This window comes from Longispora urticae, from assembly GCF_053902585.1.
Map to the genome: position 1 here is coordinate 1 of NZ_JAQZSH010000049.1, position 56,522 is coordinate 56,522.

49 protein-coding genes (1 of these 49 running past the window's edge) are annotated in these 56,522 nt (G+C 72.3%); 29 read left to right on the forward strand and 20 right to left on the reverse strand.

Features of this window, described 5'->3' with window-relative positions; all coding sequences use genetic code 11:
* Positions 1-341 precede the first annotated feature (341 nt).
* Both PT931_RS33275 and PT931_RS33280 read right to left on the reverse strand, forming a co-directional pair.
* On the reverse strand, positions 342-1,217 hold the full coding sequence (locus PT931_RS33275) for an SDR family NAD(P)-dependent oxidoreductase (protein WP_456249681.1): 876 nt from the start codon (positions 1,215-1,217) through the stop codon (positions 342-344).
* A 20-nt stretch (positions 1,218-1,237) separates the two neighbouring features.
* Positions 1,238-1,837, reverse strand: a complete 600-nt coding sequence (locus tag PT931_RS33280) for a carboxymuconolactone decarboxylase family protein (RefSeq protein ID WP_456249682.1) — start codon at positions 1,835-1,837, stop codon at positions 1,238-1,240.
* A 338-nt stretch (positions 1,838-2,175) separates the two neighbouring features.
* Between PT931_RS33280 and PT931_RS33285 the strand changes: the two genes are divergently transcribed.
* Positions 2,176-3,213 carry a carboxymuconolactone decarboxylase family protein gene (locus PT931_RS33285; RefSeq protein ID WP_456249683.1) on the forward strand — a complete coding sequence of 346 codons (1,038 nt, stop codon included), beginning with the start codon at positions 2,176-2,178 and terminating at the stop codon, positions 3,211-3,213.
* Positions 3,214-3,508: 295 nt separating this feature from the next.
* Positions 3,509-4,318 carry a helix-turn-helix transcriptional regulator gene (locus PT931_RS33290; RefSeq protein WP_456249684.1) on the forward strand — a complete coding sequence of 270 codons (810 nt, stop codon included), beginning with the start codon at positions 3,509-3,511 and terminating at the stop codon, positions 4,316-4,318.
* 80 nt (positions 4,319-4,398) lie between these two features.
* On the opposite strand, the gene PT931_RS33295 is transcribed toward PT931_RS33290, so the two are convergent.
* Positions 4,399-5,481: an NAD-dependent epimerase/dehydratase family protein gene (locus tag PT931_RS33295; protein ID WP_456249685.1), complete on the reverse strand. Its 1,083-nt coding sequence runs from the start codon at positions 5,479-5,481 to the stop codon at positions 4,399-4,401.
* A 242-nt stretch (positions 5,482-5,723) separates the two neighbouring features.
* On the opposite strand from PT931_RS33295, the gene PT931_RS33300 reads away from it, so the two are divergent.
* The 4 genes from PT931_RS33300 to PT931_RS33315 all read left to right on the forward strand — a co-directional run bounded on the left by PT931_RS33300 (position 5,724) and on the right by PT931_RS33315 (position 8,972).
* A complete protein-coding gene (locus tag PT931_RS33300; protein WP_456249686.1) occupies positions 5,724-6,752 on the forward strand; it encodes a DUF1702 family protein in 1,029 nt (342 codons plus the stop codon).
* Between the two features lie 217 nt (positions 6,753-6,969).
* A complete protein-coding gene (locus tag PT931_RS33305; RefSeq protein WP_363720685.1) occupies positions 6,970-7,284 on the forward strand; it encodes a hypothetical protein in 315 nt (104 codons plus the stop codon).
* Between the two features lie 162 nt (positions 7,285-7,446).
* Positions 7,447-7,998 carry a carboxymuconolactone decarboxylase family protein gene (locus PT931_RS33310; RefSeq protein WP_456249687.1) on the forward strand — a complete coding sequence of 184 codons (552 nt, stop codon included), beginning with the start codon at positions 7,447-7,449 and terminating at the stop codon, positions 7,996-7,998.
* Positions 7,999-8,126: 128 nt separating this feature from the next.
* Positions 8,127-8,972 carry a maleylpyruvate isomerase N-terminal domain-containing protein gene (locus tag PT931_RS33315; protein WP_456249688.1) on the forward strand — a complete coding sequence of 282 codons (846 nt, stop codon included), beginning with the start codon at positions 8,127-8,129 and terminating at the stop codon, positions 8,970-8,972.
* Between the two features lie 168 nt (positions 8,973-9,140).
* Here the strand turns inward: PT931_RS33315 and PT931_RS33320 are convergent, their stop codons facing one another.
* Positions 9,141-10,688 (reverse strand): GMC family oxidoreductase, encoded by a 1,548-nt coding sequence (locus PT931_RS33320; RefSeq protein ID WP_456249689.1) that lies wholly within the window; start codon positions 10,686-10,688, stop codon positions 9,141-9,143.
* Between the two features lie 652 nt (positions 10,689-11,340).
* Here PT931_RS33320 and PT931_RS33325 point away from each other — a divergent pair.
* The 5 genes from PT931_RS33325 (at position 11,341) to PT931_RS33345 (ending at position 21,124) form a co-directional block, all read left to right on the forward strand.
* Positions 11,341-13,269, forward strand: a complete 1,929-nt coding sequence (locus PT931_RS33325) for a CRTAC1 family protein (protein WP_456249690.1) — start codon at positions 11,341-11,343, stop codon at positions 13,267-13,269.
* Positions 13,266-14,255: an enediyne biosynthesis protein gene (locus tag PT931_RS33330; protein WP_456249691.1), complete on the forward strand. Its 990-nt coding sequence runs from the start codon at positions 13,266-13,268 to the stop codon at positions 14,253-14,255. Before PT931_RS33325 ends, PT931_RS33330 begins: the two co-directional genes overlap by 4 nt.
* Complete coding sequence (locus tag PT931_RS33335) at positions 14,252-20,095, forward strand: type I polyketide synthase (RefSeq protein ID WP_456249692.1); 5,844 nt, start codon at positions 14,252-14,254, stop codon at positions 20,093-20,095. The genes PT931_RS33330 and PT931_RS33335 overlap by 4 nt, the downstream gene beginning before the upstream one ends.
* Entirely contained in the window at positions 20,095-20,565 is a 471-nt protein-coding gene (locus tag PT931_RS33340; protein ID WP_456249693.1) for an acyl-CoA thioesterase, read from the forward strand. The genes PT931_RS33335 and PT931_RS33340 overlap by 1 nt, the downstream gene beginning before the upstream one ends.
* A 100-nt stretch (positions 20,566-20,665) precedes the next feature.
* A complete protein-coding gene (locus tag PT931_RS33345) occupies positions 20,666-21,124 on the forward strand; it encodes a flavin reductase family protein (RefSeq protein WP_456249749.1) in 459 nt (152 codons plus the stop codon).
* Between the two features lie 146 nt (positions 21,125-21,270).
* Here PT931_RS33345 and PT931_RS33350 read toward each other — a convergent pair whose 3' ends face one another.
* The 3 genes from PT931_RS33350 to PT931_RS33360 all read right to left on the reverse strand — a co-directional run bounded on the left by PT931_RS33350 (position 21,271) and on the right by PT931_RS33360 (position 24,418).
* Complete coding sequence (locus PT931_RS33350; protein ID WP_456249694.1) at positions 21,271-22,644, reverse strand: cytochrome P450; 1,374 nt, start codon at positions 22,642-22,644, stop codon at positions 21,271-21,273.
* 2 nt (positions 22,645-22,646) lie between these two features.
* Entirely contained in the window at positions 22,647-23,624 is a 978-nt protein-coding gene (locus PT931_RS33355; RefSeq protein ID WP_456249695.1) for a DUF1702 family protein, read from the reverse strand.
* Between the two features lie 110 nt (positions 23,625-23,734).
* The gene (locus PT931_RS33360) at positions 23,735-24,418 is read right to left on the reverse strand and encodes a TetR/AcrR family transcriptional regulator (RefSeq protein ID WP_456249696.1); all 684 of its coding nucleotides are present in this window, start codon (positions 24,416-24,418) and stop codon (positions 23,735-23,737) included.
* 86 nt (positions 24,419-24,504) lie between these two features.
* Between PT931_RS33360 and PT931_RS33365 the strand changes: the two genes are divergently transcribed.
* Complete coding sequence (locus tag PT931_RS33365) at positions 24,505-25,857, forward strand: carotenoid oxygenase family protein (protein ID WP_456249697.1); 1,353 nt, start codon at positions 24,505-24,507, stop codon at positions 25,855-25,857.
* Between the two features lie 144 nt (positions 25,858-26,001).
* Here PT931_RS33365 and PT931_RS33370 read toward each other — a convergent pair whose 3' ends face one another.
* Positions 26,002-26,787, reverse strand: coding sequence for a helix-turn-helix domain-containing protein (locus tag PT931_RS33370; protein WP_456249698.1), 786 nt, complete (start codon positions 26,785-26,787; stop codon positions 26,002-26,004).
* Between the two features lie 704 nt (positions 26,788-27,491).
* Between PT931_RS33370 and PT931_RS33375 the strand changes: the two genes are divergently transcribed.
* The 4 genes from PT931_RS33375 (at position 27,492) to PT931_RS33390 (ending at position 32,704) form a co-directional block, all read left to right on the forward strand.
* Positions 27,492-28,127: a MerR family transcriptional regulator gene (locus PT931_RS33375; RefSeq protein WP_456249699.1), complete on the forward strand. Its 636-nt coding sequence runs from the start codon at positions 27,492-27,494 to the stop codon at positions 28,125-28,127.
* Positions 28,128-28,626: 499 nt separating this feature from the next.
* Positions 28,627-30,603 (forward strand): CRTAC1 family protein, encoded by a 1,977-nt coding sequence (locus PT931_RS33380; RefSeq protein ID WP_456249700.1) that lies wholly within the window; start codon positions 28,627-28,629, stop codon positions 30,601-30,603.
* Positions 30,600-31,616 (forward strand): enediyne biosynthesis protein, encoded by a 1,017-nt coding sequence (locus PT931_RS33385; RefSeq protein WP_456249701.1) that lies wholly within the window; start codon positions 30,600-30,602, stop codon positions 31,614-31,616. The genes PT931_RS33380 and PT931_RS33385 overlap by 4 nt, the downstream gene beginning before the upstream one ends.
* A gap of 158 nt (positions 31,617-31,774) precedes the next feature.
* The gene (locus tag PT931_RS33390; RefSeq protein WP_456249702.1) at positions 31,775-32,704 is read left to right on the forward strand and encodes a hypothetical protein; all 930 of its coding nucleotides are present in this window, start codon (positions 31,775-31,777) and stop codon (positions 32,702-32,704) included.
* A 42-nt stretch (positions 32,705-32,746) separates the two neighbouring features.
* Here the strand turns inward: PT931_RS33390 and PT931_RS33395 are convergent, their stop codons facing one another.
* Complete coding sequence (locus tag PT931_RS33395) at positions 32,747-33,319, reverse strand: carboxymuconolactone decarboxylase family protein (RefSeq protein WP_456249703.1); 573 nt, start codon at positions 33,317-33,319, stop codon at positions 32,747-32,749.
* Positions 33,320-33,498: 179 nt separating this feature from the next.
* Positions 33,499-34,164, reverse strand: coding sequence for a nucleoside/nucleotide kinase family protein (locus tag PT931_RS33400; RefSeq protein WP_456249704.1), 666 nt, complete (start codon positions 34,162-34,164; stop codon positions 33,499-33,501).
* A gap of 154 nt (positions 34,165-34,318) precedes the next feature.
* On the opposite strand from PT931_RS33400, the gene PT931_RS33405 reads away from it, so the two are divergent.
* From PT931_RS33405 to PT931_RS33415, 3 genes are all read left to right on the forward strand, one after another.
* Positions 34,319-35,467, forward strand: a complete 1,149-nt coding sequence (locus PT931_RS33405; protein WP_456249705.1) for a methyltransferase — start codon at positions 34,319-34,321, stop codon at positions 35,465-35,467.
* Between the two features lie 4 nt (positions 35,468-35,471).
* Positions 35,472-36,104, forward strand: a complete 633-nt coding sequence (locus PT931_RS33410) for an alpha-ketoglutarate-dependent dioxygenase AlkB (protein WP_456249706.1) — start codon at positions 35,472-35,474, stop codon at positions 36,102-36,104.
* Positions 36,105-36,286: 182 nt separating this feature from the next.
* Positions 36,287-36,760 (forward strand): Rieske 2Fe-2S domain-containing protein, encoded by a 474-nt coding sequence (locus PT931_RS33415; RefSeq protein WP_456249707.1) that lies wholly within the window; start codon positions 36,287-36,289, stop codon positions 36,758-36,760.
* On the opposite strand, the gene PT931_RS33420 is transcribed toward PT931_RS33415, so the two are convergent.
* Positions 36,750-37,328, reverse strand: coding sequence for a helix-turn-helix domain-containing protein (locus tag PT931_RS33420; protein ID WP_456249708.1), 579 nt, complete (start codon positions 37,326-37,328; stop codon positions 36,750-36,752). The two genes, PT931_RS33415 and PT931_RS33420, sit on opposite strands and share 11 nt — an antisense overlap.
* A 76-nt stretch (positions 37,329-37,404) precedes the next feature.
* Between PT931_RS33420 and PT931_RS33425 the strand changes: the two genes are divergently transcribed.
* Both PT931_RS33425 and PT931_RS33430 read left to right on the forward strand, forming a co-directional pair.
* Positions 37,405-37,851 carry an HIT family protein gene (locus tag PT931_RS33425; RefSeq protein ID WP_456249709.1) on the forward strand — a complete coding sequence of 149 codons (447 nt, stop codon included), beginning with the start codon at positions 37,405-37,407 and terminating at the stop codon, positions 37,849-37,851.
* A 2-nt stretch (positions 37,852-37,853) separates the two neighbouring features.
* A complete protein-coding gene (locus PT931_RS33430) occupies positions 37,854-38,789 on the forward strand; it encodes an endonuclease/exonuclease/phosphatase family protein (protein WP_456249710.1) in 936 nt (311 codons plus the stop codon).
* 11 nt (positions 38,790-38,800) lie between these two features.
* On the opposite strand, the gene PT931_RS33435 is transcribed toward PT931_RS33430, so the two are convergent.
* From PT931_RS33435 to PT931_RS33445, 3 genes are all read right to left on the reverse strand, one after another.
* On the reverse strand, positions 38,801-39,277 hold the full coding sequence (locus tag PT931_RS33435) for a CinA family protein (protein ID WP_456249711.1): 477 nt from the start codon (positions 39,275-39,277) through the stop codon (positions 38,801-38,803).
* Between the two features lie 118 nt (positions 39,278-39,395).
* Complete coding sequence (locus PT931_RS33440; RefSeq protein ID WP_456249712.1) at positions 39,396-41,321, reverse strand: M48 family metallopeptidase; 1,926 nt, start codon at positions 41,319-41,321, stop codon at positions 39,396-39,398.
* Between the two features lie 3 nt (positions 41,322-41,324).
* Positions 41,325-41,921: a LemA family protein gene (locus PT931_RS33445; protein ID WP_456249713.1), complete on the reverse strand. Its 597-nt coding sequence runs from the start codon at positions 41,919-41,921 to the stop codon at positions 41,325-41,327.
* A 49-nt stretch (positions 41,922-41,970) separates the two neighbouring features.
* Between PT931_RS33445 and PT931_RS33450 the strand changes: the two genes are divergently transcribed.
* Positions 41,971-42,459, forward strand: coding sequence for a hypothetical protein (locus PT931_RS33450; protein ID WP_456249714.1), 489 nt, complete (start codon positions 41,971-41,973; stop codon positions 42,457-42,459).
* 43 nt (positions 42,460-42,502) lie between these two features.
* Here the strand turns inward: PT931_RS33450 and PT931_RS33455 are convergent, their stop codons facing one another.
* Positions 42,503-43,699: an ROK family transcriptional regulator gene (locus PT931_RS33455; protein ID WP_456249715.1), complete on the reverse strand. Its 1,197-nt coding sequence runs from the start codon at positions 43,697-43,699 to the stop codon at positions 42,503-42,505.
* Between the two features lie 146 nt (positions 43,700-43,845).
* Here PT931_RS33455 and zwf point away from each other — a divergent pair, with 146 nt between their 5' ends.
* The 4 genes from zwf (at position 43,846) to PT931_RS33475 (ending at position 48,471) form a co-directional block, all read left to right on the forward strand.
* Positions 43,846-45,309 carry a glucose-6-phosphate dehydrogenase gene (zwf, locus tag PT931_RS33460; protein ID WP_456249716.1) on the forward strand — a complete coding sequence of 488 codons (1,464 nt, stop codon included), beginning with the start codon at positions 43,846-43,848 and terminating at the stop codon, positions 45,307-45,309.
* Positions 45,306-47,102 (forward strand): phosphogluconate dehydratase, encoded by a 1,797-nt coding sequence (gene edd, locus PT931_RS33465; RefSeq protein WP_456249717.1) that lies wholly within the window; start codon positions 45,306-45,308, stop codon positions 47,100-47,102. Before zwf ends, edd begins: the two co-directional genes overlap by 4 nt.
* A gap of 132 nt (positions 47,103-47,234) precedes the next feature.
* On the forward strand, positions 47,235-47,852 hold the full coding sequence (locus PT931_RS33470) for a bifunctional 4-hydroxy-2-oxoglutarate aldolase/2-dehydro-3-deoxy-phosphogluconate aldolase (protein ID WP_456249718.1): 618 nt from the start codon (positions 47,235-47,237) through the stop codon (positions 47,850-47,852).
* 250 nt (positions 47,853-48,102) lie between these two features.
* Entirely contained in the window at positions 48,103-48,471 is a 369-nt protein-coding gene (locus tag PT931_RS33475) for a hypothetical protein (RefSeq protein ID WP_456249719.1), read from the forward strand.
* A 150-nt stretch (positions 48,472-48,621) separates the two neighbouring features.
* Here the strand turns inward: PT931_RS33475 and PT931_RS33480 are convergent, their stop codons facing one another.
* The 4 genes from PT931_RS33480 to PT931_RS33495 form a co-directional block, all read right to left on the reverse strand.
* Positions 48,622-48,990 carry a hypothetical protein gene (locus PT931_RS33480; RefSeq protein WP_456249720.1) on the reverse strand — a complete coding sequence of 123 codons (369 nt, stop codon included), beginning with the start codon at positions 48,988-48,990 and terminating at the stop codon, positions 48,622-48,624.
* Between the two features lie 191 nt (positions 48,991-49,181).
* Positions 49,182-50,048: a hypothetical protein gene (locus PT931_RS33485; protein WP_456249721.1), complete on the reverse strand. Its 867-nt coding sequence runs from the start codon at positions 50,046-50,048 to the stop codon at positions 49,182-49,184.
* Positions 50,045-50,902: a hypothetical protein gene (locus PT931_RS33490; RefSeq protein WP_456249722.1), complete on the reverse strand. Its 858-nt coding sequence runs from the start codon at positions 50,900-50,902 to the stop codon at positions 50,045-50,047. Before PT931_RS33490 ends, PT931_RS33485 begins: the two co-directional genes overlap by 4 nt.
* 11 nt (positions 50,903-50,913) lie before the next feature.
* Entirely contained in the window at positions 50,914-52,245 is a 1,332-nt protein-coding gene (locus tag PT931_RS33495) for a (5-formylfuran-3-yl)methyl phosphate synthase (protein ID WP_456249723.1), read from the reverse strand.
* A gap of 94 nt (positions 52,246-52,339) precedes the next feature.
* Between PT931_RS33495 and PT931_RS33500 the strand changes: the two genes are divergently transcribed.
* Both PT931_RS33500 and PT931_RS33505 read left to right on the forward strand, forming a co-directional pair.
* Positions 52,340-53,230, forward strand: a complete 891-nt coding sequence (locus PT931_RS33500) for a LysR family transcriptional regulator (RefSeq protein WP_456249724.1) — start codon at positions 52,340-52,342, stop codon at positions 53,228-53,230.
* A 10-nt stretch (positions 53,231-53,240) separates the two neighbouring features.
* Positions 53,241-54,344 (forward strand): phospholipase D-like domain-containing protein, encoded by a 1,104-nt coding sequence (locus tag PT931_RS33505; protein WP_456249725.1) that lies wholly within the window; start codon positions 53,241-53,243, stop codon positions 54,342-54,344.
* A 55-nt stretch (positions 54,345-54,399) separates the two neighbouring features.
* Here PT931_RS33505 and PT931_RS33510 read toward each other — a convergent pair whose 3' ends face one another.
* Positions 54,400-54,879, reverse strand: a complete 480-nt coding sequence (locus PT931_RS33510) for a hypothetical protein (protein ID WP_456249726.1) — start codon at positions 54,877-54,879, stop codon at positions 54,400-54,402.
* Between the two features lie 192 nt (positions 54,880-55,071).
* Here PT931_RS33510 and PT931_RS33515 point away from each other — a divergent pair, with 192 nt between their 5' ends.
* Positions 55,072-56,522, forward strand: partial view of a BTAD domain-containing putative transcriptional regulator gene (locus tag PT931_RS33515; protein WP_456249727.1) — the 5' portion only. The gene runs 1,342 nt beyond the window's last position; only the first 1,451 of its 2,793 coding nucleotides appear in the window; it begins with the start codon at positions 55,072-55,074; the stop codon falls past the right edge of the window.

The following is a 56,522-nucleotide window of genomic DNA, read 5'->3' on the forward strand; positions in this document are numbered from 1 at the left end:
GGCACGGGCATCGCGCCCGTGCCGCCCTCCGCGTCCCGCCCGGGTCGCCGCTCTCGCCGCCTCCCCGTCCACGTCACGGGGTCGCACGACTCCGTGAGGAGGCCCGCTCGCTCCGTCGGGGAGGCCGCTGCCTTCCTCAGGGAGGCCGCCGGCTCCGTCGGGTGGGTGGTTCCCTCCGTCAGGGGCCGCTGCCTCCGTCAGGGAGGCCACCGGCTCGGTCGGGTGGGTGGTTCCCTCCGTCAGGGGCCGTTGTCTCCGTCAGGGAAGCCGCTGCCACCGTCAGGGGGACCGCTGCCTCCGCCGGGGAGGCCACCCGCGCGGCCGGGGAACCACCGGCTCCGTCAGGGGATCGGGAAGAACGCCCGGACGAACTTCTCGAACCCGCGGTGCCCGATGATGGCCCGCATCTTCGGCAACACCCGGGGCGGCATGCCGATCGGGTACCGGATCTTCGGGTTGGGGCTGGTCACCGCCTTCTCGATCACCTTCGCGACGTCCTCGGCCCGGATCGCGATCTTCCCCCGGAGCGGGGGGTTGTCGCTGAGCCGGTACGCCTGGTGCCAGTCGACGAAGTAGTCCCAGAACTCCTTGTACAGGGCCGGATTGTCGTGCGAGTCCATGCCCAGGTCCGCGACGCTCTCCGGGACGAACCCGCCCAGGATCGGCGCGGGCTGGATGAGCACCACCTCGATGCCGAACCGGCGCACCTCGTGCCGGAGCGAGTCCCCGATGGCCTCCAGGGCGTGCTTGGTGGCCTGGTAGTAGCCCCGGCCGGGGGTGGCGAACATGCCGAAGATCGAGGACATCAGGATGACCCGGCCCCCGCCGCGCTCCCGCATCCCGGGCAGCACGAGCTGGGTGAGCCGGCTCAGTCCGAAGACGTTGGTCTCGAACTGGGCGCGCACCTCGTCCATCGGGGTCTCGCCGATCGTGCCGTTGAGGCTGTACGCGGCGTTGTTGATCAGCGTGCCGACCGCCCCGTGCTCGTCGGTGATCCGCTTGACGGCGGCGACCATCGACTCCTCGTCGTTCACGTCCAGGTGCATGACCGTGATGCCCTCGGCGGCGAGGTCCTCGAGGGCGGCGACGTTGCGGCCGGTCGCGTACACCGGCCAGCCGGCGCGGTGCAGGCGCAGCGCTGTGGCCCGGCCGGAGCCGGAGGACATGCCGGTGCCCGACGAGGCGCCGGTCAGCAGGATCGCGCGTGATCGCGTCATGGTCGGTTCCGCCCCCGCCGTCACGCGTCGCCCTGGCGGGCGACCCGGCTGCGGTCCACGGAGGAACCCAGGCCGGTCGAGTCGACCAGCCGGTTGATGAAGGCGAACAGGCTGGCGGTGAAGACGGCTTCGAGCAGTTCCGCGTCGCTCCACCCGGCCGCCGCGGCCTTGTCCCAGTCGGCGTCTGTGATCTTGTACGCGCCCGTGCTGACCTTCGTCACCAGCTGCATCAGCGGCATGGTGCGCTCGTCGACGGGCAGCTCCTCGGCGGTGGTCGCGTTCTCCACCGCGTCCAGCAGCTCGTCGGAGCCGCCGAACTCGCTGAGGAACCAGCTGTGCGTGCCGACGCAGTACGGGCAGCCGTTGAGCTTGGACGTCCAGGCGGAGATGAGCTCCTTGGTCTGCCGGGCCAGGGCGCCCTCGCCGAAGACGCCGCCGTAGCCGGCGAGCACGACCTCCAGCAGCCGCGGGTTCGTGGAGGTGAGCCGGAACATGTCCGGTACGAAGGGGAGTCCGGTGACCTGCTTGATCTTCTCGTACAGTTCCGCGGTGCGCCCCTGCGCGTGTTCCTCGTCAATCAGCGGGACCCTGATTCCCGGCTGCCTTGTCGTCGTTTCCATAGGGCCTTCTCCTCAGTGGGTGAACGATGCCCGGGGCCGCTTCCGCACGTGCCGACCCGAACCGGATCCGAATGAGGTGCGATCCCGCTCGGGGCGAATTGCCGTGCGATCGGCGACGGCGCTGCGGACGTTCTCCGCGACAGTGGTCGGGCGAAAGAATCGCTGGCTAATGATGGCACGTCCCCACTGGACGATTGCTCTCTCATATTGCCTACTGCGGTGCCCTTTTCGCTGGTCGCCGCGACAACTGGGAAAGCGGTTCGCCGCAGCGCTGGCTAGTGGCGTTGACCACCGCTAATCTGTGGTCAAATTCCTCTTGCGACGGATGGGGTCTCCCGATGGCAAGTCTCCTGCGACCGGTGCTGGGCGTACTGGGGCTGACCCAGATCCGACACGTCTCCCCCGTGCGGCGGGGTCGCGCGACCGGCCTGGTCGCGCAGGTCTACCGGCAGATGGAACGCGACTTCGGCGTCCTGGCGCCGCCGATCGCCCTGCACGCCCCCGCCCCGCCGACCCTGGCCGCGGCGTGGACCCTGCTGCGCGAGGTCCTGATCGTGAACGGCAACGCGCCCCGGGCCGCGAAGGAGGCGGTGGCGACCGCGGTGTCCCTCGGCAACGCCTGCCCCTACTGCGCGACGATCCACAACAACGCTCTCGCGGTACTGGGCGCGTCCGGCAGGGAGGAGCGCCCGGACCTGGAGGCCTACGCCGACTGGGTGCTGTCCGCCCAGAACCCGGGCGCCGCCGTCGCCCCGCCGTTCCCCGCCGACCAGACGGCCGAGCTGGTCGGCGTCGCCGTGCTGCTGCACTACCTCAACCGGGTGGTCAACGTCCTGCTCCGGGACGTCCCGCTGCCCCCCGGTGTCCCGGAGCTGGCCCTCTCACCCGTGCTGTGGGTCCTGGGCCGGGGCATGGTCGGCGCGTCCCGACGTCCGCACCCGGCGGGGGAGGCGCTCGGCCTGCTGCCGGCCGCGGAACTGCCGGCCGACCTGGGGTGGGCGGTCGGCGGCGGTACGGTCGCGGAGGCGTTCGCGCGGGCCTGCGCCGTCACGGACGCGGCGGGGCTGCGGTCGGTGCCGGAGCCGGTGCGCGACCTGGTGCTCGACAACCTGGCCGGGTGGCGTGGCGGGCTGCGGGGGATCAGCCGGGCGTGGGTCGAGGACCTCGTCGGTGTCCTGCCGGCGGAGCAGCGCCCGGCGGGTCGGCTGACCCTGCTGGTCGCGTTCGCGTCGTACCAGGTGGACGACAGCGTGGTGCGGAGCTGCCGGGAGGCCGGGGCGGACGACGGGACGATCGTCGAGCTGTGTTCCTGGGCGGCGATGGCGGCCGCGCGCCAGGTGGGCGGCGCGCTCCCGTTGCCCGGGGCGGCGTCCTGACCCGGTCCGGACGGGTCGACTTCTTCGGTCGTGCGGTGTCCATCCCGAAAGGGTGGTAAGTATAGACAAACATCATTGTTATTGATTTCCGTGGATGCTAGGGTCGTGACGCAGTGAGATCAACTAGGACCCGGAGAGTGAGACTGCGGTCCTCTCTGTGCCGGACCGCACCCCAGGTGGACGGGACGCCAGCCTGGCGGCGTCCCGTCCGGCACGCCCGGGTGTCGAGTGTCGAGATAGTGCTCCGAGGTGGCGTCCCATTCGTGCTCCTTCGCTGAATGGAGATGACCCGCCCATGAAGAAAGCCGTCGAGCACGCCATCTCGATCATGTGGGACCGCTACAACGAGCCGCTGTCGCTGGACGCCATGGCAGGCTCCGCGTTCCTCAGCCGGTTCTACTTCTCACGCCTCTTCCGGTCCACCACCGGCACGTCGCCGGGTCGGTACCTGACCGCGATCCGTTTGTTCAAGGCCAAGAACCTGCTGTTGGAAACCGACATGACCGTCACGGACATCGCCTACGGGGTCGGCTACAACAGCCTCGGCACCTTCATCAGCCGCTTCACCCGCAGCGTGGGCATCTCGCCGGCCCGCTACCGCTGGCTGGCCGAACAGGGCATCCCGCAGCTGCACCGCCCGCCGCTGGCCGGGCCGCCGCGCCGGGCGACCATCAGCGGACATCTGACGCTGCCGCAGCTCGACGTACCCGTCAAGGTGTATGTCGGGGTGTTCGACAGCCCCATCGTGCAGGGTCTACCGGCCGCGTGCGACATCCTGGAGACGTCCGGCGCCTACGTGCTGCGCGACGTCCCGGAGGGGGAGTGGCATCTACGGGCCGCGGCGATCGCCCTCGACGACATCGCGTCCGGCCCGTCCCTGCGCCGCCCCCTCGCCGTCGGCGCCTACGACCCGCTGTTCGTGGTGGCCGGCGCCACCATCGAGGCCGATTTACAGCTGCACCCGGCCGGAAGCTTCGACCTGCCGATCCTGTTCGCGCTCCCGGAGCTGGACACCCATCAGCCCGGCGGCAACGGGCGGGTCGTCCGCCGGGCCGACCGCCGCACCGCCGCGGCGGCCCGGGTGCTGCACGGGGCCAAGCCGTGACGGCCCCCGCGCCGTGACAACCCCCGCCGGGTCGGGACCCGCGACCCGGCCCGGCGGGGTCCCGGCCCTCCCGGTGTCGTTCAGCCGCGCGGCGCGGCCCTGATCCGCTCCGCCGCGAGCGCCGCGACCGTCGCGAGGTGGCCGACATCGGCGGCCAGACCCGCCTGCCGCGCCGTGAGCAGCCCGGACCGGTGCATCCACCCCACCGTGTCGGCCACGGTGTCGGCGAACGGGCGCGGCGGCGGTCCCCACGGCGCCGGGCCCGCGGCGGGGCGGGCGTCGCAGGCGCAGACGTAGCAGGCGCCGTACTCGGCCGGGATGTGCCAGGGCCACACGTGCTGCACGACGCTCGTCAGGTACGCGAACGGCAGCATCATCCGCGCGGGCAGGAACAGCGTGGGCAGGTCCCGTCCCGTGGCCGCCCGCACGGCGCGCACGTAGTCGCGGGTGGTCAGGTAGCGGCCGGGTCCCGCGTGCCGGTCCAGCCCCGTCGGCACCGACGCGACCAGCTCCGCGTGCAGCCGCGCCGTGTCCCGCACGTCGCCGACCGGGAAGCCGCCGGTGGGCCACATGGGCATGAGCCCGCGCAACGTGTTGCGCAGCCGGCCGTTCTGGTCGCCCAGCCGGGGGTCGTGCGGGCCGAGCAGGGCGGGCGGGTAGGTGATGGCGACCGGGGCGCCGTCCGCCTGGTGCCGGCGCGCCAGGGACTCCGCCGCGGCCTTGCTGGCCAGGTACGGCTCCCGCGACGTCCCCGGCGGCGTCTCCGGCCCCACCACGCCACCGGGCGCGGGCAGCATCGCGCCGAACGTCGACACGTACACGGTGCGCGCGACGCCGAACCGGCGGGCCGCGTCCAGCACGAGTTCGGTGCCGCGCACGTTGGTCCGGCGCAGCTCGCGGTGCCGCCGGCTGTCGAACGAGTACACCGAGGCCGCGTGCACCACCGCGTCGACCCCGCGCACCGCCCGCGCCACGGTCACCGGATCCGTCACGTCGCCGATCAGCACCTCCACCGCGTCGCTGGGCACCCCCAGGGGCACCAGGGCGCGCTCCACGGCGGCGGCGTCGCGGGCCAGCACCCGGATCCGGTGCCCGGCCGCGGTGGCCGCCGCGATCGTGTGCGCGCCGACGAAACCCGAACCGCCCGTCACCAGTACCAACATCACAGGCTCCCTCTAGTCGTGTGCGTGCCGGGACCGCGTCGCGCCGCGCGGTGCGCGCGGCGGGTGGCGGGTGGCCGGTCCGATCGTGGCCCGTGGCGGCCCGGGGGATCACCTCTGAGCGTGCGGAGTCCCCAGGGCCTCCACGCGAGGTCAGCAGGGCAATGCGGGAGTGGCTCGCGGGCCCGCGCGACCGGGAGAATCAGGCGGATCGATCCTTCGAACACTGACGGAGGGAGCATCGGATGAACGCCATCCGGGCGCTTCGGCGCCGCGTCTTCACCCCCGACATCTCCGAGACGCTGGTCTCGACCCGGGGCTTCCACGACAAGGGGCCGGAGGCCCGCACCGTGCTGGAGACCGTCGGCGCGTCGTTCCTGGCCGGGCTGTCCGCCGCGGCCGGGGCGGCCCGGGTGACCGACGTCGACACCGAGCTCGCCGGCCTCCCGACCCGGTTCCGCGGCTTCGCCTACGAGGGCGCGGGGATGGGCTTCGCGCTGGTCGACGCGGTCACCCCGGGACGGCCCTGGCGCAGCGCCGAGTTCCTCGCGGGCTCCGGCGACCCGCACGTCTACATGGCCTACGTCGGCATCGGCTGGGCCATCGCCCGGTTGCCGCGGATGCTCTGGCGGCGCGCCACGGCCGCCGCGACCGACCCGTTGCTGCGCTGGCTGGTGCTCGACGGGTACGGCTTCCACCAGGCCTACTTCCACACCCTCGAGTACGTGTTCCGCCAGCGGGAGCTCACCACCTTCCCGTGGCCGGCCGAGGACCCGTCCGGGTACGCCCGGCACGCCATCGACCAGGGCATCGGCCGGGCGATGTGGTTCGTCGCCGGTACCGACCCGGCGCTGGTGGCCGACATGATCGACGACTTCCCGGCCCACCGGCACGAGGACCTCTACAGCGGCGCCGGCCTGGCCGCGACGTACGCGGGCGGGGTCTCCGAGGCGGAGCTGCGCGAGTTCCACCGCCGCTCCGGCCCGCACGCGCCCTTCGTGTCCCAGGCCTCCGCGTTCGCGGCGCAGGCCCGGGTCCGGGCGGGGCTCCTGGTGCCGCACACCGACCTGGCCGCCCAGGTGTTCTGCCGGACCGACGCGGTGCGGGCCGGCCTGGTCACCGAGGAACTCATCCCGCCCGGCCCGTCCGCGTCGGGCCTGCCCGCGTACGAGGTGTGGCGGCGGTCCGTCGCCGAACGGTTCCGGTTCGGCGCGCCGGCCCCGCAGCTCAGCGCCGTGGCCGATCCGGGCCGGCGGCGGCGTATCGGCCTGTAGTCCCGGTGGTGGGCCCGGACCTGCTCGGGTCCGGGCCCACCATCCGTGTGTCGCTGGATTGCGGAGTACGGCGACCCCGCCGAAGACGGCAATCTGGCGACTGTCTCGGGGACCGGCGATGGCTACCGTCAGGGGTGGCGCTGGCCGAGGCGCCGCCTGGAGCGCCACGCCGCCGAGGCAGCGCGGCCCCCGGGTGACCTGGAAGAGAGGAAACGCCGTGTCTGTCGAGGGATTCTGGAAAGTCGCGGTCTCCACGCCGCTGGGTACCCGCCACACCGTGCTGGAGCTGTTCACCGAGGACGGTGTCCTGCAGGGGATCTCCCGTGGCGAGAAGGAGGAGCTGATCCTCAAGGACCTGCGGCTGGAGGGCGACAAGCTCTCGTGGTACCAGTCGATCAAGCGACCGATGCGCATGGACCTGAGCTTCGACCTCGTGGTGGACGGTGACGACATGACGGGCACCGCCAAGGGTGGCATCATGCCGGCGTCGAAGGTCACCGGCCGCCGGGAGCCGGCCGCGCAGGCGGGCTGAACCCCTCCGGTCGGCCCCGTCCGCCGCGCACGGTCGCGGCGGACGGGGCCCGCCGCCGTTGACGGAGCACGCTCGAAGAAGCGCCCACCGGGTCCGGGCGGGCAGCATGCCGAACAGGACCGCGTTGCCGCCGGCTGCGGCCTGTCGCCGAGGAGAGTAGACGTGGCACACATCAATCTGGGCCTGGACGAGGAGAACTTCCCCGGAATTACGGGGCTACTGACCTACCGGCAGGAGACCGCCGCGCCGCTGAACGACCTGGCGCACGCGCTCCTGTCCGCCCCGCACCCGACCCTCAGCCCGGGGGAACGCGAACTGATCGCCGCGTACGTGTCGGGCCTCAACGAGTGCACCTTCTGCGCCACCTCCCACTCGGCGTTCGCCGCCGCCCAGCTCGACGGCGGCAGGTCCCTGGTGCAGCAGGTGCGCGCGAACCTCGACACGGCCCCGGTCAGCCCGAAGCTGCGGGGCCTGCTGCGGATCGCGGGGGCCGTGCAGGAGAGCGGCCGCAAGGTCACCACGGAGCTCGTGGAGGCGGCGCGCGCGGACGGCGCCACCGACCTGGAGGTGCACGACGCGGTGCTGATCGCCGCCGCGTTCTGCATGTTCAACCGGTACGTCGACGGGCTGGGCACGAAGCTGCCGGTCGACCCGATCGCCTACGAGCAGGCCGCCGAGCGCGTCAAGTCCGGCGGGTACGTCCGCACCGCGTGAGCCGTGCCGGGCCGGTGGGGGCCGAGCCCCGCCGGCCCGGCACCACCGGCGGCCGGGCCCCGCCGCCGCCCCCAACACGGCAACCTCGAAGTGCGCCCCGACCCGCCCGATCCGCGATCGTAGACACCATGTCGATCACCTTGAATCAATGGCAGCGGGCGCGCACGTCAGTGCCGGAGGTGCTGGAGCGGCTGCTCACCCTCCTCGACGGCGCCCCGCCCGACCTGCCCGCCACCGCGCACTGGACCATCGCCGATACCGTCGCGCACCTGGCCACGATCGCCGCCACCGACGTGGCGCTGGTCCGCGGTCCGGCCGGCGATCCGTCGCCCTCCGTCGTCCGCGAGCTGCGGTTGAACACCACAGTGGACACCGTCGCCGCGATGAACAGGATCGTGATGTCGAAGTACACCGAGCGGTCGCTGTCCGTGCTGGCCGGCCGGCTGCGCGCCGACGTCGCGGAGCTGCTCGCCGCCACGGAGGACGCCGACCCGCTGCGTGAGATCATCTGGCTCGGCGGGGCGAACCTGCCGATCGCCGGGCTGTTCGCGCACCTGGTCAACGAGCTGAACATCCACGCGTGGGACATCGCCCGCGCGCTGCGCCGGCCCTGGTACACCGACCCGCGCGACGCCGCGATGTTCGTGGACCTGTTCCTCGTCGGCGTCACCCGCTGCGGGTACGGCAAGCTCCTCGACCACGACCGTCCGGTCCGCCCCGGGCGGATCTCCGTGACCTTCCGGGCCGGGGTCAGCGAACCGGTGACCATGGCGCTGGTCGACGGCAGGGTGGTGCTGGAGGAACTCGACCCGCGCCCCGACGTGCGGGTCTCCTACGACCCCGTCGTGTTCAACCTGATGCTGTTCGGGCGGGTGAGCAAGGCCCGCGCGGCGCTCACCGGCCGGGTCCGGGTCGCGGGGCGGCGGCCCTGGCTGCTGCCGGAGTTCATGGCGACGATGCGGCTGCCCTCCTGACCGGGAGACCCCTTCGACGGGTACGCGGGACCCGGTACCCCTCTGATCCGCTCTTTCGTGGTGGGTCGGACGTCACTCCAGGCGTCCGGCCCACCACGTGTGCGCCTGGCGGGGACACGGAAACGGACGCCGCGCGTGACCGCGCGGCGTCCGTGGTGCGAGCGGGGCTCAGCTCTCCCGGAGCCAGGCCGCCAGCCGCTCACCGATCATCGTCGACGTCAGGTTGGTGTTGCAGTTGACGATCTCCGGCATCACCGACGCGTCGGCGATGTAGAGGTTCTCCGTGCCGTGCACCCGCAGCCGCTCGTCGACCACGGCCGACTCGTCGGAGGCCGGGCCCATCCTGGCGGTGCCGACCGGGTGGTAGGCGCTGTCGAGGCTGAGCTTGACGTAGTAGCGCAGCATCTCCTCCTCCTCCATCAGCTCGTCGCTGAGCACGATGAAGCTCTGGCCGAGGCTGGCGATCCCGTCCTGGTTGACGAGCTTCCAGCAGTTGCGGATCGCGTCCACCAGGATCTGGATGTCCTGCTCGGTGTCCAGGAGGTTCAGCTTGATGTTCGGGTCGACGGACGGGTCGAGCGTGGTCAGCTTCATCCGGCCGCGGGACTGCGGCTTCTGGTGCACCGCCATCACCCCGAAGATGACCGGCGCGTTCGCCAGCATCTGCAGCTCGGGGAACAGCGCCAGGTCGAAGTGGTTGACCATGTAGTACTGCATGTCGTTGAACTCCGACGAGCCCTCCGCCGTGGTCCGCAGGATCGTCTGCAGGAACGGGTCGGTCTGCCGGAACGTGCCCGGCTTCGGGACCATGAACACGCCGGTGCGGGGATGGTCGATCAGGTTGTCCCCGACCCCCGGCAGGTCGACGCGCACGTCCGTGCCCAGCCAGCCCAGGTCGGCGGCCGGACCGATGCCCGAACGCAGCAGGATCGCCGGCGAGTTGATGGACCCGGCCGACAGGATCACGTGCCGGGCGTGCACGGCCTCGGTGCTGCCGTTGCCGGTGGACAGCTCCACGCCGATCGCCCTGGTGCCGTCGAACAGCACCCGGTTGACCTGGACGCCGGCCCGCACGGTGAAGTTCTCCCGCGGCCGGGCGGCGGGCAGGTAGCCCATGGCCGAGGAGAACCGGACCGCGGGGTCGCGCCGGTTGGACGGGATCGGGCCGACGCCGGTGGCGGTCGGGTTGTTGTGGTCGGCGACCTCGGCGTACCCGGCCTTCAGGCTGGACTCCAGGAACGCCTGCCCCACCGGGGTGAGCTCGTCGGACTGCCACCGCCGGATCGGGATCGGGCCGCCCGCGCCGTGCACGGCGTCGTTGCCGTAGTCGAGGTCGTCCTCGAGCTTCTGGTAGAAGGGCAGGACGTTGTCCCAGGCCCAGGCGGGGTTGCCGGCCGCCACCCACTCCTCGAAGTTGTTCGGGGTGCCGCGCAGCGCGATGGTGGCGCCGACGGCCGAGGAGCCGCCCGTGATCTTTCCGCGCGGGAACCGGATCTTGCGGCCGTCGTTGATCTCGGCCCGGTAGTTCCAGTCGTGCAGGGCGAGCGACATGGCGCTGCCGTCGAGGATCTGGGCCGGGGTGTCCTCGATGACCGGGAAGTCGGGTCCGGCGTCGAGCAGCAGCACCTTGCGGGACGGATCCTCACTGAGCCGGGCCGCCACCGCGGCACCGGCCGAGCCGGATCCCACCACTACATAGTCAAACTCATTCGTCATGGAACCTCTCCAAGGACGTGGATGGCGCCTCGACGTTCACAGGGCATCGTGGCGGGGCGGCACGGCCGCGGGCATCCTTCGTGCGACCCACTGACGAGCATCACAGCAGTCCCCACTGGTGGCTTCTCCGAACTTGCTCGGCCGTTTCCCGCGCCCGGTCCATTGTCGGGAAACAGCCGCGGCAATGGGTTCCGTTCGTGCCAATGAGGAATCGGACATCCACCCTGACCTGGACTTCCCTTGTCCGGTTCCCCCGTCGTACGGGGCGAGCAATGTGAGAGAAGCCCCTGGAGCACCGGGTACCCGAGTATGAGTAGGCCACCAGTGGGGGCTGATCGGGGAGACGGCCACCGGGACTTCGGGTGCCACGTGCGGTACCCGGAAAGGACATGACGCCCGCTGCAACGGGCGTCATGTGGAAGAGCCTCGAGCGGGAGTCGACGCGCCCGCCTCACCCAATACGAGAAACGACAGCGATCAGACGCTGTCCTGTTCGACGACCAGGCTGCTCGCCCGACGCAATACGGGTGCGTTCGAACTCCACGAATACGCATCCGTCGCGGGGCACAGGGCCGTCCCAACCTTTTTGCGAAAGGATAGTATAACAGTGTTTGGTGAACGCGTACGCAGATTGGTACCGGGAATCGCCGCGGTGCTCCTGGCAGCCACCCTCTTCGTCATAGTGTCCAACCAGGTGGCGGTCGCCGGTAGCGACGAGGCCGCGAGCAGGTACAAGTTCGAGGAACAGGCGATCGCCTTCCCTGCCGGCTACGACAACCTGCCGAAGGCGAAGTACCGCGCCGTCAACCCGGCCTACGAGCACATCAAGTCCTGGGTCTCCTCCGTCGGCGCGGGCATCGCCCTCAACGACCTCACCGGGCACGGCAGGGCCAACAGCCTGTGCATCGTGGACACCCGGACGAACCAGGTCATCGTCACGTACGCGCCCACCGCGCCGAAGGCCGACCAGTTCCCGCCGTTCCTGCTGGACCCGGCGCCGCTGCCCATCGACCACGCCATGGCGCCGATGGGCTGCACCCCCGGGGACTTCAACCTCGACGGCCGGATGGACCTGCTGGTCACGTACTGGGGCCGGGTCCCGATCGTGTTCCTGGCCAAGGCCGGCGCGACCCAGCTGGCCAACGACGCGTACTGCCCGCAGGAGCTGACGCCGCAGAGCTCGCCCGACGGCCTGTACCACGGCCCGCGGTGGAACACGAACGCCGTCGGCGTCAACGACTTCGACGGGGACGGCAAGCCCGACATCATCATCGGCAACTACTTCCCGGACTCCGACGTCCTGGACCCGGGCGGCCTGCACAACGTCGAGATGAACAACGGCCTGTCCACCGCCCGCAACGGCGGCGGCAACCACGTCATGCGCTGGCACTCGGCCACCTCCGGCGACAAGCCGTCCGTGACGTTCGTCGAGGACCACGACGCCATCCCGTACGAGGTGTCGACGGGGTGGACGCTCGCGATCGCCTCCGCCGACCTCACCGGCCGGGGCCTGGCCGACGTGTACGTCGCCAACGACTTCGGGCACGACCACCTGCTGCACAACATCTCCACCACAGGGAAGATCAAGTTCGCGCCGGTGATCGGCAAGCGGACCCCGACCACCCCGAAGTCGTTCGTCCTCGGACTCGACTCCTTCAAGGGGATGGGCATCGACTTCGGCGACATCAACCGCCGGGGCCGCTACGACATGGTGGTCAGCAACATCACCACCGCGTGGGGCCTGGAGGAGAGCAACTTCGTCTTCATGAACGACGCCGAGAGCAACGAGGCGATGCGCGCCGAACTCGGCAAGGGCGTCGCGCCGTTCACCCAGAAGGCCCGCCCGATGGGCATGGCGTGGACCGGCTGGGGCTGGGACGTCAAGTTCGGCGACTTCCTCAACAACGGCAACCTCGACGTCGTGCAGACCGAGGGGTTCGTCAAGGGCGACATCGACCGGTGGCCGTGGCTGCAGGAGATGGCCATGACCAACGACAACATGCTGTCCAACCCCGGGATGTGGCCCAAGGCCGGACCCGGCGACGACCTCGCCGGCCGCCAGCCGATCGCGTTCTACGCCAAGAACTCCGAGGGCGTCTACGTGGACATCGCCGAGGAGCTCGGGCTCGCCGTGCCGATCCCGACCCGGGGCGTGGCCACCGCCGACACCACCGGCACCGGCACCCTCGACTTCGCCATCGCCCGCCAGTGGGGGCCGCCGGCGTTCTACGCCAACAAGTCGCCCAACCGCGGCAAGTCCCTGGACCTGAGCCTGTACCGCCCGGCGCTCCCCGGCTCCGGCGACCAGGCCGCGCTGCGGGTCCCGGCCTACGGCGCCACCGTCATGGTCAAGCTGCCCGACGGCACGTGCCAGGTCTCCTACGTCGACGGCGGCGGGGGCCACGGCGGCAAGCGCAGTTTCGAGGTACACGTCGGGCTCGGTGACGTCACCGGCCCGGTGGACGTGGAGATCCAGTGGCGCGACCTCGACGGCGCGCTGCACAAGTCCAGCCAGAAGCTCACGGCCGGCACGCGCTCGCTGATGCTGACCGACACCGCGCAGGAGGTCGAGACCCGATGACATCCGTTGTCGAATCCAAGCAGAGCGCCGGCGGGCCGGTCCCGGCCGTCGCGCCGCCCGCGGTCGGGACGAAACCCAAGCCCGACCCCCGTTACCTGGCGCTGCGCAACTTCGCCATGTCGATCAGCGTCTTCAACATCTTCGGGTACACCATCCTGGGGTTCGAGCAGCCGTGGCTGTGGCCGATCCTCGCGGTACTCGTCGGCTACGGCACCGAGATGGTCTTCGAGGTCATCAGCGCCTGGGCCCAGAAGCGCCCGCCGCGGTTCCTCGGCCGGGGCATGCGGGGCATGTACGAGTTCCTCCTCCCCGCGCACATCACGGCCCTCGCGGCCAACATGCTGCTCTACGCCAACGACATGTTCCTGCCGATCGCGTTCGCCGTCATCGTCGGCGTCACCGGCAAGCACGCCCTCCAGGCGCCGGTGGCCGGCCGGATGCGGCACTTCATGAACCCGTCCAACTTCGGCATCACCGTGGCCCTGGTGTGCTTCGGGTCCTGGATCAGCATCGCCCCGCCGTACCAGTTCACGGAGAACGCCAACACGTTCTTCCGGATCATGATCCCGATCATCATCGTCACGGCGGGCACGATCATCAACGCGCTGCTGACGAAGCGGACCTCGCTCATCGTCGGCTGGCTGGGAGGCTTCGCCATCCAGGCGTTCCTCAGAACCTGGATCTGGGACGTGGCGCTGTTCTCCGCGCTCGGCGTGATGGTCGGCGTCGCCTTCGTGCTGTTCACCAACTACATGATCAGCGACCCTGGGACCACCCCGTCCAAGCCGATGCACCAGTTCATGTTCGGCTCCTCGGTGGCCATGGTGTACGGCGCGCTGATGCTGTTCAACGTCGTGTACACCCTGTTCTTCGCCGTCGTGGTGGTCTGCGGCACCCGCGGCGCGTACCACTGGTACCTGCACCTGCGGAAGCGGTCGCGGGACCGGAAGATGGCAGCCCTCGGAGTGAAGGCGGCGACAGCATGAGCGGACATCGCATCGCGGTCGTCGGGATCGCCTGCCGCTATCCCGACGCCGACACCCCCACCGAACTGTGGGAGAACATCCTGGCCGGCCGGCGCGCGTTCCGCCGGCTCCCCGACGAGCGGATGAACCACGACGACTACTACTCGCCCGACCCGACCGCGCCGGACCGGTTCTACTCGGCCAAGGCCGCCGTGATCGAGGGCTTCGAGTTCGACCGGGTCAAGTACCGCGTCGCCGGCAGCACCTTCCGCTCCACCGACATGACGCACTGGCTGGCGCTGGACACGGTCGCCCGGGCGCTGGAGGACGCGGCGTTCCCCGGCGGCGAGGGCCTGGAGCGGTCCCGCACCGGCGTGGTCATCGGCAACACCCTCACCGGCGAGTTCGCCCGGGCCAACCTGATGCGGCTGCGCTGGCCGTACGTGCGGCGCACCGTCGCGGCCGGGCTCAAGGACGACGGCTGGGACGACACGAAGGTGCGCGAGTTCCTGGGCAGGCTGGAGGTGCAGTACAAGAGCCCGTTCCCGCCCATCGACGAGGACACCCTGGCCGGCGGCCTGGCCAACACCATCGCCGGCCGGGTGTGCAACCACTTCGACTTCGGCGGCGGCGGCTACACCGTCGACGGCGCCTGCTCCTCGTCCCTGCTGTCCGTCGCGACCGCGTGCAACGCGCTGGCCAACGGCGAACTCGACACCGTCGTCGCCGGCGGGGTCGACCTGAGCATCGACCCGTTCGAGGTGATCGGGTTCGCCAAGACCGGCGCGCTGGCCACCTCCGAGATGCGGGTCTACGACCGCAACTCCAACGGGTTCTGGCCCGGCGAGGGCTGCGGCATGCTCGTGCTCATGCGCGACGAGGACGCGGTCGCGCGCGGCCTGCGCCGGTACGCGACCATCGCCGGGTGGGGCTACTCGTCCGACGGCAAGGGCGGGATCACCCGGCCCGAGGCCAGCGGGCACCGGCTCGCGATGAAGCGCGCCTACGAGCGGGCCGGCTTCGGTATCGACACCGTGGCCTACATCGAGGGCCACGGCACGGGTACCGCCGTCGGGGACGCCACCGAACTGCGGGCCTTCTCCGAGGAGCGCCGGGAGACCGCCGCCGACGCGCCGCCCGCCGCGATCAGTACCGTGAAGGGGATCTTCGGCCACACCAAGGCCGCCGCGGGCGTCGCCGGACTGCTCAAGGCGATCCTGGCGATCCGCCACCAGGTGATCCCCCCGGCGACCAGCCACTTCGACACCCACCCGGAGCTGGCGGTCGACAAGCCGGCGCTGCGGGTGCCGGCCACCGCCGAGCTGTGGCCGGCGGAGGGCCCGATCCGGGTCGGGGTGTCCTCGATGGGCTTCGGCGGCATCAACGCCCACGTCGTGCTCGAACACGCCGAGGGTGCCCGGCAGGCCGAGCTCGACGAAGCGACCGAGATGCTGGTCCGTTCCCGCCAGGACGTGGAACTGCTGCTCCTCGACGCCGCCACCGTCTCCGAGCTGCGCACGAAGGTCGCGCAGCTCGCGACGTGGGTGACGAAGCTGTCGTTCGCCGAGGTCGGCGACCTGGCCGCGACGTTGCAGCGGGAGTTGGACGGCCGCCCGGTGCGGGCCGCGATCACCGCGACCTCGCCGGAGGACGTGCAGCAGCGGCTCACCAAGCTGCTCGCCATGCTCGACGGCGGGGCCCGGTCGGTGCTCGACACGCACGGCGGGGTCTTCCTCGGCACCGGAACCTCGGCGCCGACCGTCGGGTACCTGTTCCCGGGCCAGGGCGCGGGCCGGCGGGCCGACGGCGGCGGGATCCGTCGCCGGTTCACCGAGGTCGACGAACTGTACCGGGACCACCAGCCCCCGGCGGACGCGAACCTGGTCGCCACGGACGTCGCCCAGCCCCGGATCGTCACCGGTTCGGTGGCCGGCCTGCGGGTGCTCTCGTCGCTCGGCATCGAGGCGGTCGGCGCGGCCGGCCACAGCCTCGGCGAGCTGACGGCGCTGCACTGGGCCGGCGCGATGGGCGAGGAGGCGGTCCTCGAGGCCGCCGCCGCCCGGGGCCGGATCATGGCCGACGCCAGCGCCGGTGACGGGACGATGGCCAGCATCTCCGCCGCGCCGGAGGTCGTCGTGCCGCTGCTGGTCGGGACGCCGGTGGTCATCGCGGGCTTCAACGGCCCGCAGCAGACCGTCGTCTCCGGACAGGTCCAGCAGGTGGAGAAGGTGCTCGCCGCCGCCGCGCGCCAGGGCCTGGTCGCCACGCGGGTCCCGGTGTCGCACGCGTTCCACTCCGAGGCGGTCGCCCCGGCGGCCGTCGCGCTGCGGACGTACCTGGACACGCGGTCCTTCCAGCCGCTGGTCCGCCGCATGGTGTCCACGGTCACCGGCGGGGAACTGCCGGCCGACACGGACGTGCCTGCCCTGCTGGAACGGCAGGTCCTCGACCCGGTCCGGTTCAGCGAGGCCGTCACCGAACTGGCCGGCCGGGTGGACCTGCTGCTGGAGGTCGGCCCCGGCCGGATCCTGCGCGGCCTGGCCGCCGACATCGCCCCGGGCGTGCCCGCGGTGTCCCTGGAGACGGACAGCATGTCGCTGTCGGGGCTGCTCACGGCGGTCGCCGCGGCGTACGCGATGGGCGCGCCGGTGCGGCACGGCCGGCTGTTCGAGGACAGGTTCACCCGCCCGCTGCCGCTCGACAAGGAGTTCCGGTTCTTCGCCAGCCCCGTCGAGTCGGCCCCGCCCGACGACTACGCCGGGGTCACCGGGACCCCCGCCCCGCTCGTCGTCGCGGGCCCGACCACGGCCGGCCCCGCGCCCGTCGAGGCCGGGACGGTCCCGTCGGGCGAGAGCAGCCTGGACATCCTGCGCCGGATGGCGGCCGCGCGGGCCGAGCTGCCGCTGGAGGCGGTGCTGCCGGACAGCCACCCGCTGGACGAGCTGCACCTGAGCTCGATCACGGTCGGCCAGATCGTCAACGAGGCCGCCCGCGAGCTGCAGCTGCCGCCGCCGGCGCTGACGTCGTCGTTCGCGACCGCGACCCTCGCCGAGATCGCCGGCATGCTCGACGACCTCAGCGCCACCGCGGTGCCGGGCGAGGACCAGTCCCGCACCCCGGCGGGTGTCGCCCCGTGGGCGCGCGCCTTCAACGTCGTGCAGGTCCCGACCCCGGTGGGGCCGGCGCTGCCGTCGGTCGGCGGCGGGCAGTGGGAGGTGTTCGCGACCGAGCACCACCCGATCGCCGGGGCCCTGCACGACGCGTTGCGCGGTGCCCGGGTCGGGCAGGGCGTGCTGTTGTGCCTGCCGCACGACTGCGACGAGCGGCACGTGTCGCTGATGCTGGGCGCCGCCCGCGCGGCGCTGTCCCAGCAGTCGCCGACCCGGTTCGTGGTGGTGGGGGACCGGCGCGGTGCCGCCGGGCTGGCCAAGACCCTGCACCAGGAGACGCCGTCGGTGACCACCACCGTGGTCAGCCTGCCGTTGCCGGACCTGATGTCGGCCGGGCGGGTCGAGCGGATCGTGGCCCGGATCGTCGACGACGTGGCGGCCACGGCGGGGTTCAGCGAGGTGCGGTACGACACCGAGGGGGTGCGGACGGTACCGGTGCTGCGGCCCGTGCGGCTGTCCACCTCGGGCGAGAGTCCGCTGACCAAGGACGACGTGGTCCTGGTCACCGGCGGCGGCAAGGGCATCACGGCGGAGTGCGCGCTGGCCCTGGCCGTGGACACCGGCGCGGCCGTGGGGCTGCTCGGCCGCTCCGACCCGGCCGAGGACGAGGAACTGGCCGGCAACCTCGACCGGATGGCGGCCGCCGGGATCCGGTTCCACTACGTGCGCGGCGACGTCACCGCCGTGGACCAGGTGAAGACGGCGGTCGACGAGATCCGGCGCGTCCTCGGCGAGGTGACCGGCGTGCTGCACGGCGCCGGCCGCAACCAGCCGAACGCGCTGGCCAACCTCGACGAGTCGGCCTTCCAGCGGACCCTGGCCCCGAAGATCGCCGGGCTGGACGCGGTGCTCGCCGCGACCGACGCCGACTCGCTGAAGCTGCTGGTCACGTTCGGCAGCATCATCGGCCGGGCGGGCCTGCGCGGGGAGGCCGACTACGCCACGGCCAACGACTGGCTGACGGACATGACCCGACGGGTACAGGAGTACTACCCCAACTGCCGCTGCGTGGCCCTGGAGTGGTCGGTCTGGTCGGGCGCGGGCATGGGGGAGCGGCTCGGGGTGCTCGAGTCGCTGATGCGCGACGGCATCGAGCCCATCTCCACCGAGGCCGGCATCGCCCTGCTGCACCAGGTGCTGGCCACCCCGGACGCGCCCGGCGCGATGGTCGTCATGGGCCGGGCCGAGGGCCTGTCGACGATCACCCTGGAGCAGCGGGAACTGCCGCTGCTGCGGTTCGTGGACCGGCCGCAGGTGCACTACCCGGGCGTGGAGCTGGTGGTGGAGGCCGACCTGTCGGCCACCGACGACCTGTACCTCGCCGACCACGACCTCGACGGGGACCTGCTGTTCCCCGCCGTGCTGAGCATGGAGGCGCTGGCCCAGACGGCCAGGGCCCTCACGGGGCACACCACGGCCCCGGCGATGGAGGACATGGAGTTCCTCCGGCCCATCGTCGTACCGGCCACCGGCACCAACACCATCAGGATCGCCCTGCTGGCGGTGGACGCCGACACGGTGACCGCGGTGATCCGGAGCAGCGACACGGGCTTCCAGGCCGACCACTTCCGGGCGCGGCTGCGCTACGGGGGCGAGAGCCTGGCGGCCGTGGCCCCGTACGCGGCCACCGACGCCCCGAGGGTCCGCCTGGACCCGGCCGGCGAGCTGTACGGGCCGGTCCTGTTCCAGGGCGGGCGGTTCCAGCGGCTCGAGGGCTACGGGCAGCTGGCGTCGAAGAGCTGTGTCGCGACGGTGTCCACCCGGCCGGCGGAGCCCTGGTTCGCCCGGTACCAGTCCAGCGAACTGGTGCTCGGCGACCCCGGTACCCGGGACGTGGTCATGCACGCCCTGCAGTGCTGCGTCCCGGACGCGACGCTGCTGCCGGCCGGGATCACCCGGCTCCGGCTCGCCGACCCGGCGGTGATCGGCGCCCTGGACACCGTCACGATCCACGCCCAGGAGCGCTCCAACGAGGGCGACACCTACGTCTACGACGTCGACGTGTGCGACGACGCGGGCACCGTCATCGAGCGGTGGGAGGGTCTGCGCCTGCAGGCCGTCCGGAAGAAGGACGGCACCGGGCCGTGGCTGCCGGTGCTGGTCGGACCGTACCTGGAGCGGCGGCTCAACGCGATGCTGCCGCCCGTGGACCTGCGCTGCGTGGTCCAGCCCGACCGGGACGGACCGCCGCTGGGGCGCGCCGCCCGCCGGGACGAGACCGCCCAGGCCCTGTCGTGGGCGCTGCGCCAGGCGACGACGGTGCGGTACCGGCCCGACGGCAAGCCGACGGTGCAGAGCCCGAAGGGCGCGGAGGTGTCCGCCTCGCACGGCAGCGGCGTCACCTTCGCCGTCGCCGCCGACCGCCCGGTGGGCTGCGACGTGCAGACCGCGAGTGCCCGCTCCGACGGGGACTGGGCCGAGCTGCTCGGCGCCGACGGGTTCACCCTGGCCCGGCTGATCTCCGACGAGCGGGGCGAGGGCCTCGCGGTGTCGGCGACCCGGGTGTGGGGAGCGGTGGAGAGCCTGCGCAAGGTGGGCCGCGCGCGTGCCGACCTGTCGGTGGGCGCCCCGGGCCCGGAGAACTGGGTCCTGCTGCGGGCGGGTGGTGCGCGGATCGCGACGTTCACCACCGCCCTCGACGGGATCAGCGAGCCGGTTGTGTTCACCGTCCTGGTGGAAGGCGACGAGTGATGGAACAGTATTTCGAGTACCGGCACATGGTGGGCTTCGAGGAGACCAACCTGGTCGGCAACGTCTACTACGTCAACTACCTGCGCTGGCAGGGCCGGTGCAGGGAGATGTTCCTGCTGACCCAGGCGCCGGAGGTGCTCGCCGACATCCAGGCCGACCTGAAGCTGTTCACCCTGAAGTGCGAGTGCGAGTTCTTCTCGGAGATCACGGCCTTCGACGAGTTGTCCATCCGGATGCGGCTGGAGGACCTGACCCAGACCCAGATCGGCTTCGCGTTCGACTACGTGCGGCTGCGCGAAGGCGGGGAGGACCTGGTCGCCCGGGGCCGCCAGCGCATCGCGTGCATGCGCGGACCCAACACCGACACCCGGCCCACCAAGGTCCCGGAGGTCCTGCGGGCGGCGCTGACGCGCTACGCCGTCGTGGCCCCCGGTACCAAGCGGCTGGTCGACGCGGTCAGCGAGGTGTGACATGGGGCAGCGCACCGACCTGACGCCCCGGCTCACCCTGCCGGCCCGCGGCCCCGACGCCCCGACCGTCGACAGCAAGGAACTGCGGGGCGCGCTGGGCATGTTCGGCACCGGGGTCACCGTGGTGACCGCCGGCCGGGACAACCCGCACGGCATGACGGCGAACGCGTTCACGTCCGTCTCGCTCGAACCGCCCATGGTGCTGGTCTGCGTGATCCGGACGGCGGTGATGCACCAGACCGTCATCGACAGCGGCGGCTTCGTCGTCTCGGTGCTGGCCGCGCAGCAGGAACACGTCGCCCGGTACTTCGCCAGCAAGAGCCGGCCCCGGGACTCCTCCGAGTTCGCCGGGCTGGACTGGAAGCCGGGCAGGCACACCGGGGCGCCGGTCCTGGGTGGCAACCTGGCCTGGCTGGAGTGCGAGCTGACCGCGGTCTACGACGGCGGTGACCACTCCATCTTCCTGGGCACGGTGCTGGACCTGGGGCGCGGCGAGGGCAGGGACGCCCTGCTGTTCCTCGGGGGCTCCTTCCACGCGCTGGACGCCGAGAAGAGGTAGCGGGTCACAGGGCGGGTCACCTGCGGGTGGCCCGCCCTTCCGCGTGCGGTGGTAGGCGTACCCGTCGGATGGTCCGGGTCCTTCGCCCGGGCACGGTGAAGGGCCACCGGACGACGGTCGCCGCCCGGTGGCCCTGGTTGGTGCGGTCAGGCCTTGCTGACCGTCATCGGCAGCCCACCCTTGATCCGCAGGGTCAGCATCGGCTCCGGCACCACCTGGTACCCGGGCACCATGGTCAGCCGCAGGTCCCGGGCGACGGCGGCGATGACGAAGGCCGTCTCCATCATGCCGAGGTTGTTGCCCACGCAGAACCGGGGCCCGGCGCCGAACGGGATGTAGGCGTACCGGGGCCGGTCGGTCGCCCGCGCCGGGTCGAACCGCTCGGGGTCGAACCGGTGCGGGTCGGGCCAGAACTCCGGGTGCCGGTGCAGGGTGTACGGGCACAGCACCACGTCGGCGCCGGCCGGCACGTGGAAGCCGCCGACCTCGTCGTCCGCCACCGCCAACCGGGGCAGCAGCCAGACGGGCGGGTACATCCGCATGACCTCGTCGACCACCATCGCCGTGTAGCGCAGCTGGTGCAGGTCCTCGTAGACCGGGGTGCGGTCGCCGAGCACCGCCACCGCCTCCTCGTGCAGGCGCTGCCAGATCTCCGGGTGCTGGTCGGCGAGGTAGAACGTCCAGCTCAGCGTGCTCGCGGTGGTCTCGTGCCCGGCCAGCAGCAGGGTCACCAGCTCGTCGCGCATCCGCTGCCGGCCCACGGCGGGGTCGGCCTCCTGGGCGGTGGACTCGATCAGGCGGGACACGACGTCGTCGCTGCTCGCCACGTCCCCGCGCGCCTTGCGGTCGGCCACCAGCTTGTCGACGATGACCTGCAGGTCGGCGCGGGCCCGGCGGAACCGCAGCTGCTTGGGCAGCGGCACCCAGGTCGGGACGGAACTGAGCGACATCATCTCGAACATGGCCTGGTCCTGCACGGCCTCGAACGAGTCGCCGATGCCCTGGTACTCGGACAGGTCCGCGTCGAGCAGGCTGCGGCCGAGCACCCCGAGGGTCAGTTCGGTCATCTCGTGCCGGATGTCGACGGGCCCACCCCCGACATGGGTACCGAGCCGCCGGGCCAGCTTGACGGCCTCGTCGGCGACCGCGTCGGCCTGCCGGGCGATCCGCCGCGCCTGGAACACCGGCTGGATGGTCTTGCGCTGCTTGTGCCACAGCTCGCCCTCGCTGGTCAGCAGGCCGTCGCCGAGGGTGCGGCGGGCGTGCACGAGGCCGATGCCCTTGTGGTAGTTGGTGCTGTTCTCCGCCAGCAGGTACTTGGCGTGGTCGGGATGGTTGAAGAAGTGCAGCGTCTTGGGCCCCAGCGGCAGCCGCACCGCGTCCCCGTACTCCGCGGACACCGACAGCATCACCTCCAGCCGGTTGCGGGCCATCCGGGTGAGCAGCCGCGGGGCCGACCAGCGTGACGGTCCGGGCATGTCCCGGCGGCCGAGCGCCGTCGGCCCCTGTGTCGTCGTCATGGTCAGTACCCGCCGCGCTGGAGGAAGACGTCGGCGATGGTGGCGCGCCACGTCTCGTAGGTGGGGGTGTCGCCGGAGGGGTGCTCCGGGATGGCCTTGTCCGTCAGGGTGGCGGCCTCCTGGGGGCTCATGTCGCAGAACACCCCGGTGGCCAGCTCCGTGTGCGGCACGACCAGTCCGGCGCGGACCCGGGCCTGGGCGGCGAAGGCGCTGGCCTGCGCGACCCAGGGCCGGTGCTCCCCGGCCCGGTCCCGGAAGGTCCGCAGCTCGGCCTCGTCGCTGCCGCCCGCGTACGTGGCGGCCAGCCCGGCCCCGCTGTAGAGGTCCTGGCGCCGCCGGGCGGGGAACCGGTCGATGAGGTTGGCCGCGAGGGTGGCGCTGGAGCCCGCGACGAACCACAGTGCCCGGCCGACGCCCTGGTCGATCGCGTGGTGCGCGTAGCCGGTCTCGTCGTCGGCCGGCCAGGGGAACGCGGTCTCCTCGCGCATGTCGTGCACGTACCGGGCGGTCTGGAAGTACGCCTGGTGGAACCCGTAGCCGTCGAGGACCAGCCAGCGCAGCAGCGGGTCGTTCGCCGCGGCGCTCGCCTTCGCCCAGCGGACCCGGGGCAGCCGGGCCAGGGCCCAGCCGACGCCCACGTACGCCATGTAGATGTGCTTGTCGCCCTCGCCGGCGAGGAACCGCGCGGTCCGCTGGGTGGAGCCGAGGGACAACCCGTCCATCAGCGCGTACGCCATCGCCGCGCCCTCGTAGGCGAAGCCCCGGTACTGCGGCTCGATGGCGTCCAGCGGCGCCGTGATGTCGTCGGGCACCTGGGACTCCGCCGCGCGCGCGAAGCCGCCGAGGAAGTTCCGCCCGACCGTCTCGAGCAGGAACCGCGCCTCGGGTCCCTTGTCGTGGAAGCCGCGCTTGGACAGCTGGGTCTCGGAGATGTCAGGGGTCAGGATGCGGCGCCGTAGCGCCCTCAGGGTGCTAGCCACGGTGTCTCCCAGGTGGGGTGGCGTGCGATTGGCCTACCCGTGATCCTGATCGCTGGGGGCGCGCGGCGACCACTCCCACCGTGCCGAGTGTCGATGTCCCGCGGTGGGGGCTACCGGGAGGGCGTGACCAGCTCCTCCAGCGGGGCGTCCGCGCCGGCCTTGCGGCGGCGGGCCTTGGCCAGCGAGGTCGCCACGGCCCGCACGTCGTCGCCCGCGCCGAGCGCCACGGCGCGCAGCTGGGCCTCGAAACAGGCGTCGGCGTCGTAGGGGTCGACGAGGTAGCCGCCCAGGTCGAGGGTGACGAGGCCGTGCAGCGCGATCCACATCTGCTGGGCCACCAGGGCCACGTCGTCGGACCGGAACCGGCCGATCGCCACGGCCCGGGCGACACCGTCCATGAGCGACTCCAGGGTGTACCGGCCGTGCTGGCGGTCCTCGTCGGCGAGCGCGAAGCCACCGAGGGCGGAGCTGCCGAACATCACCAGGTAGACCTGCGGGTACTCCAGCGCGTTGGCCCGGTACGCGTAGCCCAGGGTCATGATGTCGCACACCGGGTCGGCGGTGGCCTTGACCCGCGACATCCGCCGGTGCAGGCGCGCGAAGCCCTCGTGCACCAGCGCCCGGACCAGGTCGTCCATCCCGCCGAAGTGCGTATAGACCGCGGAGGTGGAGGTGCCCACGGCGGCCGCGAGCCTGCGCGTGGTGAGGGCGCCGGCCCCTTCCTGGGCGAGCAGGGTGGCGGCGGCTTCCATCAGCGCGGTCGGCAGCAGGGGGTCGGCGGGGCGTGGGCTCATATTGACATGCTCTCATGTCCGGCCCTACGATTCATTACAGTGTTACGTAACGGTGATACGTTAACCTTCGACGTCAGGCGGACCCCATGTCTGTTCTCGCCTCCCGCGCCACCCGGAGCGGCCTGCGGCTGCCCACCGCCCCGGACGTCCGCGAGCTGACCGAGCTGACCCTGCCCGTCACCGGCGAACTGCCCCGACAGCTCACCGGGGCGCTGCTGGGCATCGGACCGCACGCGTCCCGGCAGGCCGACGGATCCCGCCAGCACGCCCTGGTGGGGGACGCCATGGTGCACGGCATCCGGCTCCGCGACGGGCGCGCCGAGTGGTACCGCAACCGGTGGATCCGCACCGACCGGATCGCGCGCGGCCTCGGCGAACTGCCGATCCCCGGCCCCCGGCACGGCCTGTCCGACAACACCAGCGGCAACGTGATCCGGCACGCCGGCCGGACCCTGGCGCTCGGCGAGGCCGGGGTGCTGCCGATCGAGCTGGACCGCCAGCTCGGCTCCGTGGCCCGGTTCGACTTCGACGGCACGCTGCCGCACGGGTTCGCCGCCCACCCCGAGTGCGACCCGGTCACCGGCGAGCTGTTCACCGTCGCGTACTACCACGACCTGCCCTACCTGGAGTACCTGGTCGTGGGGGTCGACGGCCGGGTGCGCAAGTCGGAGCGGGTGGCCGTGCGCGGTACCCCGATGATGCACTCGCTCTCCCTCACCGACCGGCACGTCGTCCTCTACGACCTCCCGGTGCGGTTCGACGCGGGCCTGGCCCGGGCCGGTTCGCGCTGCCCCTACGCGTGGCAGGACGGCGGCGACTCCCGCCTGGGGGTGCTCGCCCGGGAGGGCGCGGGCGCCGACGTGCGCTGGTTCGACGTCGACCCGTGCTTCGTGTTCCACCCGGTGAACGCCTACGAGACCGGCGGCGACCTCGTCCTGGACGTCGTCCGGCACGAGCGGGTGTTGGACCGCGACCGCCTCGCCCCGGGGGAGTCGGCGCCGACCCTGTGGCGCTGGACGCTGCACCTGGCCACCGGCGCGGTGACCGAACGCCAGCTCGACGACATCCCGCAGGAGTTCCCCCGGGTCGACGAGCGGGTCAAGACCATGCCGCACCGGTACGTGTACACCGTGGCCTCCCAGGTGGGCTCCGGCGCGACGGGCGGCTCGGCGCTGCTCAAGCACGACGTGGGCACCGGAGACGTCGCGGTGCACGACTTCGGCCCCCGGCGCACCGCCGGCGAGGCGGTCTTCGTGCCGCGCGGGCCGATCGGGGCGGAGGACGACGGCTGGCTGATGACCTACGTGCACGACGCGGACGTGGACCGCACCTCGCTGGTCGTCCTCAACGCCGACGACTTCACCGGGGCCCCGCAGGCCGTGGTCGAGCTGCCGGTCCGGGTGCCGCCGGGTCTGCACGTGAACTGGATCGTGGACTGACGCCGCCCCCGGCGGAGGAGGGGCGCCGGTCCCGGTACGCACCCGGAGGGCACACAGGGTCGCGGTGCCCGGTGGGTGCCTCTCGGGACCCGCCGGACACCGCGACCGCGGACGTACTAGGAGACTGCTCGCGGGACGCCATGCTCAGGCGGCCTCCTGCTGGGCCAGCCGGTTCAGTGCCGAGGTGCGCAGGTCCAGCAGGACCGGTGGGTCGAACGAGCGCGCGAGTCGCAACTCTAAATCGATGCCTTTCAGGTCGCTGTCGTGCTCGACGGTCAGCGGGCCCTTCGATCCGACGAAGACGGTCTGATGATCGCCCGCCGAGGGGTGCGGCACCATGCGCTCGTCCGGGTCGTCCGCGACGGAGTGCGACAGGAGGAACCACTGGCCCGCCGGCACGCGGTCGAGCACGAAGTCACCCGGACCGTCGAGAACGACGCAGCTCACGGGCCGGCCCTCGGGGATCCGGCCGGGGAACAGCCCGACGAAGACCAGGCCGAGCTTGTGGTCGTCGGTGTCGGCCCACGCGGTGCCCCGCACCGTGCCGTAGGAAGGTCCGGCGGGGTCCACGGTGTTGTCGACGACGAGCTTCGGGACGAAGCCGCCGGCCCTGCGGTAGGTCGTGGGGGACAGGCCGACGCTCCTGGTGAACCGGGAGCTGAACGTGCCGACGCTGGAGTAGCCGACCCGCAGGCTGACCTCCGTCACGTTGAACGAGGTCGAGGTGAGCAGCTGCTTGGCCTGCTGGAGCCGCAGCGCCGACAGGAAGCGGCCCGGGGAGACCCCGGTGATGCGCTGGAAGATCCGCGAGAAGTGGAACTTGCTGAACATGGCCACCCTGGCCATGTCGTCGATCGTCAGTTCCTCGCCCAGCTTGTCGCGCATCGTGGTGACTACTCGCTCAACGGCCCGTTCGGTTGCGTTTTCCATTTCCGCCTCCTGATGCCAGTGTCTTCGTGCGAGTTGACGCCGTACTGTGGTACCTGGCTTCCCCGACCCACGTATCCGACCGTCCATGCGGACCGTCATTCATTTACGCGTTACTTACCTGCCCGGAACGTGGAAGTCCCTTTCTGCCCGGCACAGACCTCCGGCTCGTTCCGAAGTCGTGACGGTTCGGTTCCTCGCACCCTTAACAGTCCAATAGGGACAGACACCGATGCTAACTCAGCCCGTTGCGTTGAGCAATGCTCGGACTACTGGGAAGCGGGCTTTTGAGAGGGCGTTCCGGACGCGTGCCGAAGGTCGCGACGTTGACCTGCGGAAACGGAGTGGACGTTTGGCGGGGCGCGAAAAAAGGGCAATATCGCGACGATAAGGTGTTGGCGATTCCTGCTATCCATTTTCCGGGTCCACAACAGAAAGTGAAGAATGATTGTGGGCCGGCGACTACCAAGCGTGGTGATGGGAGCTGGCGGCGTTTCCGACGCCGTGTCGGGCCCCACGCTCCGTGTTCCCTGTCCGGCGATGTGATGCCCTGTACTGACATAGCGCAAATGTCTTGAGTGTCGAGTTAGCCGAGGTGGACGGGCCTTCAACCGGGGTCCACAAGAGACGATCGGAGGCCCTTGTCGGGGGTATGATCTCTGTGCAAAGCTTCATTTCCGTCGCCGCGAGCACACTCATGGGGATCTATGCGTATATCCAGTCTCAGCAGGCGGGGCGGCGTGCCTGTTGCGACGATCAAGTTCTATCTCCGTGAGCGGCTCCTGCCGCCGGGGACGCTCACCGCGCGGAATCAGGCCGACTACGACGAGTCGCACCTGACCCGGATCAAGCTGATCCGGACGCTGACCGGTATCGGCATGATGAGCCTGGCGGCCGTGCGCGAGGTGCTCGCCGCCATCGACGACTGTGGCGTTGAGCAGCGCGAGCTCTACCAGGTGCTCAACGGCGCGCTCTGCGCCCAGCAGGCCGTCTCCACGGACACCGCCTCGGTCGACCGGGCCCGGACCCAGATCGACGGCTTCATCGAGGGCGTCGGCTGGCGGGTGGGCGACGACGCCCCGGGCCGCACGGCGCTCGCCCAGGTGGTCGCGGCGCTGCGGGACCTGGGGTGCACGAGCGAGGTCGCCGACGTCTTCCTGCCGTACGCGCGCGCCGCGGAACACGTCGCGGCGCGCGAGCTGGACGCGATGCCCCCCGGCGCGCAGGAGCTGGTCACCCGGACCGTCCTGTTCGAGGTGGCCTTCGCGGTGATGCGCAGGATGGCGTTCGAGCACCTCCTGGCGCGGCGCGACGGGGAAGGCCTCGGCGTTACTGACGGGTAACCAATTGTGGACCGTTCTTTTCCTGTGCCGCGGCACCACTGCCGTATGTGCGCGGAACCCTCTTCCGTGTTGCCGTCCGAGCACGCACAACGGGCATTGAGCACGTTCTGAGAAGACAGGACACGCCGCAGAACGCGACGATGTCGAAGGTCGAGAGAAACAGCGCCGGGGGTGCTACGGACTAGGGGAGAGGAGTCGCGGAAACAGATCCGAAACATTCGGGTCGCGTACCCGGATCCCCTGTGGCCCCTCTGCATTCTTTCTTTTCGTTCACACGTCGTTCCGCACGTCGACACAATTGTCGACCGGATCGGGATGGAATTCCGCTCCGCCCGTCGTGCCGGCGCGTCGGTGCCGGACCGGGATTGCGGTAGTCCGTGGTTCGCCACGGAATCCGGACCGGTTCCGCGCGACGTTTATCTCCCACTGTTTTCCCGGTACCGGCCCCAGCGCCGGTCGCCGGGTGATTCTCCGTGCCTTCCCACTACGAGGGGGACCGATGCCAGCGCAACCCGTCGGCCTGTTCCGCCGACTCCTACCCGCCGTCCTGGTGCTCTCACTGGTGAGTGCCCTGTACGTGGCGGCCCAGCTTCCCGAGGCCTCGGCCGACACCCGGTCGTCGCTGGCGTCGAGGTTCCACTTCAAGGAACTCCCGATCGCGCTGCCCCCGGGCCTGCCGGACAACTCGATCCGGAAGGTGAACCCCGAGTACGAGCACATCCGGGCGTGGGTGTCCTCCGTCGGCGCCGCCATCGCGGTGAACGACCTGGACCGGGGCGGCTCGGCCAACGACCTGTGCCTCGTGGACACCCGCAGCGACACGGTCGTCGTCACGCCGTCCCCGGACAGCGCGCAGACCTACCCGCCGTTCGCCCTGAACCCGGCCCCGCTGCCCACCACCCACGCCGTCGCGCCGATGGGCTGCGTGCCCGGCGACTACAACGGCGACGGCTGGATGGACCTGCTGGTCTACTACTGGGGCCGCACCCCCGTGCTGTTCCTGAACTGCGCCAAGGGCGAACCGCTCAGCCCCGGGATCTACAAGCCGACCGAGCTGATCCCGAACGGCTCGGGCGCCGACGGCAGGTACCGCGGCCCGTTGTGGAACACCAACGCCGTGGCGGTCGCCGACTTCGACGGTGACGGGCGGGTCGACCTCGGGGTGTTCAACTACTTCCCCGACACGGCGGTCCTCGACCCGGACGGCCTCAAGGGCGTCCAGATGAACCACTCGATGTCGCGGGCCCAGAACGCGGGCGGCGCGCACATCCTGCGCGGCGTCTCCTCGACCCCGGCCGGCCCGAACAGCGTCCCGTCGGCGACGTTCGAGGAGCAGCCCGCGATCGAGCCGCGGTACGCCACCGGCTGGACCCTGGGCTCGGCGTCCGCGGACCTCGACGGCGACCTGCTGCCGGAGCTGTACCTGGCCAACGACTTCGGCAACGACCGGTTCTTCCACAACGTCTCGACGCCGGGGAAGATCTGCTTCGAGCTGGCCGAGGGGCGGCGTGGCGCGCTCACCCCGAAGTCGCTGGTGGTCGGGCACGACTCCTTCAAGGGCATGTCGATCGACTTCGGCGACCTGTACGGCACCGGCAGGTTCGACATGTTCGTCAGCAACATCACCACCTCGTGGGGCATCGAGGAGAGCAACTTCGTCTGGAAGAACACGGCGGCGAGCCCGGCCGAGGCGCGCAAGAAGCTGAAGGACCACGTCGCGCCGTTCGACAACGCGGCCGCCGAGACCAACATGGCCTGGGTCGGCTGGGGCTGGGACGCCAAGATGGCCGACTTCGACAACAGCGGCCGGTTGAGCGTCGTGCAGGCCACCGGGTTCGTCAAGGGCGACATCAACCGGTGGAACTGGCTGCAGGAACTCGCGATGAGCAACGACCTGATGCTCCAGGAGCCGGCGATGTGGCCCAAGGCCGGTCCCGGGGACGACATCGCGGGCGACCACCCGATGGCCTTCTGGGTCCGCGAGGCCAACGGGCGGTACGCGAACCTGACCTCCGAGCTCGGGATGGACGCCCCGATCCCCACCCGGGGCATCGCGGTCGCCGACACCAGCGGGGACGGCTCCCAGGACTTCGCGGTCGCGCGGCAGTGGGGCCCGCCGGTCTTCTACTGCAACATGAACCCGGGCCGGGGCGACTTCCTCGGCCTGCGCCTGCACCGCCCTGCGGCCGGCGCGGCCCCCGGCGCCCCCGGCAGCCCCGCCTACGGGGCCCAGGTGCGGATCCGCACGGCCGACGGGCGGACCCAGATCGCCCAGCTCGACGGCGGCGGCGGCCACTCCGGCAAGCGCAGCTTCGACGTCTACTTCGGGCTCGGCCAGGCGGGCGACAAGCCGGTCGCCGCGGACCTGACCTGGAGGGACCTCAACGGTGCCACGCACACCCAGGCGCTGGACCTGGCCGCCGGCTGGCACGACTTCATGCTGACCACCACCGCCCAGGAGGTGAAGGTGTCATGACAGACGTCAGACCCGTCGACCGGACCGACGCCGTCCGGACGGCCGTCGCCGTCGCCCCGTCCACCCAGAACGGCCGGGCCCGCGCGGTCGAGGCGCCCAGGGACACCCGGCCGCCGAGGATCGACAAGCGGGATCCCCGGTACCTGGCGTTGCGGAACTTCGCGATGTCGATGAGCGTGTTCAACATCCTCGGGTACACCGTGTTCGGGTTCGAGCAGCCGTGGCTGTGGCCCATCTTCGGGCTCATGATCGGGTACTCCGCCGAGATGCTCTTCGAGCGGGTCGCCGCCTGGGCGCAGAAGCGGCCGCCGGGCTACTCCGGCCACGGCGTGTGGGGGATGTACACGTTCCTGCTCCCCGCGCACATCACGGCCCTGGCGGCGAACATGCTGCTGTACGCGAACACCCTGTACTGGCCGATCGCGTTCGCCATCGTGGTGTCGATCGGCGCCAAGTTCGTCCTCCAGGCCCCGATCAAGGGCCGGATGCGGCACTTCATGAACCCGTCGAACTTCGGCATCACGGTCACGCTGCTCGCCTTCTCCTGGGTGAACATCGCGCCGCCGTACCAGTTCACCGAGCACGTGCCCGACGTGATCCGGATCGTGATCCCGCTGGTCATCATCACCGCCGGGACCGTGCTGAACACGATGCTCACCAAGAAGGTCCCGCTGATCGTCGGCTGGGTCGGCGGGTTCGTGATCCAGGCCCTGCTGCGGCACTGGATCTGGGACGTGGGGTTGTGGGCGGCGATCATCCCGATGACCGGGGTCGCGTTCGTGCTGTTCACCAACTACATGATCACCGACCCGGGTACGACGCCGTCGAGCGGCAAGATGCAGTTCATGTTCGGCTCCAGCGTGGCCATGGTGTACGGCGTACTGATGCTGTTCAATGTCGTGTACACCCTGTTCTTCGCCGTCTGCATCGTATGTGCCATCCGGGGCGCCTTCTGGTGGATCAAGTCCTTCCGGGAGCGGGGGCGCGCACCCGCGTCGCTACCCGCCACCTGACCGGCAGCCACCACCGGCTGGACGGGCTCCGCGTCGCCTTCGGGCGCGCGGGGCCCGTCCAGCCGTTCTCCCGTTTCCGTCCGAGACCCGCCCCTCGGGCTCCACCCACTGTCCACAAGGGAGTCGACGCTCCCTTCCCCTGACCGAAGGAGACCCGCGTGACCGCGTCCCCCAGCACCGCGATCCCGCCCGCCAGCACCGAACGGCCGCCCCGCACCGGCCGGATCCTCCTGTTCAGCGTCGCCGCCGGCATCCTGCTGGCGGTGCTCTGGTCGTACGAGTTCGTCGACTCCGTCATCGGCGACAACGTCGCCAACACCCTGCTCGGCCACGACGCCAAGGGCACCGCCATCGGGGGTACCTTCGCGGGCCTGCTCTTCGCGTTCGTCTCCGGCCTCGCCGGCACCTTCACCGCCTGCAACATCGCGATGGCCGCCGCCGTGGGGCCGATGAGTCAGGTGAGCGCCGCCGACCGGACCGCCGGGGTCCGTACCCTGCTGCGCCCGGTCGGTTTCCTCACCCTCGGCATGGTGACCGTGTCGGCCGTCTACGGCTTCGTCGGCGTCCTGCTCGGCGACCGGCTGCCGCAGCTGTCCACCGAGAAGGTCGGCGCGGTCCCCGTGCGGATCATCCAGTCCGAGGTCGTGTTCGTCGTGATCGGCCTGGCGCTGGTCTACCTGGGCCTGGCCGCGCTGCGGGTGCTCCCGGACCCGTTCCGCGACCGGCCCGTCGCCCGGGTCGTCACGCTCGGCGCGCTGATCGGCGGCTTCCTGATCGGCCGGCCGTACCCGCTGTTCAACAAGCTCTTCCACTGGGCCGCCGACACCGGCAACCCCCTCTACGGCGCGGCGGCCTTCGTCCTGCAGTCGCTCGGCAACATCGCGATCGTCGTGGCGATCTTCGCGCTGCTCGTGGTCGCCAGCCGGGGCGGGTTCCTCCGCTGGCTGGCCGCGAGCCCGCGCCGCACCATGGTGGTCACCGCGTCGCTGCTGATCGCGCTGGGCGTGTTCACCGTCGTGTACTGGGGCGTGCGGGTGCCGGCGATCTTCGGGTTCGGGTGGTTCCCGACGATGCCGTACAACAGCTAGGCGACCGCCCCGCCCACCGTCGCGGTGGGCGGGGCGGCCCGGTCAGACCGCTTCCCCGGGTACCGGCGTCGCCTCGTACACGTAGCCCCGCTCGATGATCCGGTGCCCGGCCTGCAGGTACCGGTCCGAGTCGTCGATGTACAGGGTGCCGAGCCCGTCGACGTACCGGTTGTACATGCAGAACGCCGCCGCGATCAGGACCGTGTCGTGGATCTCGATGTCCGTCGCGCCCTCCGACCGGGCAGCCTCCACCAGCGCCGTCGTCACCTTCCGCCCCGACTCCTGCACCGCGCCGGCGATCCGCAGCAGCGCCCGCATCTTCCCGGTCACCTTCGCGGAGTCCAGGTCGGCGCGCACCTGGTCGACCAGCGGCATGCCCTCGGGCAGCTGGACCGCCGCGAACGCCGAGTGCGACGCGCAACAGAACCGGCACTCGTTGAGCCCGGACACGTAGGCGGCGATCAGCTCCCGCTCGCCCGGGGTCATGGAATGCGGGCCGCGCAGCAGCGCCTCCGCGAGATCGTTGAGGGGCCGGGCCGTCTCCGGCCGGAACCGCATCGGACCGTTGATTCCGGGGAACTGGGTCTCGTCGAGGCCGAGATCGATGTGCGCCATGCGGTCACGCTCCACAGTAGATGGACGGCAGGGGCACATTTTCCCGGATCCGGTGCTGCCGGCGCCACCTCCGCGGCCGGCGGCCCGCTCCGGGCGGCGTGTCGGGTCGGGCCGACGTCCGCCGGGGGTGACCGCTGTCGGGAACGACGCCGCGCGCCGCCCGCTCGACGACGGTGGTGTCAGCCCGGGGTGACCCGGACGACGAGGTCCGCGCGGGCCCGGGTCGCGGCGACCACGGCCGCGTTGCGCCCGTCGCTGCCGTGCGCCCAGTCCCGGGCCGCCGCCCGGCTCTTCCCGAACGCGACGTGCCGGCCCACCAGCCGGTCGAGGCGGACCTCCTCGTCGACGTCGAGGTACCAGACCTCGTCGAGCAGACCCCGGACCGCCGACCAGGGGCCCTCGTCCACCAGCAGGTAGTTGCCCTCGGTGACCACCAGGGGAGTGCCCGGCCGCACCGGGATCGAACCGGCCACCGGCTCCTCGAGCGTCCGGTCGAACGCCGGGGCGTACACGACGTCCCCGGAATCGGCGCGCACCCGGCCGAGCAGCGCGACGAACCCCGCGCCGTCGAACGTGTCCGGGGCGCCCTTGCGGTCCCGGCGGCCCAGCCGGGCCAGCTCGACGTCGGCCAGGTGGAAGCCGTCCATCGGCACGAGCACGGCCCCGGGCACGGCCTCCCCCGGGTCCGGGTGCGGTGCCAGTGCCGCGACCAGGGCTTCGGCGAGCGTGGACTTGCCGGCACCCGGCGGTCCGGTGACGCCGAGCAGTCGACGCCCGCCGGTCGCGGCCAGGCGGCGGGCCCGGTCGACCAGTTCCCCGACGGTGGCGTGCGTCGTCTCGGTCATCGCACCACCGTAACGGCGCGGGCCGTCCGACCCTGTCACCTAGCAACCTAGGACGCGATTCGCGGCGTGCCGCGTGCCACCCCACGACGCCGCCGCGCCGGACCCCCGGCCCGGCCGCGTCCCGTCCGGCCCGCTCCGATACCTTGTGACCTCGATGAACCGTTTGCTGACCCCGCCCGGCGAGCTCGACCTCGTCCGCTTCCCGGTCGACCCGCGCGCGGACCTGCGCGCCTGGGACGCCGCCGACGAGTACGCGCTGCGGGAGCTCGGCGGGGTGGACCTGTCCGGGGCCGTGGTGGTGCTGGGGGACCGGTGGGGCGCGCTGACCACGGCGCTGGCCGCGTACCGGCCGACCCTGGTCACCGACTCGCACCTCGCCATGGAGGCGACCCGGGAGAACCTGCGCCGGGCCGGGGCGAATCCGGACGACGTGCGCCTGCTGACCACCCGGGACGTGCCGCCGGACGTGATCGACGTGCTGGTGGTGCGGGTACCCAGGAGTCTGGCCCTGCTGGAGGACCAGCTGCACCGGCTCGCGCCCGCCACGCACGCCGGCACGGTCGTCGTCGGCACGGGCATGGTCAAGGAGATCCACACCTCGACGCTGGAGCTGTTCGAGCGGATCCTCGGGCCGACCCGCACGTCCCTGGCCGAGCGCAAGGCGCGGCTGATCCACTGCGTGCCGGATCCCGCCCTGGTCCGGCCGGCCAACCCGTGGCCCCGGACCCACGCGCTGCCCGCCGACGTGGGCGCCGTCTCGGGGCTGACGGTGACGAACCACGCGGGGGTGTTCTCGGCGGAGCGGCTCGACATCGGGACCCGGTTCCTCCTCCAGCACCTGCCGGTGCGGTCCGGCCCGGAGCACGTCGTGGACCTGGGCTGCGGCAACGGGGTCGTCGGGCTGGCCGCCGCGCTCGGCAACCCGGCGGCGGAGGTGACGTTCGTCGACGAGTCCTTCCAGGCGGTGGCGTCGGCGGAGGCCACCGTGCGGGCCAACGCACCCCAGGCCAATACCCGTTTTCTGGTACGCGACGGGCTCGCCGGCCAGCCGCCCGCCAGTGTCGACCTGGTCCTGAACAACCCGCCGTTCCACGTGCACCAGGCCACCGGCGACGCGACCGCGTGGCGGATGTTCACCGCGGCACGCGCGGCCCTGCGCCCCGGGGGAGAGCTGTGGGTGGTGGGCAACCGGCACCTCGGGTACCACGTGAAGCTCCGCAAGCTCTTCGGCCGGTGTGACCTGGTCGCCAGCAACCCGAAGTTCGTGATCCTGCGCGCCGTTCGTACGGATGTACTAAGATAGCGGCGTGACCTCGTACTCCTTCCAGCCCTCGATCCTCGACCTGGCCCCCGGGGGCCCCGGGCTCGGCGAGCTCGCGGCCGTCCGGCGGCACCCGCTGACCCTGGGCGCGTGGGTGGACCACCTGCCCGGCTGGGCGCGCGGCTCCGACGAGGTCCTGACCACCCTGCTGCACGACGTCGCCTGGCGGGAGGAACGCCGGACGATGTACGACCGCGAGGTCGACGTCCCCCGCCTGCAACGCTGGTTCGGCGGCGACGAGCCCCTGCCGCACCCGCTGCTCACCGGGGCCCGCGACGCCCTGTCCGAGCACTACGCCCCCGAGCTCGGCGAACCGTTCGTCTCCGCCGGCATGTGCCTGTACCGGACGGGCAACGACTCCGTCGCCTGGCACGGCGACCTCAACGGCCGGGCGTCGACCAGCGACACCATGGTCGCGATCGTGTCGTTCGGCTCGCCGCGCGCGCTGCTGCTCCGGCCGCGCGGCGGCGGGGAGAGCGTCCGGTTCGCGCTCGGGCACGGCGACCTGGTCGTGATGGGCGGCTCGTGCCAGCGGACCTGGGAGCACGCGGTGCCGAAGACGAACCGGCCGGTCGGGCCGCGGGTGAGTGTCCAGTTCCGCACGGCCGGGGTGTCCTGACCCGCGGATCGGCCAGCCGGTCAGGCCACCCCGCGTGGCTCGGCCGTGCCCGAGGGGACGCGCGTGGCCCGGGAGCGCCCGGGCGGTCGTACCCGTCGGAAGTTTTTCGGGGTTTCGGTGAACCGTCGCGGGACGCGGTGCGTAGTGCCGGGGGAGAGGCCCCTCGTCGATCGGAGCGGACAATGACAACCCTGGACACGACCCCGGCGCTGTGCCGGCGCGCGGTGCTGGTCGGGGCGGGTGCGGTCGGCGCGACAGCCGTGCTCGCGGCCTGCGGGGGCACGGCCTCCGACGCGCCGACCGACCCGAAGCCGAGCACGTCGGCGAACGCCCAGCCGGGTGGTTCGGCCGCGCCGACGTCGGCGGCCCCCGACGCGGGCGTGCTGGCCAAGGTCGCGGACGTGCCGGTCGGCGGCGGCAAGCTCGTCGGTTCGGTGCTGCTGGTCCAGCCCCAGGCCGGCGTCGTGAAGGCGTTCAACGCGCGGTGCACCCACCAGGGCACCATCGTGGACGCCCCCGAGCAGGGCGTGATCACCTGCCCGAACCACGGTTCGCAGTTCAAGGCGGAGGACGGGTCGCTGGTGAAGGGGCCGGCCGCGCGGGGACTGTCCGCGATCGCGGTGAAGGTGGTCGGGGGCGACGTCGTCAGGGCCTGAGCGGGCGGTTCCTGGGCCGGTAGCCGTCGGCGGCCAGGCCCAGGACGAACGCCCGGGCCCGCTCGGCCGTCCAGCCGTACTCGGCGTGCTTCACCCGGATGTGCACGTACGGCAGGGTGACGGTGTTGAACAGCACCACCGCGTACGGCCACGGCTCCTCGACCGGTGCGAGGCTGCCGTCGGCCATCCCGTCCTCCAGGATCCGGACGATCGGGGCCAGCAGGTCGACCTGTTCGCCCTCGTCGACCACCTCCGCGTCGTGCAGGAACATCTCGGAGTGCGCGAGCAGGGCGAGGTGCCGGTCGCACACGGCGCACAGGGCGTCCAGCGCGGCGGCCAGCCGGTCGGCCCCGGTGCCCGGCATGGTCAGCGCGGGCCACAGCAGGGTGCGGTAGTCGTCGGCGAGCTGCCGGCGCAGTTCGCGTTCCACGGTGGTGCGGGTGATGCCGTGCCGCCACACCGTGGCCCGGGAGACGCCGGCGGCCTCCGCGATCCGGTCCAGGTTGAGCGCCTCCCAGCCGTGCTTCTCCAGCAGCGTGACCGCCACGTCGAACAGCGCCCGGTTCATCGGTGCGACTCCCTTGTTGAAACAGCTCGTCCCATGCTGCGATAAACGCCGTCGCGCACATTCTGTGGAGGAAGTCATGACGGACACAAGCGGGGACGGCTGCTGGTTCTGCGCGGACGACCGGGGCACGGACGCTCCGCCCGGCGGCTGGCTGTACGAGGACGCGCACTGGCGGGCGGGGCACGCGCCGGCGCAGTTCGGCCCGGCCGGGCTCGTGGTGCTCGAGTCCCGCCGGCACGTGCTCGACGTGTCCGAGCTGGACGCGGCCGAGGCGGCCGGCTACGGGGCGGTGCTGGGCCTGCTGACCGGGGTGGTGAAGGAGGTCGTCGGGGCGGAGCGGGTGTACACGTGGGCGTCGGCGGCGTTCACCCCGCATCTGCACGTGTGGGTGCTGCCGTGGCGGCCGGACCAGCCGGTGGGGCCGGCGTTCCTGGCCCGGACGCACAAGTTCGCGTGCACGGCGGCCGAGGCGGAGCGGACCGCGCTCGCGTTGCGCGCCGCCCTGGCCGGCCGGCCCGCCTGACGATGGCACGACGGACCTGGTCCTGGTCCCGGGGGCGGGTCCCGGCGCTCCTCGCCGTGCTGGTCGCGGCCCTGCTCGTCCTCCACGGGGCCGTGCCCAACCGGATCGGCCGCCTGGGCAGCCTGCTGGAGACGTACCTCCCGTGGCTGGGTCTGGCCGTCGTCGCGCTGCTGGTCGTGGCGGTGGTGCGCCGGTCCGGCGGCGCCCTGGCCGCGCTGACCCTGCCCGTCACCGCCTGGCTCGCCCTCTTCGGCGGCGACCTGCTGCCCGACGGCTCCCGGGCGCACGATCTCACGGCGGTCCAGCACAACGTCGACGACGAGAACCCCGATCCGACGGGTACTGCGGGAGCCCTGCTCGCCGCCCGTGCCGACCTCGTCGCGCTGGAGGAACTGGTGCCCCCGGCCCTGTCGGCCTACGCGGCGGTCCTGGACCCGGCGTACCCGCACCGCGCGCTGGTCGGCACCGTCGGCCTGTGGTCGAGGTACCCGCTGACGGACGTGCGGCCGGTGGACATCCGGCCGGCCGGCCTCGGGGCGGACTGGAACCGCGGCCTGCGGGCGACCGCCGCCACCCCGAAGGGCGACCTCGCCGTGTACGTGGCCCACCTGCCCTCCGTCCGCCTCGGCGCCGACGGTCTGCGGTCCGCCCGGCGCGACGAGAGCGCGGCCCTGCTGGGCGCGGCGCTCGCGGCCGAACCGGTGCGCCGGGTGGTCCTGCTCGGCGACCTGAACAGCACAGTGCACGACCGGGGGCTCGCGCCGGTCAGCTCGCGGATGGGCGCGCCGGGTCCGGCGTTCCCGTTCAGCTGGCCGGCGGCGCTGCCGGTGGCCCGGATCGACCACATCCTGACCCGGACGGCGACCGTCACGTCCCTGTGGTCCCTACCGGCGACCACCAGCGACCACGTTCCGGTCGCGGCGCACATCAGGCTCTGACCCGAAGGCGCTCAGCGCGGCGGGTCGAGGTCCGTGGCCAGGGCGCGCAGGGCCTCGCGCACCGCCCAGTCCCGGAGCGCCTCGCGGCCCGTCGCCGTCCCGCGCAGCGCGACCGCCCGGTCGCCGGTCGGCCCGGAGACGCCCACGAACAGGGTGCCGACCAGGTGTCCGTCCTGTTCGGCAGGGCCGGCGACCCCGGTGGTGGACAGCCCGTAGTCGGCGCCGAACCGCTGCCGGGCGGCCACGGCCATCGCCACGGCCGTCGGGTGGCTGACCGGGCCGTGCGCGGCGAGCAGTCCGCCGTCCACGCCGAGGACGTGCTCCTTGGCCTCGGTGGCGTACGCGACGACGCCGCCCCGGTAGAACCGTGACGCCCCGGGGACGGACGTGATCCGGCCGCCGAGCAGGCCGCCGGTGAGCGACTCGGCGGTGGCGAGGGTGAGCCCGCGCGCGGTCAGCAGCGCGGCGACGACGTCCTGGGGATCCACGGTCCCACCTTAGAGCGCCCGGGGAACGAGGCCCGGGACCCTGGCCGACGGATCTCCTGGGCCGGGCCGCCGGCGGGCGGAACACGGCCCGCGGGCGGCCCGGGGCCGGGTCTGGCGCCTAGGGCACGTCCGGGAGGCGGGCCGGGAGGCTGGTCAGCGGGGGGAGCGGGCAGTGCAGGAGGGCACAGATGGTCCGGAGGAGTTCGATCTCCGTCACCTGGGCCACCGCGTCCTCGCTGATCACGGCGACGGCGGCCCGGACCAGGGTCTCCTTGGCCCCGGGGTCGAGCCGGTCGAGCACCGCCCACCCGTCCTCCAGGTCCAGGACCCCGGCGGTCAGTTCCGGCCGGGTGGCGGGGGCGTCGGGGAGAGCGAGGGCGATGCCGGCGCGGTACGCCCGGTCGGCCGCCGCGCCGGACTGCCCGGAGAGGGCCAGCACCGCGAGGAGTACGGACACCTCGTGCCGGGCGCGGGTCAGCGGGAGCTGGGTCGTCCACCGGGGCTTCGGGTGCAGGGCCTCGTAGAGGTGGCGGTGCAGCATGCGCGACAGGCAGTACTCGAAGGGGCTGGTTCTCCCGTCTGCGTTGACCAGGGTGTACACCGCGCCGAGCACCGCGTTCTGGTCCTCGGTGGTCCGGTGCCGCAGCGCGGGGAACGCCAGCTCGGCCAGGGGCAGCCGGAGCACCGCCGGCAGGCCGGTCAGCTCCTCGCCCTCGGCCCACGCGGCGTCGGCGAGGGCCCGGCCGTACCGGGTGACGAGGTCGGCGTGCTGGCGGGCGCGTACCCCCGGATCGGCGGACAGCAGCAGCCCCAGCACCAGCGGCACGACCCGGTCGACGCTGCGGGCCCGGGCCGCGAAGGGTTCCGGGATCCGGGACAGGAACGCCTCGGCGTGCCGGTAGGAGTTCGCGTCGGGCGAGGCGACCCGGGCCACGACCACGTCCCCGGCGGTGGCCCCCGCCTCGCGCACCGGTCCCGGGGCGGCGTGCCCCGTCAGTCCCATCGTCAGGTCCTCGCGCATCCCGTCCGGCGGCGACTGCGCCCACCCCTCGGCCAGCGCCGCCAGCTGCGCCGGATCGAACGACGGGTCCAGCGCCCGGATCCGCTCGGCCAGCGGCGGGTGGGTCGCGAACCACGACGCCCGGCTCTTCGACCCGGTGCCGAACAGCATGTGCCCGACCTCCTCGGCCTTCGGCGCGCCGAGCCGGGACCCGGCGGGCAGTCCGCCGATCTTCTTCAGCGCGCCGGCGATGCCGCTGGTCTGGCGGGTGAACTGCACGGCGGCGGCGTCGGCCAGGTACTCGCGCTGCCGGGACACCGACGCCTTGATCAGCCGGCCGGCGAGTACCCCGACGTAGCCGGCCACGACGAGGGCGATCCCGATCAGGGGCAGCGGGTTGCCGCCGGACTTCTCGTCCCGGGACCGGCCGAACGCGCCGGCCCGCAGCATCGTCTCCCCGGCCAGGGCGAGGAACATGATGCCGAACAGCAGCCCGATCAGGCGGATGTTGAGCCGCATGTCCCCGTTGACGACGTGGCTGAACTCGTGGGCGATGACGCCTTGGAGCTCGTCGCGGTTGAGGGTCTCCAGCGCGCCGCGGGTGACGGCGACGGCGGCGTCCGAGGTGGACCAGCCGGCGGCGAAGGCGTTGATCGCGGACTCGTTCTGGAGCACGTACACCTCGGGCACGGCGACCCCGGACGCGATGGCGATCTCCTCGACGACGTTGCGGAGCCGGCGCAGCCGCGGGTCGGTGGTGTCGTGGGGGACGTAGTCGCCGCCGAGTTCGCGGGCCACCTTGCCGCCGCCCCCGCGCAGGGTGGCCATCCGGTACAGCGTGGCCAGCCCGATCCCGGCGGCCGTGACCACGGTGCTGACCACGACCAGGCCCGTGATCTGCGACAGCGGCTGGTCGAACGCGCCCATCGCGAGCACGACGGCGAGGTCCACGACGACGACGATGGCGACGACGGCGAGTGCGAACAGCAGCACCAGCCGGACGGACATCCGGCGCAGGTGCCGCTGGCGCTCGAAGAAGTTCATGCTCTAGAACTGGACCTTGGGCGCTTCGCGCTCGCCCGGCTCGTCGACCTCGAACAGCGCGGCCGGGGCGAAGTTGAACATGCCGGCGAGCACGCTGGAGGGGAAGACCTCGCGCTTGTTGTTGTAGGCCATCACGGCGTCGTTGTAGGCCTGCCGGGCGAAGGCGACCCGGTTCTCGGTGGAGGCGAGTTCCTCGGACAGCTGCATCATGTTCTGGTTGGCCTTGAGGTCCGGGTAGGCCTCCGCCAGCGCGAACAGCCTGCCGAGGGTCTGGCTGAGGATGTTCTCCTGCCCGGCGAGTTCGGCCATCGCGGCCGGGTCGCCGGGGTTGGCGGCGGCCCGGGTCTGCGCGCTCACCGCCCCGGAGCGGGCCGCGATCACCGCCTCCAGGGTCTCGCGTTCGTGTTTCATGTAGCCCTTGGCGACCTCGACCAGGTTGGGTATCAGGTCGTGGCGGCGCTTGAGTTGGACGTCGATCTGCGCGAACGCGTTCTTGTAGGCATTGCGCGCCCGGACCAGGCCGTTGTAGACGCCCACGGCGTAGCCGACGACGACGAGGACGACGACGACCAGGCAGATGACAGTGATGAGCAGCCCCATGCCCTCATGATGCATCCCATATGGGACCTTTTATCGAGTTTCCGACACAGTGACGACCATCATTGTGTACCGGGCCGCGTCCGTGTTGGCTCCCCGCATGCTCCTCCGTCGGGTCCTCGCCACCCTCGCGCTCCCGCTGCTCCTCGCCGCGTGCACCGGCACCCCGAAGCCGGCTCCGGTCGCGGCGCCGTCCCCCACTCCGACGATGTCCGCGTGCGACGACATCGCCGCCGCGTACACCCGGTGGGGCATCGGACTGCCGGCGGACGCGGCGGCCGTGAAGGCCCTGGCCGCCCCGGCGGTGCGGACCCTCGCCTCGGGCGGCAAGGGGCTCGCGGGCACGGTCCGGACGCACGGTGCCGAGGGGCCGGTGAAGGCCCTCGCCGACGCGGTGGACGAGTACAACAAGAAGGTGTCGGCCCTGAGCGCGGACACGGCCCTCGCGGGGAGCGTGGGCGACGCGAACGCGAACGACCTGGTCACGGCGCTGGGTGGGGTGCGCGCGGCCTACACGGCGTACCGGACGGCGGCCTGCTAGGACCCGGTGGCGCCGGGGTGACCCGCCCGCCGGTGCGGGTCTGTCAGGGGGCCTGCCGGCCCGCGACCGCCGCGTCCACCGCCGACGCCGACAGCACCCGGCTGAGCACCTGCACCGTGCACCCGACCAGCCCGGCCCGCTCGTCGAGCAGGCTCGGCACGATCTCCAGCCGCCGGGTCGCGTACGCCGCCGCGCGCTGGTAGACCGTCTCGCGCACCCCGGCCACGAGCGGCTCGTACGCCCGGGCCAGGTCGCCGCCGAGGACCACGACGGCCGGGTTGAGGATGTTCACGGCCGCCGCGAGGACCTCGCCGAGCCGGCGACCCGCGTCCCGGACCGCGTGCACGACCCGGGGGTTGCCGTCGCCGACCATGGAGACCAGGTCCGCGACGGTGCGCACGGGCAACCCGTCGTCGGCGAGCCGCCGCACGAGGGTCGAGCCGCCGGCCACCGCCTCCAGACAGTCCGTGTTGCCGCACCGGCAGGGCACGCCGCCGCCGTTCTCGACCCGGATGTGGCCCAGTTCGCCGGCCGCGCCGATCGCGCCGCGTTGCAGGACGCCGCCGGCCACCACGCCCGCGCCGATCCCGGCGGACACCTTCACGGCGAGCAGGTCGGTGATGCCGTCGGCGCGCCGGGCCCAGTGCTCGCCGACGGCCATCGCGTTCACGTCGTTGTCGACCACGACGGGAACGGAGAACGCGGCCACGAACGGCGCGGCCAGGTCCACGTCGTCCCAGCCCGCGAACGTCGGCGGGGTACCGGTCCGCCCCGTCGCCACGTTCACCGGCGCCGGGACGGCCAGGCCCACGCCGCGCACGTCCCCGGGGGCGCGCCCCAGTTCGGCGAGCATCCGCCGCCACCGGTCCAGCAGCCAGTCGAAGACCGCGTCGGGGCCCTTCGTCGCGTCCAGTGGGCCGGAGTCCTCGGCGCAGGGGTCGCCGGCCAGGTCGTACACCCCGAACTGGGTGCGGGTGACGCCCACGGCGGCGGCCAGGACGACCCCGGCGGCGGCGTTGAAGGACAGCCGGACGGGCGGTCGGCCCCCGGTGGACGGGCCGACCGTGGTCTCGACGAGCAGGCCCCGGGTGAGCAGTTCGGTGACCCGGGCGGTGACGGCGGTGCGGGACAGCCCGGTGAGCCGGCCGATGTCGCCGCGGGTGTCGGCGTCGCCGGCGAGGACGAGGCGCAGGACGTCTCCCGCGCTCGCGGGGGCGGGGGCGATCGGAGACCGGGCCATGAGACGAGAGTTAACCATTCGGACTTGCGTACGTCAAAGTGTCGATACTGCGGAGGCTTCTGCATTTCACGATACGAAACTACGCTTGCATTGAGACCGAACTTCTGCCTAGGGTTGCTTGAACCTGCTTGGGAAAGGCTCCTTTCATGCATCAGAGCGCACCGGTCGCCGCCTGTGACTTCGTGGTCTTCGGCGGCACGGGGGACCTCGCGTTCCGCAAGCTGCTGCCCGCCCTCTACCTGCGCGACCGCGACGGCCAGCTGACCCCCGACACCCGGATCGTCTCGGTGTCCCGCGCGGGGCTGTCCGACGAGGACTACCGGGACAAGGTGCACGCCGAGGTGCGCGCCTTCCTGCCGCCCGGCACGTTCGACGCCGACGCCTGGGCCGCGTTCCGCGAGCGCCTGCACCACCGCGAGCTCGACGTCACCAACCTCGACGCGTACCAGGTGCTCACCGATGTCCTGGCCGGCGCCGACGACAAGGTGCGGGCCTTCTACCTGTCCTGCGCGCCGAAGCTGTTCGGCCCGGTCAGCCGCAACCTCGCCGAGGCCGGCCTGATCACGGAGAAGTCCCGGGTCGTGCTGGAGAAGCCGATCGGCACGGACCTGGCCAGCGCCCGTCGGATCAACGACGAGGTCGGCGCGGTGTTCGCCGAGCACCAGATCTACCGGATCGACCACTACCTGGGCAAGGAGACCGTCCAGAACCTCCTGGTCCTGCGGTTCGCCAACATGCTCTTCGAGCCGCTGTGGCGGTCGGGCTCCATCGACCACGTGCAGATCACCGTCGCCGAGGACCTGGGCGTCGGCGGCCGGGGCGGCTACTACGACGACGCCGGCGCGCTGCGGGACATGGTGCAGAACCACCTGCTCCAGCTCCTGTGCCTGGTCGCGATGGAGCCGCCCGCGAGCGTGGACGCCGACGCGGTCCGCGACGAGAAGCTCAAGGTGCTCCAGGCCCTGCGGCACACCGCGCCGGGCGACGTGGTGCGCGGGCAGTACCGGTCCGGGGCGGTCGACGGCGCGGCCGTGGCCGGCTACACCGAGGAGCTGGGCGCCCCCAGTACCACGGAGACGTTCGTCGCCCTGCGGGTCGGCATCGACAACTGGCGCTGGGCGGGCGTGCCGTTCTACCTGCGCACCGGCAAGCGGCTCGACCGGCGCAGCTCCGAGATCGTGGTCCAGTTCCGCCCCGTCCCGCACTCCATCTTCGGCGCGGACGGCCCGCCGCTGTCCCCGAACCGGCTGGTCCTGCGGCTGCAGCCCGACGAGGGCGTCCGGCTGCACCTGATGACCAAGGAGCCCGGCCCGGGCGGGTACCGGACCCACGACGCCAGCCTCAACCTGCAGTTCTCCGAACGGTTCAAGACCCGCACCCCCGACGCGTACGAGCGCCTGCTGATGGACATCGTGCGCGGCAACCCGACCCTGTTCATGCGCCGCGACGAGGTCGAGGCCGCGTGGACGTGGACGGAGCCGATCCTGGCCGCCTGGGCCGCCGACGCAGTCGGCCCGAAGCCCTACGCCGCCGGTTCTTCCGGCCCCGCCGCCGCGATCGCCCTCATCGAGAGGGACGGCCGCACCTGGCACGAGGAGGAATCCACGTGAACCCCGTCCTGGACGCCGTGACCCGCCGCATCATCGCTCGGTCGGCCACGAAGAGAGCCAACTACCTGAGCCGGATCCGGGCCGCCGCCCTCACCGGCCCCGCCCGGGGCGACCTGGGCTGCGCCAACCTCGCGCACGGCTTCGCGGCCTGCGGACCCGAGGACAAGCTGGTCCTGCGCAGCACCCCGCGCGCCAACATCGGCATCGTCACCGCGTACAACGACATGTTGTCGGCGCACCAGCCGTACGAGTCCTACCCGCCCCGGCTCAAGGCCGCGCTGCGGACCGTCGGGGCCACCGGGCAGGTCGCCGGGGCCGTGCCGGCGATGTGCGACGGGGTGACCCAGGGCCGGGCCGGCATGCAGCTGTCCCTGTTCAGCCGGGACGTGATCGCGATGGCCACGGCCGTGGCGCTGTCGCACGACATGTTCGACGGCGCGCTGTACCTGGGCGTGTGCGACAAGATCGTGCCCGGCCTCGTGATCGGCGCGCTGAGCTTCGGGCACCTGCCGGCCGTGTTCGTGCCGGCCGGCCCCATGGTCTCGGGCCTGCCGAACAAGGCCAAGGCGCGGATCCGGCAGCAGTACGCCGAGGGGCTGGTCGGCCGGGAGGAGCTCCTGGAGGCCGAGGCGCAGTCGTACCACTCCGCCGGCACCTGCACGTTCTACGGCACGGCGAACTCCAACCAGCTCGTCATGGAGGTCATGGGCCTGCACCTGCCGGGGTCGAGCTTCGTCAACCCGGGCACCCCGCTGCGGGACGCGCTCACCGACGAGGCCGCGCGCCGGGTGGTGTCGCTGACGGCGCTGGGGGAGAACTACACCCCGATCGGTGAGGTCGTCGACGAGAAGGCGGTCGTCAACGGGGTCGTCGCGCTGCTGGCCACCGGCGGCTCGACCAACCACACGATGCACCTGGTCGCGATGGCCGCCGCCGCCGGGATCGAGCTGACCTGGGACGACATGGCCGACCTGTCGGCGGTCGTGCCGCTGCTCAGCCGGATGTACCCCAACGGCGCGGCGGACGTGAACCACTTCCACGCGGCCGGCGGCATCGGCCTGCTGATCCGCGAACTCCTGTCGGCCGGCCTGCTGCACCGCGACGTGCGCACGGTCGCCGGCGACGGCCTGGACAACTACCTGGCCGAGCCGTTCCTCGCCGAGGACACGCTGGTCTGGCGGGACGGGGTCGCCGAGTCCGGCGACAAGGACGTGCTGCGCGGCGTCGGGGACCCGTTCGCGCCTGACGGCGGGATGCGGATGCTCGCCGGCAACCTCGGCCGGGCCGTGATGAAGGTGTCCGCCGTGAAGGCCGAGCACCGGATCGTCGAGGCCCCCGCGCGGATCTTCGACGACCAGGCGGACTTCCTCGCCGCGTTCGACCGGGGCGAGTTCACCGCCGACGCCGTGATCGTGGTCCGCTACCAGGGCCCGAAGGCCAACGGCATGCCCGAGCTGCACAAACTCACCCCGCCGGTGGCCGTGCTCCTCGACCGGGGCCTCAAGGTCGCCCTCGTCACCGACGGCCGGATGTCCGGCGCCTCGGGCAAGGTGCCGGCCGCGATCCACGTGACCCCGGAGGCGGCCGACGGCGGGGCGCTGGCCCTGCTCCGCGACGGCGACCTGGTCCGGCTCGACGCCGACGCCGGGACCGTCGAGGTGCTGGCCGACCTCACCGGCCGTGCCCCGGAGGGTTCCCCCAAGGAGACCGACGCGTGGGGTACCGGCCGGGAGCTGTTCGCCGGCTTCCGTGCCCTGGTCGGGCCCGCCGACCGGGGTGCCACGATCTTCTGAGCGCGCCGGGGCCGCCACGCGATGGTCGGCCCCGTCGCCAGGGAGCCGCTCGCCGGCCCGCGCGCCGGAGCCACGACGCTCGCTCCCCGGCCTAGCCTGACCACCGAACACACCGAGCCCGACAGGGGAACCATGACCTCGATTCTCGACCTCGCGCCCGTCATCCCGGTCGTGGTCATCCACGACGCCGCGCACGCCGTGCCGCTCGCCCGGGCCCTCGTCGCCGGGGGCCTGCCGGCCATCGAGATCACCCTGCGCACGCCGGCCGCCCTGGACGCGGTACGCGCCATCGCGGCAGAGGTGCCGGAGGCGTTCATCGGCGTCGGCACCGTCACCACGCCCGCGCACGTCGCCGCGTCGGTGGCCGCCGGGGCGAGGTTCCTGGTCAGCCCCGGGGCCACCCCGGACCTGCACGCGGCGCTGGCCGACTCCGGGCTGCCGTACCTGCCCGGGGTCGCCACCGTGTCCGAGGTCCTCGCGGCCGTCGAGCGCGGGCTGACCGAGCTGAAGTTCTTCCCGGCGGAGGCGGCCGGCGGGGCGCCGTACCTCAAGGCGCTGTCCGGGCCGCTGCCCGACGTGCGGTTCTGCCCGACCGGCGGCATCACGGTCGACTCGGCGGCCGGGTACCTGGCGCTGCCGAACGTGGGCTGTGTGGGCGGCTCGTGGCTGACCCCGGCGGACCTGCTGGCGGCCGGCGACTGGGACGCGGTGCGCGACCTCGCGGCGGGGGCGGCCAAGCTGCGGCCCTGACCTGAACGGGACGGCCGGGCCGCGGCCCTGATCCGGGCGGGTCGGCCCTGATCCGGGCTGGGCGGCCAGGATCCGGTGCCGGCAGGGCGATTTCCGGGCCAGCCGTCACGGGACCGCGCGGGCCGTGTGCGGGACGCGACCGGTGACGGCACCACAGTCCACAAAAGACTGTGAGACTGTCGTGAGACTCACGGATGCCGTTGGGTGGATAGGTTCCGTAGTCAGGAATCCCCACTTCGACGGAGGACACATGACCCGTTCCCTGCCCCGCGCCCGCCGGCTCCTCGCCGCGGCCGCCGTCTCCGCCCTCGCGACCGCCGGCCTCGTGGGCCTCGCCGCCCCGGCGCAGGCGGCTTCCTGCAACGGTCCCAAGTACTACCAGATCCACCAGTCGGGCGGCCAGGTCGTCGCCGAGGCCGACCAGATCTGCTGGGGCGAGGTCATCAGCGCGTACGCCTCCGTGCAGCGGCTGAACCCGGGCACCAGCACCTGGACGATCGTCGCCAGCGGCTGGGGCGAGGCGACCTACACCTGCGCCGGCACGGCCACCAACACCTACCGGGTCGGCGGCACGAGTGCCGGTGCGGGCTGGTACCCCTTCACCGCGGCCTGCGGCTGAGCCCTCCCGCCCGACCTCGACTGACGCACCCGGCGTCGCGGGCACGGCCACCGCGCAGCGGCCGTGCCCCCGACCGCCCGGTATCGCACGGCAGCGGGCTCCGGCCACCCCACACGGCAGTGGCCGGAGCCCGTTCCCCCGATGTACCCGTCAGCAGTGGGTGTAGGAACCCCCGCCGGACAGGTACGTGTCCTTGATCCACCCGGTGAGCCAGGTGCGCTCGTCGGTGACGTACGTCCACGTCGAGCCGTCGGCGGCCGCCGCGTAACAGCGGTAGTGCAGGGTGTCCTGCGGTTCCGCGCCGCCGCGCCGGTCGCAGTTCGAGCCTGGGCCGCTGCGGACGTTCGCGTGGCCGTAGGCGTGCCCGTAGGTGCCCCCGTCGGTTCCGGGGTCCCAGCCGCAGAACCCGGCGCCGGTGAACGGCTTCTCGTCGTTGGCCGACGCGGGGAGGGCGATGCCGACGATCCCGACCACCGCGATCCCGGCGACGGCCAATCCGTTCCTGAGCTTCGTGTTCATCTCGGTCTCCTTCGTGGCTCCCGGATCCGCACCCTGCGTCCCGGCCTCGACACCCACCGTCACCCCGAGCCTTACCGCGTGTCCAAGACAGGCATGCATGCGGAACGGTTATGGATCGCGCCCCGGGGCCGGTCGGTCCCGCACGGAGGATCGGCCGCGGATGGCGACCGGCCCTCTCGGCGCGCGGCCGGCTACACGACCTCGTAGCCCGGCGTCGTCTCCGTCTCGGCCGAGCCCGGCGGCACCTGCCGCCCGTCGAACACCAGCGCGATCTGCTGCCCCGCCCCGGGCCCCAACACGGTCGACTCGTCCCGCCGGGCCGCGTTGAGCCGGACCGCGATGTTCCACTCGTCGTGGCTGCCGAGGCTGTAGGCGGCCCCGGCCCGCACCGCGTAGTACCGCACGAACGCGGTGCGCCTGGCCTCCCACTGCGGGTCCGTGGGCGGCACGGTCTCGAAATCGGCGCGGAAGTCCGGGTCGAGGGCGTAGCGGCGGGCGAAGTACTCCTCGATGGCCGGGATGAGCGGGCCGGGCGCGCCGCGCAGGAAGAAGTCCCGCACGTCCGACGGCCCCAGCAGGTGCACCGCGTCGAACCGGGCCCCGAGCTGCTCGCCGTCGTCCTCGACCAGCACCCGGGTCCACATCCGCATGTAGTCCCCGCCCTTCGGCCTCGCCGCGGCCTCCAGCGCGGCCAGGTCGAGGCCCAGGTCGGCGGCGTGTCGGGCGAGGGTGGTGCGGCCCTCGGCGGACTCCAGCTGGTACGCCGCCGGGTTGAGCACGTGGAACCGTTCGCCGAGGTCGGCGGCCAGCCGGCGCGCGGTGTGCGCGGCGACGGCCACGTTGGTGCCGGGGTGCCCGCCGCCCCGGGGGCTGACCGGGCAGCTCAGGTAGGCGACGAGCCGGTCGCCCGCGCGGGCCCGGGCCAGGTCGTCCTGGATGAGCAGTACCTGGCGTTGGAAGACGTCGAACCAGGGGCCGGTCTGCCAGCTGAACCGGATGATCTTCCGGGCGGGCACCGGGAAGTCGGTGACGGTCTCCAGGGTCGCGGTCATTCTCATCGCCCCCATCCGGTCGGGCCGAGCAGGTTGTTGTTGCGGACCTTGAGCCGCTCCGGCACGGTGGCGTTGTAGTGCGCGACGAAGTCGATGCCGTCGGCGGCGACACTCGTCTCGTCGTGCACCCGCAGCAGGGTGAACCAGTGGTTGAGCAGCCCGTCGAAGTGCAGGACGAGCCAGGTCAGCTCGACGAGGGCCCCGTTGACCCACGTGTCGAGGTACTCCTCGGTCGACGTCCCCGGCTCCCCGCCGAGCGGCCCGCCCGCGATCCGCCCCTTGGCCTCGTCGCGCAGCACGGCGCGCAGGGCGGCGAACTGCTCGTCGGTGACCGCGTGCGGGTCGGTGTGCGCGGCGAGCGCGAACCGCAGCGCGTGCAGGTGCGGGTCCCGGTAGTGCTCCTGGTGCGCCTCGAAGTCGGGCTTCCCGGTGGAGTCGACGAGGTGCAGCAGCATCTCCTCGGCGGGTTCGCCGGCCGCCGTCAGGGTCGCGTACCCGATGACGGTGTGGTGGGTGATCGAGTACCGGCTGCGGTTGAGCAGGCTGACCAGGTTGATCAGCAGCTCCTTGGTGACCCGGTCCACGAACCCCGCGTACGGCAGCAGGGTCCGGGCGGACGGGTCGGCGGGGGACGGCCACCGGGCCAGCGGGCCGTCGTCGAAGATGAAGGAGTTGGCGTAGGGCACCTCCGTGGTGGCCAGCGCGGGCAGCCAGCCCATGGTGCGGACCAGGTTGTTCGGGATGCCCCAGGTGTGGGCGGCCAGGTCGTAGGCGGCGCGGACGTACCCGTCGGCGTGCGCGGCCGCGAGTGGCGGAACCCTCGGGTCGCCCTGCGGCGGTTTCAGGTCTGCGGTGGACACGGGGACTCTCCTCACACCTCGGTCAGCCGGCCCTCGCGGTCGGCCCAGTACAACGGCAGGTCGGGGTAGCGGTGGCGCAGGTCCGCCACCAGGGGCCCGGCCGACCCCTTGGCCTTCTCGGGCAGGCACATGTGCCCGTTCTGCTCCGGGGGCACGTACCCGCGGACCAGGTCGCGCCTGATCACGTTGGCCAGCCGGGAGTCCTCGCCGCCCCCGGTGGGCGCGGCCGGGTCGACCTGCACGGCCGAGGCCCCGCCCCGGGTGGACACGTGGTCGGCGTGCGGGACGAGCCGCCAGAGCTGCTGGGCCTGGTAGCTGGTGATCGAGCCGGCGAGGTTGGCCTCCAGCCCCCGGTGGTGGCAGTAGTCCACGAAGAACCGGATGTCGGCCACGGACAGCACGCCCCGGCGGTCCAGCCCGGCCGCGTCCACGTCGAGCGGTTCGAAGGCGACGAGGTCGGGGCTGTCGGCGGCGGAGACGAGTCCGACCCGGGCGACCTTGAGCAGCACGCTGGTGTCGAGCATCATCGCGTCGGCGCCGGCCCGGGCGGTCGCGTCGACCATCCGGCGGATCGCCTCCCGGTCGGTGCGCCGCCCGGAACCGAGCCCGAACCGCGAGTGCGGGTACAGCTCGGTGAGCGCGACCCGGGTGTGGGTGGCGTCCTCGGGGAGCACCCCCTTGTCCTTGAGCGAGTCGAGGTCCACCTGCCCGGGGTCGGTGAACAGCACCTTCCCGTCGGCGTCGCGGAGCGTGCCGACCGCGTACCCGCACAGGTCGAAGACCCCCGGGCCGGCGTCGGCGGGGTGGAACTCGCGGAGCGCGACGAGGGCCCGGCGGACCCCGGGCAGGGTCCGGCGCGCCGCCCACAGGTCGAGGTCCTGGGCGAACAGCACGGACATCACCTGGGTGTGGCAGTGCGCCTCGGTCCGGTCGAGGGTCGCGACGACCTCGGTGAGCACGTCGGTGAGGACGCCGACGTCCATCCCGTCGAGGCCGACCTTGACGATCGGGCACGGGTGCACGCGGTGTCCCATGGCGACCGTGACGCCGAGGGCGGCCTGCGCGGCCTTGCCGGCGATCTCGTACGGGGACTTCTGCAGCGCCCGGCCGTCCGCGGCGCGCTTGAACAGCAGCTGGTCCTCGCCGATGTTGGTGGACAGCTGGACGTCGAGGCCGCGGGCGTGGTTGAGCACGGAGTCGCTGATCGCCATGATCTGGCGGGGTTTGATGGTGCCGAGCGCGCTGCGCGGATCCTCGCTGTCGACGATCCGCGCGCCGCCGAGGACGGCCTCGCGGGCCTCCTGCGGACTGAACACGCTGACGAGCACCTTGCGGTTGGGCATGTCGGCTCCCCGGTCGGACACGGACGAGTGGAACCTATTCATAATCGGTATAAATTTGGACTATTACCAAGAATTACTGCTATAACTTGTGGTTATGGACGTGGATCTGCGTCTCCTCCGGTACTTCGTCTCGGTTGCCGAGGAGCTGCACTTCACCCGGGCCGCCGAGCGCCTGCACATCTCCCAGCCGGCGCTGTCCAAGCAGGTCAGGATGCTGGAGAGCCAGCTGCGCCTGACCCTGCTGCGCCGTTCCAGCCGGCACGTCGAGCTCACCGACGCGGGCCGTGCGCTGCTGCCCCAGGCCCGCCGGCTGCTCGACCAGTGGTCGGAGTCGCTGACCGCGACCCGGGCGGCCGCCGCCGAGGAGAACCGCACCCTGCGGGTCGGGTTCATCGCCAACGCGTGCGGGGAGCTGACCCCCCGGATCTTCCGGGAGTTCGCCCGCCGCCGGCCGGACTGGAAGGTCACCATGTCCCAGGCCCAGTGGGGCGACCCGACCTGCGGGCTGCGCGACGGGCGGGTGGACGTCGCGTTCCTGCGGGTCCCGGTGCCGGCCGACGAGTGCTTCCACCAGAAGGTGCTGCTCAGCGAGCCCCGCTGGGTGGTGCTGCCGGCCGGGCACCGGCTCGCCGCCCACGACGTGGTGCCCTTCGCCGCGCTGCTGGACGAGCCGTTCGTGGCCACCCCGGCCGAGTCGGGGGAGTGGCGCGACTTCTGGCTGGCCGTCGAGGAACGCGGGGGCCACCCGGTCCGGATCGGCGCGGAGGTGCACTCGTCCGACGAGTGGATGGAGGCCATCGCCAACGGCTTCGGGGTGTGCTTCACGGCCGAGTCGACGGCCCGGTTCTACACCCGGCCGGGGGTGGTCTACCGCCCGGTGGACCGGATCTCCCCGACCCGGGTGGCGCTGGCGTGGCACCGCGACGACCGGCGCCGGATCATCGCGGACTTCGTGGCCGTGTGCGCGGCCGTCGCCGAGAAATAGGAGGAATTCGATGGGTGTCGACCTGGGCGGCGTCGAGTTCTACACCGGTCCGCCGGTGCTCGGCGGGCCGGACGATCTGGAGGCCGTCGTGCTGGACTTCCTCGGCGGCGCCAAGGAGGTGCTGCTCATCGCCGTGCAGGCCCTGGACTCGCGCCCGATCGCCGAGGCGGTGATCGCCGCGAAGGCCCACGGGGTGCGGATCCAGCTGATCCTGGAGGGCAACTACCTCACCGAGGACAAGCCGCTGCTCACGCCGTGGGAGCTGGGCGGGGACAACGAGATCCACCGGACCATCCACGCCGCCCTGCTGCGGGCCAGGATCGACGTGGTCACCGACCTGAACCCGGACCTGTTCCACCAGAAGTTCGTGGTCCGCGACCCGGGGCTGCCGACGGCGGCGGTCCTGACCGGCTCGGCCAACTTCACCCTCACCGACACCGGCACCAACCCGCCGGCCGGCGTCGGGGGCAAGAAGGGCAACAACCTCAACCACATGGTGGTACTGCGCGGCAAGCGCGTCGCCAGCCTGTACGTCACCGAGTTCGCGAGCCTGCGCTCCGGCACGTTCGGCCCGCTCAACGAGCGGCACGAGCCCCGCCCGGCCGAGCTGCGGCTCGGCGGCATCCGGGTCAAGCCCCTGTTCGCCCCGCAGCAGGGCCCCGAGATGGAGATCATGAAGCAGATGCTCAAGTCGAGGTCGAGCGTGGACTTCGCGATGTTCACCTTCTCCCGGTCCTCCGGCATCGACGACACGATGATCCGGCTGGTGGACTCGCTGACCCGGGTGCGCGGGATCCTCGACCGCAACCAGGGCGCGATGACCTGGGCGGCCACCCCGGACCTGAAGGCCGCCGGGGTGCGGCTGTTCGAGAACAAGCCCGGTACGGGGGTGCGCAAGGTGCACCACAAGCTGATGGTGGTCGACGAGCGGCTCACCATCGCCGGCAGCTTCAACTACACCGCCCCGGGCGCGACCCTCAACGACGAGAACCTGATCGTCCTCGGTGACCTGGACGAGACCGACCCCGTCGCCGAGGCCCGCCAGCGCCAGATCGCGGCGTTCGCGCTGGCCGAGATCGACCGGATCACCGCCGACCTGGCCCGGCCGGTGTGACGCCCGGCGGCCCCCCGTCCGGAGCCGCCGGGCGCGTCGTACCCGTGGAACGGTCCTAGCAGTTGTTCCTGGTCCACAGGTCGGTGTGCGCGATGGCCGCCTCCACGTCGGGGCTGTCCAACCGGATCTCCGCGCCCGGCTTGCCGTCGAGGAGTTCCAGGTCCAGGGCGACGATGACCTGCATGTCGGTGCGCAGGTCGGCCGGCGTGGCGTTGAGGATGGCCTGGAAGTTCTTCTTCGCCCGCACCTTGTCGACGCCCACGATCGCGGAGCTGCCGGTCTTGGCGATGCCCATCAGCAGCGCCTGGTCCTTCTCGAACAGTGAGCAGAAGTCGCCCACCGTGGTGGTGCCGGCGCTGGCGCTGGCGGTGGCCTTCGGAGCAACCGACCCGGTCGGTTCCGGGGCGGCCGAGCCCGACTGGCCGTTGGTCGGGGCGGGCTTCGCGATCGGCAGCTCACAGGCCGTGAGCGTCCAGGCCAGCGCGAGGAGCCCGGTCGTGGCCGCCAGCATCCTCCGACGAGTTCCTGCAGACATCGCTCTCCTCCGAATAGGTGTCGACTACCGGTCACGGGACCGGCTTCGCCAGGGCCGCCGCCGTACGCTTCCCGCATTGCGGCAAATGGCATTTAAGTTGCCCATGGCTGGGTCGATGCGGTTTGATGCGCATCGGGCCCTGGGGGAGAGCGTGGCCGCTGGCGCTCAACGTTCGCTCAAGGTGGTGAGGCTGTGGGGGGAACCACGACCATGGAGTTCCGGGTACTCGGGCCGATCGAGGTCCGCGCCGACGGGGAACCGGTGCGGCTCGGCGGTCCCCGGCCGCGTTCCGTCCTCGGTGTCCTGTTGGTGCACGCCGGCCGGGCGGTGCCCGTCGAGCACCTGATCGACCAGCTGTGGGGCGAGGACCCGCCGGCCAGCGTCCTGCACGCGCTGCACGTGCACATCTCGGCCCTGCGCAAGGGACTCGGCGGGCGGCTGGTGACCGTCGCCAACGGGTACGTGCTGGACGCCGCGCCCGACGAGGTCGACGCCAGCCGGTTCGAGAGCCTGGTGGCCGCCGCGCGGAGCCGGCTTGCCAGCCACCCCGCCCGGGCCGCCGAGGACCTCGCCACGGCGCTGGCCCTGTGGAAGGGCGAACCGTACGCGGGCATCCCCGCCGGCCCCGACGTCGAGGCCGCCCGGCTCCGGCTCGCCGAACTGCGGCTGTCCGCCTGGGAGGACCGGCTGCACGCCGACCTGGCCCTCGGCCGGCACCACCGGGTCGCCGCCGAACTCGCCGGCGTCGTCCTCGCCCACCCCACCCGGGACCGGCTGGCCCGCGCCCACCTCCTCGCCCTGTACCGGTGCGGCCGGATCGCCGACGCCCAGGCCGGCTACGCCGCGCTCGCCGAGGTCCTCGACACCGAACTCGGCGTGGAACCGGGCGAGGAGGTCACCGCGCTCGCCCGGGCCATCGACCGCCGCGACCCGACCCTCGACCCGCCGTCGGCCATCCCGGTGCCGCCGAGCCGGTTCATCGGCCGCCGCCGCGAACTCGACCAGCTCGCCGCGCAGCTCGGCGCGTCCCGGCTGCTGACCGTCACCGGCCCCGGCGGCGCGGGCAAGACCCGTCTCGCCCTCGAACTGGCCCGCGACACCGCCGCCGACTACCCCGACGGCGCGTACGTGGTGGAACTCGCCTCCGTGCCCGCCGGCACGGTCGTCACCTGCAAGGTGGCCGCCGCCGCCAACGTCTTCGAGCGCGCCTCCGAACCGATCCTGCGCAGCCTCGTCACCCGGCTGCACAACGCCCGCGCGCTCCTCGTCCTCGACAACTGCGAGCACGTGGTCGACAGCTGCGCCGAGATCGTCGACACCCTGCTCCGCGAGTGCGCCGGGGTCCGGGTCGTCGCCACCAGCCGCGAACCGCTCGGCGTGCCCGGCGAGCTGGTCCGGCCCCTGGCCGGGCTGGCCGTGCCCGCCGAGGACGACACCGACGCCGTGGCCGCCCGGGTCGAGTCCGTCCGGCTGCTCGCCGACCGGGGCGCCGCCGCCCGGCCCGGGTTCGCGCTCACCGCCGCCACCATCGGCACCGCCCGGCAGCTCACCCGCCGGCTCGACGGCCTGCCGCTGGCCATCGAACTCGCCGCCGCCCAGCTGCGCACCCTGTCCCTCGACGAGGTCGCCGAACGCCTCGGCCG

What these genes read in the sequence shown, in the direction of transcription:
- PT931_RS33350 (WP_456249694.1), bottom strand. Translation starts at nt 22,644, where the DNA reads ATGACGACGACACAGGGGCCGACGGCGCTCGGCCGCCGGGACATGCCC.
- PT931_RS33440 (WP_456249712.1), bottom strand. Translation starts at nt 41,321, where the DNA reads ATGAACTTCTTCGAGCGCCAGCGGCACCTGCGCCGGATGTCCGTCCGG.
- PT931_RS33330 (WP_456249691.1), top strand. Translation starts at nt 13,266, where the DNA reads ATGACATCCGTTGTCGAATCCAAGCAGAGCGCCGGCGGGCCGGTCCCG.
- PT931_RS33400 (WP_456249704.1), bottom strand. Translation starts at nt 34,164, where the DNA reads ATGACCGAGACGACGCACGCCACCGTCGGGGAACTGGTCGACCGGGCC.
- PT931_RS33345 (WP_456249749.1), top strand. Translation starts at nt 20,666, where the DNA reads ATGTTCGGCACCGGGGTCACCGTGGTGACCGCCGGCCGGGACAACCCG.
- PT931_RS33335 (WP_456249692.1), top strand. Translation starts at nt 14,252, where the DNA reads ATGAGCGGACATCGCATCGCGGTCGTCGGGATCGCCTGCCGCTATCCC.
- PT931_RS33405 (WP_456249705.1), top strand. Translation starts at nt 34,319, where the DNA reads ATGAACCGTTTGCTGACCCCGCCCGGCGAGCTCGACCTCGTCCGCTTC.
- PT931_RS33315 (WP_456249688.1), top strand. Translation starts at nt 8,127, where the DNA reads ATGTCGATCACCTTGAATCAATGGCAGCGGGCGCGCACGTCAGTGCCG.
- PT931_RS33385 (WP_456249701.1), top strand. Translation starts at nt 30,600, where the DNA reads ATGACAGACGTCAGACCCGTCGACCGGACCGACGCCGTCCGGACGGCC.
- PT931_RS33505 (WP_456249725.1), top strand. Translation starts at nt 53,241, where the DNA reads ATGGGTGTCGACCTGGGCGGCGTCGAGTTCTACACCGGTCCGCCGGTG.
- PT931_RS33375 (WP_456249699.1), top strand. Translation starts at nt 27,492, where the DNA reads ATGCGTATATCCAGTCTCAGCAGGCGGGGCGGCGTGCCTGTTGCGACG.
- PT931_RS33510 (WP_456249726.1), bottom strand. Translation starts at nt 54,879, where the DNA reads ATGTCTGCAGGAACTCGTCGGAGGATGCTGGCGGCCACGACCGGGCTC.
- PT931_RS33470 (WP_456249718.1), top strand. Translation starts at nt 47,235, where the DNA reads ATGACCTCGATTCTCGACCTCGCGCCCGTCATCCCGGTCGTGGTCATC.
- PT931_RS33445 (WP_456249713.1), bottom strand. Translation starts at nt 41,921, where the DNA reads ATGGGGCTGCTCATCACTGTCATCTGCCTGGTCGTCGTCGTCCTCGTC.
- PT931_RS33430 (WP_456249710.1), top strand. Translation starts at nt 37,854, where the DNA reads ATGGCACGACGGACCTGGTCCTGGTCCCGGGGGCGGGTCCCGGCGCTC.
- PT931_RS33420 (WP_456249708.1), bottom strand. Translation starts at nt 37,328, where the DNA reads ATGAACCGGGCGCTGTTCGACGTGGCGGTCACGCTGCTGGAGAAGCAC.
- PT931_RS33365 (WP_456249697.1), top strand. Translation starts at nt 24,505, where the DNA reads ATGTCTGTTCTCGCCTCCCGCGCCACCCGGAGCGGCCTGCGGCTGCCC.
- PT931_RS33480 (WP_456249720.1), bottom strand. Translation starts at nt 48,990, where the DNA reads ATGAACACGAAGCTCAGGAACGGATTGGCCGTCGCCGGGATCGCGGTG.
- PT931_RS33475 (WP_456249719.1), top strand. Translation starts at nt 48,103, where the DNA reads ATGACCCGTTCCCTGCCCCGCGCCCGCCGGCTCCTCGCCGCGGCCGCC.
- PT931_RS33300 (WP_456249686.1), top strand. Translation starts at nt 5,724, where the DNA reads ATGAACGCCATCCGGGCGCTTCGGCGCCGCGTCTTCACCCCCGACATC.
- PT931_RS33455 (WP_456249715.1), bottom strand. Translation starts at nt 43,699, where the DNA reads ATGGCCCGGTCTCCGATCGCCCCCGCCCCCGCGAGCGCGGGAGACGTC.
- PT931_RS33415 (WP_456249707.1), top strand. Translation starts at nt 36,287, where the DNA reads ATGACAACCCTGGACACGACCCCGGCGCTGTGCCGGCGCGCGGTGCTG.
- PT931_RS33380 (WP_456249700.1), top strand. Translation starts at nt 28,627, where the DNA reads ATGCCAGCGCAACCCGTCGGCCTGTTCCGCCGACTCCTACCCGCCGTC.
- PT931_RS33290 (WP_456249684.1), top strand. Translation starts at nt 3,509, where the DNA reads ATGAAGAAAGCCGTCGAGCACGCCATCTCGATCATGTGGGACCGCTAC.
- PT931_RS33425 (WP_456249709.1), top strand. Translation starts at nt 37,405, where the DNA reads ATGACGGACACAAGCGGGGACGGCTGCTGGTTCTGCGCGGACGACCGG.
- PT931_RS33485 (WP_456249721.1), bottom strand. Translation starts at nt 50,048, where the DNA reads ATGAGAATGACCGCGACCCTGGAGACCGTCACCGACTTCCCGGTGCCC.
- PT931_RS33275 (WP_456249681.1), bottom strand. Translation starts at nt 1,217, where the DNA reads ATGACGCGATCACGCGCGATCCTGCTGACCGGCGCCTCGTCGGGCACC.
- PT931_RS33280 (WP_456249682.1), bottom strand. Translation starts at nt 1,837, where the DNA reads ATGGAAACGACGACAAGGCAGCCGGGAATCAGGGTCCCGCTGATTGAC.
- PT931_RS33295 (WP_456249685.1), bottom strand. Translation starts at nt 5,481, where the DNA reads ATGTTGGTACTGGTGACGGGCGGTTCGGGTTTCGTCGGCGCGCACACG.
- PT931_RS33495 (WP_456249723.1), bottom strand. Translation starts at nt 52,245, where the DNA reads ATGCCCAACCGCAAGGTGCTCGTCAGCGTGTTCAGTCCGCAGGAGGCC.
- PT931_RS33395 (WP_456249703.1), bottom strand. Translation starts at nt 33,319, where the DNA reads ATGGCGCACATCGATCTCGGCCTCGACGAGACCCAGTTCCCCGGAATC.
- PT931_RS33320 (WP_456249689.1), bottom strand. Translation starts at nt 10,688, where the DNA reads ATGACGAATGAGTTTGACTATGTAGTGGTGGGATCCGGCTCGGCCGGT.
- PT931_RS33500 (WP_456249724.1), top strand. Translation starts at nt 52,340, where the DNA reads ATGGACGTGGATCTGCGTCTCCTCCGGTACTTCGTCTCGGTTGCCGAG.
- zwf (WP_456249716.1), top strand. Translation starts at nt 43,846, where the DNA reads ATGCATCAGAGCGCACCGGTCGCCGCCTGTGACTTCGTGGTCTTCGGC.
- PT931_RS33340 (WP_456249693.1), top strand. Translation starts at nt 20,095, where the DNA reads ATGGAACAGTATTTCGAGTACCGGCACATGGTGGGCTTCGAGGAGACC.
- PT931_RS33370 (WP_456249698.1), bottom strand. Translation starts at nt 26,787, where the DNA reads ATGGAAAACGCAACCGAACGGGCCGTTGAGCGAGTAGTCACCACGATG.
- PT931_RS33360 (WP_456249696.1), bottom strand. Translation starts at nt 24,418, where the DNA reads ATGAGCCCACGCCCCGCCGACCCCCTGCTGCCGACCGCGCTGATGGAA.
- PT931_RS33285 (WP_456249683.1), top strand. Translation starts at nt 2,176, where the DNA reads ATGGCAAGTCTCCTGCGACCGGTGCTGGGCGTACTGGGGCTGACCCAG.